The organism is Heyndrickxia camelliae (assembly GCF_002844575.1).
Classification (GTDB): Bacteria; Bacillota; Bacilli; order Bacillales; family Bacillaceae_C; genus Margalitia; species Margalitia camelliae.
Genome location: NZ_PIQO01000001.1, coordinates 57,672 through 115,342, shown reverse-complemented (window position 1 = coordinate 115,342; position 57,671 = coordinate 57,672). Strand labels below are relative to the sequence as shown.

The 57,671-nt window shown below is 36.5% G+C and carries 57 protein-coding genes, 2 pseudogenes and 1 other annotated feature (2 of these 60 cut by a window edge); of the genes and pseudogenes, 19 read left to right on the top strand and 40 right to left on the bottom strand.

All coding sequences use genetic code 11. The features are described from left to right. The 21 genes from CWO92_RS00570 to hpaI form a co-directional block, all read right to left on the bottom strand. On the bottom strand, positions 1-329 hold the 5' portion of the coding sequence (locus CWO92_RS00570) for an enoyl-CoA hydratase-related protein (RefSeq protein WP_101352243.1). The gene continues 448 nt to the left of window position 1, outside the view; the window shows 329 of its 777 coding nt (coding positions 1-329); the start codon lies at positions 327-329; its stop codon lies off the left edge, out of view. Continuing rightward, positions 322-615 (bottom strand): EthD family reductase, encoded by a 294-nt coding sequence (locus CWO92_RS00565; protein ID WP_101352242.1) that lies wholly within the window; start codon positions 613-615, stop codon positions 322-324. Before CWO92_RS00565 ends, CWO92_RS00570 begins: the two co-directional genes overlap by 8 nt. Before the next feature lie 63 nt (positions 616-678). Then, on the bottom strand, positions 679-1,170 hold the full coding sequence (paaD, locus tag CWO92_RS00560) for a 1,2-phenylacetyl-CoA epoxidase subunit PaaD (RefSeq protein WP_101352762.1): 492 nt from the start codon (positions 1,168-1,170) through the stop codon (positions 679-681). A gap of 26 nt (positions 1,171-1,196) precedes the next feature. Then, a complete protein-coding gene (gene paaC, locus CWO92_RS00555) occupies positions 1,197-1,970 on the bottom strand; it encodes a 1,2-phenylacetyl-CoA epoxidase subunit PaaC (protein ID WP_233269786.1) in 774 nt (257 codons plus the stop codon). Between the two features lie 10 nt (positions 1,971-1,980). Next, on the bottom strand, positions 1,981-2,370 hold the full coding sequence (gene paaB, locus CWO92_RS00550; protein ID WP_199256878.1) for a 1,2-phenylacetyl-CoA epoxidase subunit PaaB: 390 nt from the start codon (positions 2,368-2,370) through the stop codon (positions 1,981-1,983). Positions 2,371-2,454: 84 nt separating this feature from the next. Continuing rightward, positions 2,455-3,420 (bottom strand): 1,2-phenylacetyl-CoA epoxidase subunit PaaA, encoded by a 966-nt coding sequence (paaA, locus tag CWO92_RS00545; protein WP_101352239.1) that lies wholly within the window; start codon positions 3,418-3,420, stop codon positions 2,455-2,457. 22 nt (positions 3,421-3,442) lie between these two features. Further along, a complete protein-coding gene (locus CWO92_RS00540) occupies positions 3,443-4,768 on the bottom strand; it encodes a phenylacetate--CoA ligase family protein (protein WP_101352238.1) in 1,326 nt (441 codons plus the stop codon). A gap of 174 nt (positions 4,769-4,942) precedes the next feature. Then, entirely contained in the window at positions 4,943-6,328 is a 1,386-nt protein-coding gene (locus CWO92_RS00535) for a peptide MFS transporter (RefSeq protein WP_101352237.1), read from the bottom strand. Between the two features lie 230 nt (positions 6,329-6,558). Further along, the gene (locus CWO92_RS00530) at positions 6,559-8,691 is read right to left on the bottom strand and encodes a YhgE/Pip domain-containing protein (RefSeq protein WP_101352236.1); all 2,133 of its coding nucleotides are present in this window, start codon (positions 8,689-8,691) and stop codon (positions 6,559-6,561) included. 204 nt (positions 8,692-8,895) lie between these two features. Beyond that, positions 8,896-10,917, bottom strand: a complete 2,022-nt coding sequence (locus CWO92_RS00525; RefSeq protein ID WP_101352235.1) for a prolyl oligopeptidase family serine peptidase — start codon at positions 10,915-10,917, stop codon at positions 8,896-8,898. A gap of 228 nt (positions 10,918-11,145) precedes the next feature. Continuing rightward, on the bottom strand, positions 11,146-12,669 hold the full coding sequence (locus CWO92_RS00520) for a solute symporter family protein (RefSeq protein ID WP_101352234.1): 1,524 nt from the start codon (positions 12,667-12,669) through the stop codon (positions 11,146-11,148). Further along, on the bottom strand, positions 12,666-12,995 hold the full coding sequence (locus tag CWO92_RS00515; RefSeq protein ID WP_101352233.1) for a DUF485 domain-containing protein: 330 nt from the start codon (positions 12,993-12,995) through the stop codon (positions 12,666-12,668). The genes CWO92_RS00520 and CWO92_RS00515 overlap by 4 nt, the downstream gene beginning before the upstream one ends. 43 nt (positions 12,996-13,038) lie before the next feature. Further along, complete coding sequence (locus tag CWO92_RS00510) at positions 13,039-13,503, bottom strand: flavin reductase family protein (RefSeq protein WP_101352761.1); 465 nt, start codon at positions 13,501-13,503, stop codon at positions 13,039-13,041. 33 nt (positions 13,504-13,536) lie between these two features. After that, positions 13,537-13,923: a 5-carboxymethyl-2-hydroxymuconate Delta-isomerase gene (locus tag CWO92_RS00505; RefSeq protein WP_101352232.1), complete on the bottom strand. Its 387-nt coding sequence runs from the start codon at positions 13,921-13,923 to the stop codon at positions 13,537-13,539. Between the two features lie 751 nt (positions 13,924-14,674). Further along, on the bottom strand, positions 14,675-15,049 hold the full coding sequence (locus CWO92_RS25025; protein WP_165786585.1) for a hypothetical protein: 375 nt from the start codon (positions 15,047-15,049) through the stop codon (positions 14,675-14,677). Positions 15,050-15,203: 154 nt separating this feature from the next. Beyond that, entirely contained in the window at positions 15,204-15,941 is a 738-nt protein-coding gene (locus CWO92_RS00490) for a fumarylacetoacetate hydrolase family protein (RefSeq protein ID WP_101352229.1), read from the bottom strand. Beyond that, positions 15,938-16,720: a fumarylacetoacetate hydrolase family protein gene (locus CWO92_RS00485; protein ID WP_101352228.1), complete on the bottom strand. Its 783-nt coding sequence runs from the start codon at positions 16,718-16,720 to the stop codon at positions 15,938-15,940. The genes CWO92_RS00490 and CWO92_RS00485 overlap by 4 nt, the downstream gene beginning before the upstream one ends. Positions 16,721-16,782: 62 nt before the next feature. Next, positions 16,783-17,766 (bottom strand): 3,4-dihydroxyphenylacetate 2,3-dioxygenase, encoded by a 984-nt coding sequence (gene hpaD, locus CWO92_RS00480; protein ID WP_101352227.1) that lies wholly within the window; start codon positions 17,764-17,766, stop codon positions 16,783-16,785. Positions 17,767-17,780: 14 nt separating this feature from the next. Next, a complete protein-coding gene (gene hpaB / locus CWO92_RS00475) occupies positions 17,781-19,250 on the bottom strand; it encodes a 4-hydroxyphenylacetate 3-monooxygenase, oxygenase component (RefSeq protein WP_101352226.1) in 1,470 nt (489 codons plus the stop codon). 15 nt (positions 19,251-19,265) lie between these two features. Then, positions 19,266-20,747, bottom strand: a complete 1,482-nt coding sequence (hpaE, locus tag CWO92_RS00470) for a 5-carboxymethyl-2-hydroxymuconate semialdehyde dehydrogenase (protein ID WP_101352225.1) — start codon at positions 20,745-20,747, stop codon at positions 19,266-19,268. Positions 20,748-20,761: 14 nt separating this feature from the next. Beyond that, positions 20,762-21,688, bottom strand: coding sequence for a 2,4-dihydroxyhept-2-ene-1,7-dioic acid aldolase (gene hpaI / locus CWO92_RS00465; RefSeq protein ID WP_101352224.1), 927 nt, complete (start codon positions 21,686-21,688; stop codon positions 20,762-20,764). Between the two features lie 163 nt (positions 21,689-21,851). Between hpaI and CWO92_RS00460 the strand changes: the two genes are divergently transcribed. From CWO92_RS00460 to CWO92_RS00440, 5 genes are all read left to right on the top strand, one after another. Beyond that, positions 21,852-22,733, top strand: coding sequence for a LysR family transcriptional regulator (locus CWO92_RS00460; protein ID WP_101352223.1), 882 nt, complete (start codon positions 21,852-21,854; stop codon positions 22,731-22,733). Positions 22,734-22,908: 175 nt separating this feature from the next. After that, entirely contained in the window at positions 22,909-24,489 is a 1,581-nt protein-coding gene (locus CWO92_RS00455; RefSeq protein WP_101352222.1) for an ATP-binding protein, read from the top strand. A 215-nt stretch (positions 24,490-24,704) separates the two neighbouring features. Continuing rightward, complete coding sequence (locus tag CWO92_RS00450) at positions 24,705-25,649, top strand: ABC transporter permease subunit (protein ID WP_101352221.1); 945 nt, start codon at positions 24,705-24,707, stop codon at positions 25,647-25,649. Beyond that, positions 25,646-26,647: a hypothetical protein gene (locus CWO92_RS00445; RefSeq protein ID WP_101352220.1), complete on the top strand. Its 1,002-nt coding sequence runs from the start codon at positions 25,646-25,648 to the stop codon at positions 26,645-26,647. The genes CWO92_RS00450 and CWO92_RS00445 overlap by 4 nt, the downstream gene beginning before the upstream one ends. A gap of 243 nt (positions 26,648-26,890) precedes the next feature. After that, entirely contained in the window at positions 26,891-27,262 is a 372-nt protein-coding gene (locus tag CWO92_RS00440; protein ID WP_101352219.1) for a hypothetical protein, read from the top strand. Between the two features lie 404 nt (positions 27,263-27,666). Here CWO92_RS00440 and norA read toward each other — a convergent pair whose 3' ends face one another. Then, positions 27,667-28,860 (bottom strand): multidrug efflux MFS transporter NorA, encoded by a 1,194-nt coding sequence (gene norA, locus CWO92_RS00435; RefSeq protein ID WP_367593477.1) that lies wholly within the window; start codon positions 28,858-28,860, stop codon positions 27,667-27,669. A gap of 122 nt (positions 28,861-28,982) precedes the next feature. Between norA and CWO92_RS00430 the strand changes: the two genes are divergently transcribed. Together CWO92_RS00430 and CWO92_RS00425 are read left to right on the top strand one after the other, a co-directional pair. Then, positions 28,983-29,816 carry a MerR family transcriptional regulator gene (locus tag CWO92_RS00430; protein WP_101352217.1) on the top strand — a complete coding sequence of 278 codons (834 nt, stop codon included), beginning with the start codon at positions 28,983-28,985 and terminating at the stop codon, positions 29,814-29,816. Positions 29,817-30,025: 209 nt separating this feature from the next. Continuing rightward, complete coding sequence (locus CWO92_RS00425) at positions 30,026-30,352, top strand: antibiotic biosynthesis monooxygenase family protein (RefSeq protein WP_235851548.1); 327 nt, start codon at positions 30,026-30,028, stop codon at positions 30,350-30,352. A gap of 466 nt (positions 30,353-30,818) precedes the next feature. Here CWO92_RS00425 and CWO92_RS00420 read toward each other — a convergent pair whose 3' ends face one another. The 3 genes from CWO92_RS00420 to CWO92_RS00415 form a co-directional block, all read right to left on the bottom strand. Next, the gene (locus CWO92_RS00420; protein WP_101352215.1) at positions 30,819-31,526 is read right to left on the bottom strand and encodes a DNA alkylation repair protein; all 708 of its coding nucleotides are present in this window, start codon (positions 31,524-31,526) and stop codon (positions 30,819-30,821) included. A gap of 133 nt (positions 31,527-31,659) precedes the next feature. Further along, a complete protein-coding gene (locus tag CWO92_RS25180; protein WP_158175777.1) occupies positions 31,660-31,797 on the bottom strand; it encodes a hypothetical protein in 138 nt (45 codons plus the stop codon). A gap of 273 nt (positions 31,798-32,070) precedes the next feature. Further along, positions 32,071-32,571 carry an LURP-one-related/scramblase family protein gene (locus CWO92_RS00415; RefSeq protein ID WP_101352214.1) on the bottom strand — a complete coding sequence of 167 codons (501 nt, stop codon included), beginning with the start codon at positions 32,569-32,571 and terminating at the stop codon, positions 32,071-32,073. A 551-nt stretch (positions 32,572-33,122) separates the two neighbouring features. Between CWO92_RS00415 and CWO92_RS00410 the strand changes: the two genes are divergently transcribed. Next, on the top strand, positions 33,123-33,782 hold the full coding sequence (locus CWO92_RS00410; RefSeq protein WP_101352213.1) for a cell wall hydrolase: 660 nt from the start codon (positions 33,123-33,125) through the stop codon (positions 33,780-33,782). Between the two features lie 174 nt (positions 33,783-33,956). Here CWO92_RS00410 and CWO92_RS00405 read toward each other — a convergent pair whose 3' ends face one another. Continuing rightward, positions 33,957-34,766, bottom strand: coding sequence for an alpha/beta fold hydrolase (locus CWO92_RS00405; protein ID WP_101352212.1), 810 nt, complete (start codon positions 34,764-34,766; stop codon positions 33,957-33,959). 459 nt (positions 34,767-35,225) lie between these two features. Further along, positions 35,226-35,423 (bottom strand): DUF6366 family protein, encoded by a 198-nt coding sequence (locus CWO92_RS00400; RefSeq protein WP_233269782.1) that lies wholly within the window; start codon positions 35,421-35,423, stop codon positions 35,226-35,228. A gap of 231 nt (positions 35,424-35,654) precedes the next feature. Here CWO92_RS00400 and CWO92_RS26470 point away from each other — a divergent pair. Continuing rightward, positions 35,655-35,779 (top strand): annotated as a pseudogene (locus CWO92_RS26470) (alcohol dehydrogenase catalytic domain-containing protein); the annotation flags it as partial. A 352-nt stretch (positions 35,780-36,131) separates the two neighbouring features. Here the strand turns inward: CWO92_RS26470 and CWO92_RS00395 are convergent. From CWO92_RS00395 to CWO92_RS00380, 4 genes are all read right to left on the bottom strand, one after another. Then, complete coding sequence (locus CWO92_RS00395) at positions 36,132-36,326, bottom strand: hypothetical protein (RefSeq protein WP_101352210.1); 195 nt, start codon at positions 36,324-36,326, stop codon at positions 36,132-36,134. 139 nt (positions 36,327-36,465) lie between these two features. Next, entirely contained in the window at positions 36,466-37,467 is a 1,002-nt protein-coding gene (locus CWO92_RS00390) for a serine hydrolase domain-containing protein (protein WP_235851541.1), read from the bottom strand. 540 nt (positions 37,468-38,007) lie between these two features. Beyond that, positions 38,008-38,463 carry a GNAT family N-acetyltransferase gene (locus CWO92_RS00385; RefSeq protein WP_101352209.1) on the bottom strand — a complete coding sequence of 152 codons (456 nt, stop codon included), beginning with the start codon at positions 38,461-38,463 and terminating at the stop codon, positions 38,008-38,010. 318 nt (positions 38,464-38,781) lie between these two features. Beyond that, positions 38,782-39,681, bottom strand: a complete 900-nt coding sequence (locus CWO92_RS00380; RefSeq protein WP_235851540.1) for a putative RNA methyltransferase — start codon at positions 39,679-39,681, stop codon at positions 38,782-38,784. 376 nt (positions 39,682-40,057) lie between these two features. On the opposite strand from CWO92_RS00380, the gene CWO92_RS00375 reads away from it, so the two are divergent. After that, positions 40,058-40,486: a DUF2383 domain-containing protein gene (locus CWO92_RS00375; protein ID WP_101352207.1), complete on the top strand. Its 429-nt coding sequence runs from the start codon at positions 40,058-40,060 to the stop codon at positions 40,484-40,486. 1,846 nt (positions 40,487-42,332) lie between these two features. Here the strand turns inward: CWO92_RS00375 and CWO92_RS25175 are convergent. The 4 genes and pseudogenes from CWO92_RS25175 to CWO92_RS00365 form a co-directional block, all read right to left on the bottom strand. Continuing rightward, positions 42,333-42,476 (bottom strand): hypothetical protein, encoded by a 144-nt coding sequence (locus CWO92_RS25175; RefSeq protein WP_165786584.1) that lies wholly within the window; start codon positions 42,474-42,476, stop codon positions 42,333-42,335. Between the two features lie 146 nt (positions 42,477-42,622). Beyond that, the gene (locus CWO92_RS25810) at positions 42,623-42,826 is read right to left on the bottom strand and encodes a type 2 periplasmic-binding domain-containing protein (protein WP_158175694.1); all 204 of its coding nucleotides are present in this window, start codon (positions 42,824-42,826) and stop codon (positions 42,623-42,625) included. Between the two features lie 3 nt (positions 42,827-42,829). Further along, a pseudogene (locus CWO92_RS25890) lies at positions 42,830-43,026 on the bottom strand (NUDIX hydrolase); the annotation flags it as partial. A gap of 165 nt (positions 43,027-43,191) precedes the next feature. Then, entirely contained in the window at positions 43,192-44,064 is an 873-nt protein-coding gene (locus CWO92_RS00365) for an AraC family transcriptional regulator (RefSeq protein ID WP_101352206.1), read from the bottom strand. Positions 44,065-44,188: 124 nt separating this feature from the next. Here CWO92_RS00365 and CWO92_RS00360 point away from each other — a divergent pair, with 124 nt between their 5' ends. The 5 genes from CWO92_RS00360 to CWO92_RS25170 all read left to right on the top strand — a co-directional run bounded on the left by CWO92_RS00360 (position 44,189) and on the right by CWO92_RS25170 (position 47,923). After that, positions 44,189-45,133 (top strand): EamA family transporter, encoded by a 945-nt coding sequence (locus tag CWO92_RS00360; protein ID WP_101352759.1) that lies wholly within the window; start codon positions 44,189-44,191, stop codon positions 45,131-45,133. A 607-nt stretch (positions 45,134-45,740) separates the two neighbouring features. Next, complete coding sequence (locus CWO92_RS00355; protein ID WP_199256867.1) at positions 45,741-46,151, top strand: hypothetical protein; 411 nt, start codon at positions 45,741-45,743, stop codon at positions 46,149-46,151. Positions 46,152-47,043: 892 nt separating this feature from the next. Further along, positions 47,044-47,244 carry a heavy-metal-associated domain-containing protein gene (locus CWO92_RS00345; protein WP_101352205.1) on the top strand — a complete coding sequence of 67 codons (201 nt, stop codon included), beginning with the start codon at positions 47,044-47,046 and terminating at the stop codon, positions 47,242-47,244. A gap of 103 nt (positions 47,245-47,347) precedes the next feature. After that, complete coding sequence (locus CWO92_RS00340) at positions 47,348-47,725, top strand: hypothetical protein (protein WP_101352204.1); 378 nt, start codon at positions 47,348-47,350, stop codon at positions 47,723-47,725. Positions 47,726-47,770: 45 nt separating this feature from the next. Further along, the gene (locus tag CWO92_RS25170) at positions 47,771-47,923 is read left to right on the top strand and encodes a hypothetical protein (protein ID WP_158175691.1); all 153 of its coding nucleotides are present in this window, start codon (positions 47,771-47,773) and stop codon (positions 47,921-47,923) included. A 595-nt stretch (positions 47,924-48,518) separates the two neighbouring features. Here the strand turns inward: CWO92_RS25170 and CWO92_RS00335 are convergent. Together CWO92_RS00335 and CWO92_RS00330 are read right to left on the bottom strand one after the other, a co-directional pair. Beyond that, entirely contained in the window at positions 48,519-49,085 is a 567-nt protein-coding gene (locus CWO92_RS00335) for an MOSC domain-containing protein (RefSeq protein ID WP_101352203.1), read from the bottom strand. Between the two features lie 448 nt (positions 49,086-49,533). Further along, complete coding sequence (locus tag CWO92_RS00330; protein WP_101352202.1) at positions 49,534-50,610, bottom strand: mechanosensitive ion channel family protein; 1,077 nt, start codon at positions 50,608-50,610, stop codon at positions 49,534-49,536. 331 nt (positions 50,611-50,941) lie between these two features. Then, positions 50,942-51,179, top strand: a binding site (T-box leader). A gap of 54 nt (positions 51,180-51,233) precedes the next feature. Here CWO92_RS00330 and asnS point away from each other — a divergent pair. Beyond that, the gene (gene asnS, locus CWO92_RS00325) at positions 51,234-52,625 is read left to right on the top strand and encodes an asparagine--tRNA ligase (protein WP_101352201.1); all 1,392 of its coding nucleotides are present in this window, start codon (positions 51,234-51,236) and stop codon (positions 52,623-52,625) included. A gap of 336 nt (positions 52,626-52,961) precedes the next feature. Here asnS and CWO92_RS00320 read toward each other — a convergent pair whose 3' ends face one another. Both CWO92_RS00320 and CWO92_RS00315 read right to left on the bottom strand, forming a co-directional pair. Continuing rightward, a complete protein-coding gene (locus CWO92_RS00320) occupies positions 52,962-54,134 on the bottom strand; it encodes an MFS transporter (protein ID WP_101352757.1) in 1,173 nt (390 codons plus the stop codon). 57 nt (positions 54,135-54,191) lie between these two features. After that, complete coding sequence (locus CWO92_RS00315) at positions 54,192-54,776, bottom strand: TetR/AcrR family transcriptional regulator (protein WP_101352200.1); 585 nt, start codon at positions 54,774-54,776, stop codon at positions 54,192-54,194. Positions 54,777-55,233: 457 nt separating this feature from the next. Here CWO92_RS00315 and CWO92_RS00310 point away from each other — a divergent pair, with 457 nt between their 5' ends. The 3 genes from CWO92_RS00310 to CWO92_RS00300 all read left to right on the top strand — a co-directional run bounded on the left by CWO92_RS00310 (position 55,234) and on the right by CWO92_RS00300 (position 57,429). Continuing rightward, the gene (locus CWO92_RS00310) at positions 55,234-55,869 is read left to right on the top strand and encodes a pentapeptide repeat-containing protein (protein ID WP_101352199.1); all 636 of its coding nucleotides are present in this window, start codon (positions 55,234-55,236) and stop codon (positions 55,867-55,869) included. Positions 55,870-56,219: 350 nt separating this feature from the next. Then, a complete protein-coding gene (locus CWO92_RS00305; protein ID WP_101352198.1) occupies positions 56,220-56,453 on the top strand; it encodes a hypothetical protein in 234 nt (77 codons plus the stop codon). Positions 56,454-56,463: 10 nt separating this feature from the next. Further along, entirely contained in the window at positions 56,464-57,429 is a 966-nt protein-coding gene (locus CWO92_RS00300) for an MFS transporter (protein ID WP_101352197.1), read from the top strand. Between the two features lie 176 nt (positions 57,430-57,605). On the opposite strand, the gene CWO92_RS00295 is transcribed toward CWO92_RS00300, so the two are convergent. Beyond that, positions 57,606-57,671, bottom strand: the final stretch of a protein-coding gene (locus CWO92_RS00295; RefSeq protein ID WP_101352196.1) for a metallophosphoesterase family protein. It continues 654 nt past the right edge of the window; only the last 66 of its 720 coding nucleotides appear in the window; its start codon lies off the right edge, out of view — the gene reads right to left on this strand; the stop codon is at positions 57,606-57,608.

Below are 57,671 nucleotides of genomic sequence, written 5' to 3'. Positions count from 1 at the left end.
CCTCCTCCTAACGCAAATCCATGGACTGCACAAATAACCGGCTTTTTCAGTAGGGTAAAGCGATCCCATTCGGCAAACTGATTTAAAAGTTCAAGGCTCACTGGATTATCCGCTGCCATTTCATCAATATCTGCCCCGGCCGCAAAGGCTCTTCCATTTCCGTAAATAACCATGACACGAATTTGTTCATTTTGTTCAAAGCTTTCTAATGCTCTAATAATCTCTGACACCATTTGGCGATTCAAGGCGTTCAGTACATTTGGGCGATTAAGCATGACTAATCCAAGCTGATCTTTAGCCTCAACTCGTATGTACTCATAATTAGCCATTGACTTCTTCACCGAACATGAAAGTTACAAGATCACCTGCAAAGCCCATTACATCCTTTCCAGATGCCTTTGATTCTTCTGTTTTCGAGGCTGCTTTAAAAGCTTCCTTACTGTCGTAATACATTTCGCACATTAAGTAATAAGGACTTGACCCTGACATTTTTGTAATTTCTACTTTCCTGAGTCCCGGAATTTTTTCTGTTAACGGGATATGAGTTTCAAAATAGTATTGATCAAATTTTTCGGTGTCCTCTGGTTTTTTAAATAAAGCAATCATTTTATACATGAGCATACATCCTTTCTTTTTTAAAAGCTTCAGTCATTATCTGGCTCCAGGAGAAATTCTTATTTACATTAAGGTTGATATTGGCTTCATCGCCTCAAATGGATTTTTGCAGCTTTTGCAGTATAAAATACTTCTGCAAGCTGTAGGACCAAATAAGTTCTCCATTGTTGTATAATGGGATCCACAGTATGGACATTCGACATCCCATAGTTCCTTTTCTTTTATAAAAACTGGTGGCGGTGCAATTCCAAATTGTTTCAAATTTACTTTTCCTTTTTCTGAAATGCGGTCAGATGTCCATGGCGGATCATGAACAAATTCCACTTCCACTCCATTGACACCATCCACCATTTGAATCGCTTCTATTATATTTTTCTTAATAATTTCTAATGCAGGACATCCGACAAACGTTGGAAGCACTTTAAGTTTTACCCTGCCGTATTGATCAATCTGAATATCTTCCACCATCCCCAAATCCACCACACTTACAGATGGAATTTCGGGATCCTTTACGTTCTCCAATATTTGAAGTACTTTACTTTGTAAAAATTCCATCGACTCCACGTTTTCCCTCACCTTTCCTACCATGTTGCTTGTGGATCGAGACTATAGACTTCACTTAAGATAGATAAAGCTTGGTTTAGGTCCTCCGTGTGCATACCAGTTCTTCCATTGCCTTTCCTTGCGCTTGGAGGTCCCGGATAGTCGATGCCTGCTTTTTGAAAGACCTGTTGCATTTCCACTTCCCATTTTTGTTTAAAAAGATTTTCTTCTTCTATTAATTGATATTTCGAAAAGTCTGCTGCATATGTTCCATATGATAGAACGTCTGCAAATTCATCCCATACCTTTTGAATAGCAGCTTGCATACGTGTCTTGGCCTCTCCGCCGCTTAACACAAGTTGATTAAACCAAACTTTCCAATGCATGACATGGTAGTATTGTTCCATTTTAATTTTGGTGGCAGCTTGCGCTAACGGAAGATAGGAGGATTGTTTCAGAGATTCCAATTTTAACTTTTTATAAATGTCATAGAAATAATGTCGGACTACTGTAAATGCCCAATCATAGCTGGGATTTTCCAAGTAAGAACCAGTTCCATTCATTAACTCTAGCAGTATTGCATTTTTACGTTCAGATGCTTTTCGTTCGTGCGCAAGTTCGTCTGCGCTACCTTCTCCAAGAGACTCTAGAAGTTCATAGTACATAACAGCATGCCCCATGGTAGCTTGGTTAATCGATGCATAAGCGATATCCTCTTCAATATGAGGTGCTAAGCCAAGCCATTCGGAACCACGAAAAGCCAGAATAAAATCATCGTCTGCCAGTTGGTATAAAAGCTCGATTAGAGCCATTTTATATTGCTTATTTTGAATCGCTTCCTGCGGCGTTGCGATTTGGTCCACGTTGATCCCCTCCCCACGACATAATTTCCTTCTCATCTAATACTTGTTGCTCATATTTCCGCCATTTTTTTTTCAAATATCCATAGCCTTTTGTTAGTCGGTATTCTTTGTTATCCAGACGTTCCAATGCTTTCTTATCTTCTGGTTTTAACTTCGTAATATCGGAGCGTTTCACTACCCAAATATCGACTACCGGCTCCCGCCTCATAAAGTTCTCTTGCGCCATCACTAATGCCATTTCATGGTTCGGAGCAAGCAGACTAAATTGGTGCTGAAAATCTGATTTGTGATTTCGTTTACTAAATACTTCAAACACATGGTAAAACTCTTCGTTCTGCAAACAGCTCATCCTTTCTACATACTTACTCTTCGTGTACATTTCTGTGTACTATGCTTCCACTTTTTTTATAGAGCTAGAGGAGATAATTTATTGCTATATTGCCTCTCTCTTTGCTCCTAGCGCTTCGCGAACCCACCGGCTGTTTTCAAATGCCATTCTTCTTAACTGTAATCTTGATTGTGATTTTGGCCCTTTACCTGCTATTATTTTTTTAAACTCTGACCAGTCCGGCTGCTGATATACCCATTTTCCTTTTTCCTCATCAAAATGCATAGTATCGTCTGGAAGCTTAAAGCCTAGCGCTAATACTCTTGGCACATATTTTGTAAAGAAATCTTGGCGGAGTTGTTCATTTGTTTTCGTACGTATTTTATATTTGATGGTGATATCCTGCTTGGAAGAACCGGTCGTCTCTGCACTTTCTGGTCCAAAAAACATGAGCAAGGATGGCCACCACCGATAAATCGCTTCTTGGAGCATTTCTCTTTGCTGCTCTGAGCCTTCTGCAAGTGCCATAATGATTGATTCACCGTGTTGTGCATGAAATACTTCTTCTGCACAAATCCGGTGCAATGCACGTGAATATGGTCCATATGATGCCTGAAGCATATTAGTTTGAGTCATTATGGCTGCGCCATCCACGAGCCATGCAATAATCCCGGCATCTGCCCAGGTTGGAGCCTCCATGTGAAATACATTATGAAATTTTAAATCTCCATTTAAGAGATCTTCCATGATATCGTCTCTGTTTTTTCCTAATGGCTCAAGAAGGTCTTCTACTACGCGCAGAAGAAGCTGTCCGTGCCCCATTTCATCTTGAACCTTTGCCATAATACCTAGTTTCTTACGCAAGGACGGTGCTTTTGGAACCCATTCCTTTTCAGGCAACGCTCCCATAATTTCACTGATACCATGCATCGAAATAAGCTTAATTAATACATTTCGATATTCATCCGGCATCCAATCATCTGCTTCAATCTTTTCACCATTTTCAATTCGTTCCATAAATTGCTGCAGCTTTTCTTCCTTTGACAATTTGGAAAAATCGACTGTATTCATGATCAGTCCCCTTTCTATTTTGTTATTTTTTCACCGTCGCCTTGCGATGATCAATAATTCTTACTGCCTTTCCCTCTGAACGCATAATGCTTTTTGGAGGGAGTAATACAACATTCATTGACACATAGCAAAAAGTTTTCATTTTCTCTTGAATTTCTACTTTTAATGTTTGCAATATTGGGTGTTCGAGATTCTGTGATGATTTTTGATAAAGTCCTTCTGTTATCTCAACATGCAGTTCTACTTCATCTAAGGAGGATGTTCTATGCAGATGTAATTGGTAATGAGGTGCTAATTCTTTTATAGTTATGAGATGATGTTCAATTTCTGATGGAAAAACATTGACGCCACGAACGATAATCATATCGTCAATCCGACCCTTTACTCTAGACATTCGGGTTGTTGTTCTTCCACAAACACATTTAGCTTTATTGATAGATGCTATGTCTCCTGTTCGGTAACGAATGATTGGAAGCGCTTCCTTTTTAAGGCTTGTAAAAACAAGCTCTCCAACCGTCCCTTCAGGAACAGGTTCTAATGTAACAGGGTCAATAACCTCCACTAGAAAATGATCTTCTGCTATATGTAAACCGTCCTGACCAACACTGCATTCCATTGCAACCCCAGGTCCAACCACTTCACTTAAGCCGTATATATCACATGCTTTTATATTAAAAAGTTCCTCTATTCTATGTCTCATTTCCTCGGACCAAGGTTCTGCTCCGAAAATACCGTATTTTAAGGATGTTTTCCGAGGATTCTTTCCCATTTCCAGCATCTTTTCGCCTATATTCAATGCATATGAGGGTGTAGAGCACAGAATCGTAGGTCTAAAATCTTCGATAATAGATATTTGTCTTTCCGTATTGCCGCCTGATATGGGAATAACGGTTACGCCTAAAGCTTCCCCTCCAAAATGTAGACCAAGACCACCAGTGAATAAACCATATCCATAAGCATTTTGAAGAATATCCTCTGGTCCTCCCCCTACAATGGAGATTGCTCTTGCAACAATTGATGCCCAGTCTTTAATGTCCTTCTTTGTATATCCGACTACTGTTGGTTTGCCACTTGTTCCTGATGAGGCATGTAGTCGGACGAGATCTTTTTGTTCAGAAGCGAACAGTCCAAATGGATAGTGGTCTCTAAGATCTCTTTTGGTTGTAAAAGGTAATTTCTTAATATCATCTAGATTTTGAATGCTGGTAGGTGTTAAATTTCTTTCTTGAAATTTATTGCGGTAAAATGGAACACGTTCATATACTCTTTCAACTGTTTTTTGCAAATCATGTAGCTGCTGCTCTTCGATGGAGACTCTTTCGGCAGTTTCCATATCATGCAAAATCATATATTTCCTCCTTACCGATACATTAATATGACGTATTTTTTCCGTTTATACATTTTGTCGTCATATTTACTTATAGAATACGACCTAAACAGATAATTGTCAATTTGATTCTGAAAATTCAACCTCCATTTTTTATGAAAATACAAAATAAAAAACCGGAGAATAATCTCCGGCTTAATCCATCATTTTCATAAGTTTTCTGGAAAATCCTAATAAAATGAGACCAAATACGATTGTAACACATCCAATTAGACCAAACACCTCAAAATAGCCTAAGGATTCTGTAAAGCTTCCTAATTGACCAGCTAAGATATTCGCAATACCTGAGCTTGCTAACCATACACCCATTAATAACGATGCATATTTTATAGGAGAAATCTTACTTACAGTGGACAATCCTACTGGTGAAAGGAATAGTTCCCCAACTGTATGGAATAGATAAGTGACAACAATGAATAATAAGTTTGCTTTTGTAGTAATATCGTGTTCATTGCTTCCAGTACGCATAATGGCTAATAATAGAACAAGGTAGCCGACACCTAGAAGAATCATTCCAAGTCCCATTTTAGTCGGAACTGGCATATCTCCACGTTTGGAACGAGCTAATTTCACCCAAAGTGCCGAAACAACCGGTGCCAATACTACAATAAATAAAGGGTTTACTGATTGGAACCAAGATGTTGGAAGTGTGAAACCAAATACATTACGATTGACGAATTTATCTGTATACACGGTTAACGCTCCACCAGCTTGTTCAAAACCAGCCCAGAAGAAAATAACAAATACTGTTAGTATTATAACAACCGCTGTTCTTTGTTTTTCTTTTTTGGTTAATGGAGCTTTAATCTTTTCTCCACCAGAAACCTTCATCGGTTTTCCAACAGGCTTTTTACCAATGTCTCCTAGATAACGATTTCCCAGAAGATTGAATAATACCTGTCCGATTACCATTCCGATTGCAGAGGCCAAGAAACCATATCGATATCCGTAGGCGATGACTCCATTATTATGAACAGCAAATAGCTTGTCTGTAATCAAACCAATGATAAGCGGGGAGAAGAACGCACCAACGTTAATTCCCATATAGAAAATCGTAAATGCCGGATCACGGCGAGGATCATCTTTTTCATATAATTCGCCGACTATTGTAGAGATATTCGGTTTAAAAAATCCATTCCCAATAATCAGAATAATTAGACCTAAATAAACACCAACTTCACTATGAATACCAAATAAGACAAGGTTTCCGATTGCCATTGTAATACCGCCGAGCGTAATCGCTAAACGTTGACCTAAGAAACGGTCGGACAACCATCCACCAATTAAAGGTGTTAAATAAACAGCTCCAGTAAAGAAACCGTATAATGATAAAGCAAAACTTTCATTCATTCCTAAACCGCCGTTAACTAGCGATTTCGTTAAATAAAGGACTAGAATAGCCCGCATTCCATAATAGCTAAAACGTTCCCACATTTCAGTTAAAAATAACAAATATAAACCTGGTGGGTGTTTTTTACGCGACTTTTTGGCATCATGTTGATTTTTCAATGTGGCCTCCATATTTTCGCTCCCCTCAATAATTAAAATTATTTTAATATAAATACAAGGATAATTTATTTACAATTAAAACGTCAATAAATTTGCTAGAAATATCAAAATTTAAAATCTTCCCAATTACTTAATAAGTCAAAAACGCACTCTTCAAACCCTTTTCATTATGCATATTTCAAATTATTAACATGGTATTTTATTACTATATTTCAAATTATATTATTTCACAATAGTTTTCTTTAATGAATCAATTTACTTTCCTCCGCTTTCTGGACAAATTTTCGAGTAAGATGATTGATAGGTCTTTTTAGAAATATCCCAATGAGAAATGACAGGAATAAAAATATACATAATATCATCACATCCCTCTGGGCAATATCCCATAAAATTCCGCCCACCGCTTCCCTCATAAGGCTAATGGAATAAGTAAAGGGCAAAAAAGGGTTCAGTAATTGAAAAAAGGCAGGAGTAACTTGTATGGGGAATGTCCCTCCAGAACCGGAAATTTGCAAGACCAATAATACTATTCCTATTGATTTGCCTATATTTCCAAAAACAGAAACAAAGGTGTACACAATCGTAATAAAAACAACACTATTCCATAATCCAAACAGAATAAACCAAAGCTTTTCCAACACAAAAGCATGCAGAAGATAAATGTCTCCAATCGTTACCAATAATGATTGCAATAATCCCAAGGTTAAAAAGGTCAAATAACGTCCGAAAAAAATTTGATAACTTTTTAGCTCACTCCCCCCCACCTCTACTGTTAGTAATGAAATGAGAAGCATAGCCCCAACCCATAAGGATAATGTCGTAAAAAAAGGCGACATTGCCGAACCATAATTAGGGATATGGTATAGTTGTCTTTCTTTCAATAACACGGGTTCCTTAAAAAAATTACTTTCTTTTTGAACATCATGCTTTAATAAGCTAATGATATCGTGTATATTTTCCTTTTTTTCAAAGTCTCTTATTCGCTTCGCTATCTTCTTAATTTGTACTTCTGCTACTGGAAGTTCCTTCTTTATGGTACTAACTTCATTTATTCCTATTGTTGCCCCTTGAGAGGCGTCATTTAAAAGTTTTTTTATCGTTGGGAGATCCTTATTCACTTGCCCCAATACTTCAGATGCATCCCTTACACTTTCCTTAGCAATGTTAATAGAATGCTTCACTTTAGGAACGATGACTGTATCAAAATTTGCGACTAATCCATTTAAAATATTGGTGGAAGCACTCGATAATTGATTTATTTTTTGAATGGGATTATTTGAGATCGTTTGCCCTTTATTTACATCCATTCCCAAATTATTTAAAAGATTTATTTCTTGTTGAAATTGATTCATTACGGTCGTAACTCGCTGCCTAATTGGACCCATTTCCTGACGACCGCTGACACCATCCAATTGTGTTAATATTTTATTTAATGTATCCGCAATGTTCACACCTGATTGTAAATTATCTATAGCCTTTGCAATCTCTTCCTTTGATGCAGAATGGTCTTGTAGACGAGCGGCGATACCTCGAGAGTTGTTAGCTATTTCACTAAGAAAAATAATATTTTCTTTTATTGAAGGTTCAATTTTATGTAAAGTATCATCACTTTTAGATAAAAATTGTGATAAATGGTTTGTTAATTCTATACCATTTCCTGCTATTTCTTGTACTTTTGGAAGATTTTTTTTGGCATTACCTACTATAATTTGAGCTTTTGTCGCATCATCCAATGCTATATTTACAAACCTATTGATTTGCGGAATATCTGCTTCGATTTTAAAGATAAGTTCTTTCACTCTTTCTATTGTTGGCAAATCTCGCTCTAACTCCACACCAATTTCATGAAAGATAGTAAAAATCGATTCACTAGCAGTTTTTACAAAATTTTTGCTAATTTGATCCACAACTCCGCTTGCTCCGGAAGAAGTAATCTTCGGGGCAACTGCATTTATTTTTTCATTAACGGTATACACGATTACGGGCTTCTTAGGATTCGCGTTTAAAACAGAAATTATTTTCTCGGAAAAATCCTTTGGGATAGTAATGCTAGCATAGTATGTCCCATGCTTAACTCCATCTAGAGCAGCATCCTCGCTTACAAATGTCCACCCTAATTTTTTATTTTGCTTTAAAGATTGAACAACTTGATTACCAATATTAACAGATTTCCCTCTTAACACAGTTCCTTGATCAAGATTAGACACTGCTACAGCAATACCTTTTGTATTTCCATACGGATCCCAAGATGCTTTGATATTGAACCACGCATAGAGAGATGGTAAGCCAACTAGAGCCAATATAATAACCAGTGCAACCCAGTTTGTTACGATATTCTTTATATCCCTAAAATAAATACGTAAAATGATATCCATTACTGGAACTCCTTATATATATCCATGATGTCTATATGTAAAAGGTTCTCCAAATGGGATTATTTTATGAAGAAAAGACCGATCCACATGATATTGAAATTTCGCCGGGAGGAGACGGAGAACTAGCAGCTAGACGTAGACAGATTTCAAATTCCTAAATAATAAAAAGCCTCGAGCTATTTCATGCTTGAGGCTTCTGCTTTATTATTGCAATTCTTTATCTAAAAACGCATAAAAATCTGCCCATTCATCCATTACTTTGGATGTTGGCTTTCCTAACCCATGACCTGCCTTCGATTCGATACGAAGGAGAATAGTTGATTCTTTATCGGCTTTTTCCATTAAGGTAGCAGCAAACTTTTTCGCATGGGCCGGTACAACTCTGTCATCGCTTTCCGCTGTTGCTATTAGTACAGGTGGATATTTTTGGCCTTCTTTAATATTGTGAAGCGGAGAATAAGCATACATAAATGGAAAATGTTCTGGGTTCTCGGCATTTCCGTATTCTGGTATCCAGTAACGTCCAATGGTGAATTTATGATAACGAAGCATATCAATTACTGGTACAAGGCATAGCACTGCACCAAATAAATCAGGTCTTTGAACCATACATGCAGCTACTAAAAGTCCTCCGTTCGAACCACCCATGATAGATAGTTTCTCTTTGCTCGTATAGCCGCTCTTAATTAACCATTCACCAGCAGCAATAAAATCATCAAACACATTTTGTTTATTTTCCAACATTCCGGCTCTATGCCATTCTTCTCCATATTCTGTACCGCCGCGCAAGTTCGCTACCGCATACACACCTCCTTTTTCCAGCCAGCGTAAGATGGCAGGATTGAAAGAAGGGGTCATGCTGATATTGAATCCGCCATAACCATATAAAATAACTGGATTCTGTCCATTCAGTTCGATTTCCTTGTGGTGAGTAAGAAACATTGGAACCTTTGTGCCATCTTTAGAAGTATAAAAAATTTGCTTTGTTTCATAGACTGAAGTATCCATATTCAGTGGAGATTCAGCGAATACCTTCAGCTTATTTTCGCTAACATTATACTGATAAACGGTCGTTGGATTTAGGAATGAAGTCATTCCTAAATAAATTTCTTCATCCTCACTACTGCCTGTTACATTTATTAAAGAACCTATTATTGGAATCGATATTTCATTGACATATGTTCCGTCCATTTTGTAAACATGAAGTTGATGATGGGCATCATGGAGGGTTGCAATAACGAATCTGTTTTTAACATATATAACTCTATCCATGACATCCTGTTGTTCTGGTAGTACTTCTGTCCAATTTTGCGGTTCCGGTTTTGTGATATCTATCGCGATGATTCTGCCGTTTGGTGCATCCAAATTTGTTTTAAAATAGAATGTGGAACCAGTGTTAGTAATGTATGAATACTCCGCATCCTGTTTATCTAATAAACGTGTGAATACCTTTTCCGAATGTAGCCTTTTTACATAAAAACGATTTTCTGTAGCGGTGCCCAGATTAACGTGCAAGCATAAATATTTTTCATCATCGCTTACAAATGCACCAAACATTAATTCCTTTTCTTCCGGCTGCTCATGGATTAACTGATCCTCGCTTTGAGCCGTTCCGAGTTTATGAAAATATACTGCGTTATAATTGCTCTCATCTTCCTTGCGAACGGAACCAGGTGCTGGGAATCTGCTGTAGTAAAATCCTGATGCATCAGGTGCCCATGCAATTCCCGTAAATTTCACATGCTGAATATGATCAGCAAGCTTTTCGCCGTTGTTAATGTCGATTACATGGAGTTCCTGCCAGTCACTTCCGTGAGTAGATGTAGCATACGCAATATAATGACCATCTTTACTAAAGGAATAATTAGTCATTGCCACCGTACCATCTTCACTTAAAGTGTTAGGATCAATAAGTACGGTTTCTTTCTCCCCCTCTTTCATATATAAGACAGCCTGATTTTGCAGTCCGTCATTTTTTTGATAAAAGAGGCGATTTTTTACCTTCTTTGGCACGAAATATTTTGGATAATTAAATAGCTCTGTTAATCTTTCTCTGTCTTTTTCCCGTGTCGAGATTTGTTCAAAATAGACATCCGATTGCTCTGACATCCATTTTCCCCAGTCTATTGTATCTTGAGAAGTAGAATCCTCCAACCATCGATATGGATCAGCAACTTTAGTGCCATGAAAATCCTCCACTATATCACTCTTTTTAATGGTTATCATCTGCATTCCCCCTGAACCTTTTTATCGAGCTCCTTCTATATACTTCGACAAACTAAATAAAAATCCCTTCAATAAATTGAAAGATTTGAATATTTTAACAAGAGAGTGAAATAACCTTGCCAGAGTATTGTTTTCCGATACTTCGATTGAGATTTACCAATTAGAAGGAAACGAAATGGACGAACATCCACTCCAAAAAGAAAAGAAGATTGCTGGGAATCTTCTTTTTTATACATCTTGACCTAAATTGGATTGAACAAGGATTTTTTGATAGTTTCTATCCTTTTCTTTCGATAGCATTGTACCTATTAATCCCCCTATAAATCCAAGAGGAATGGAAACAATTCCTGGTGAAGCAAGTGGGAATAATGGTTTTCCTACGAAAATAGCATGTCCGCTCGGATCCCAAACATTTGGACTCAGTAGTACCAAAATAATAGTTGAAAATAATCCCACTATCATACTTGTAATAGCTCCTGCCGTATTAAATCTTCTCCAATATATGGTTAATAGAATAACAGGGAGATTCGCACTAGCGGCAAGCGTTAAAGCTAATGATCCAAGAAATGCAACATTTAAATTTTGAACAAACAAAGATATAATAATCGCAATTACCGGAACAACAATGGAAGCAATACGCGCTGCTTTTAATTGCTGCTTCTCCGTCGCTTTTCCGCGCTTCAAGATTCCATTGTAAAAATCATGGGCAAAAGCGGATGCACCGGATAATACAATACCGGCAACCACTGCCAAGATGGTCGCAAATGCAACTGCTGCAATAAAAGCGAATAAGAAATCCCCGCCAAGAATTCGTGCCAATGCCGGAGCAGCCATATTGCCAGCTGGATTTTCAGCAATAATTTTATCGGTTCCAATGAGTGCAGCTGCACCAAATCCTAGAAAAATAGCCATTACATAGAATATACTAATCACCCAGGTAGCTACTGTCACAGATTTACGGGCAGTCTTCGCATCTTTTACGGTAAAAAAGCGGATCAATACGTGTGGTAAACCCGCTGTACCAAGCAATAATCCAAAGTTTAAGGAAATGGCGTCCAGCCCATTTTTATTTTTAATGCCTGGTTCTAAATATTTTTCTCCAAATGGCGTGGCACTTTTTACTTTTTCAAAAATATCAATAATATTAAAATGAAATTTGCTTAATACCAGAATAAAAAGAATGAATGTCCCGCCTAATAGTAAAAATGCTTTCGTGATTTGTACCCAGCTTGTTGCAGTCATCCCTCCAAACAGAACATAGACCGTCATGAGTACTCCAACAATGATTAAGGATGGAACATATGGAATCCCAATCAACATTTTTATTAGTACCCCTGCACCAACTAATTGAGCTACCATATAAAAGACAGAAATTGTTACTGTATTAAGGGCTGCAAATCCCCGTACTTTGTTTGCTTTAAAGCGGGCTGTTATCATATCTGCTAACGTGTATTTCCCTAGATTTCTAAGCGGTTCCGCTACTAAATACATAACAATCAGATATGAAAGTAATGCACCGAGCAATAGATATAAGCCGTCAAATCCAGTTAAGGCGATGCCGCCAACAATTCCGAGAAAGGAGGAGGCAGACATAAAATCACCGGAAATGGCAACACCATTTTGCCAGCCTTTTAGCTCCCCACCAGCAGTATAAAATTGATTGGTATTTTTGGTTATCTTTGCTGCGAAATAGGTGATAACCAGGGTAGCAACGACTATTAACAGGAATAATGTAATGACTGTATCATTCATACATTTGCCTCCTTAACAGTCAACTCTTTATTTGCTTCTTCTTTAATTTTTTCGTTTAACTGATCAAAAGAGCTTGCTTTTTTCGTATAAAGAACACAGAAGAACCAGGTCATAATGAAAAGCATAAATGCCCAAAACCAAGCCCATGTAATTGGACCAATAAAAGTATGATTAAGAACAGTTGAGTAGGAAGTCAAAACGGGCAGGGCTAGAAATAGAATAAAGATGATGAGAGTAGATGTCAGGATGAATTTCTTTTTCTTGGCTAACATATCTTGGAAGCCTGGCAACGCAACTATTTTTTCATATTTTTCCTCATCCCTCATAGTTAAACCACTTCTTTCTTTTATAAAAATTAATTTAACATGTTTATAAATTAACTAGATTCCTATATTTCCCCTCAAAGAATGTCAGTGGATCACCATCTTTTACTGAGATATCGGTAACCTCACCAATATATAACGTGTGATCCCCTGCTTGATAAGAAGCATTTACATTGCACGCAATATTGGCGATTGAATTAGGGACGACAGGTATTCCCTGTATCCAGTCAAAATCAATTTCTCTTTGTTCCTTCAATTGACCAGCAAAGTACATGGACATTTCCTGCTGGTCTTTGGTGAGAATACTAACTCCAAATTTACCAGATTCCTTAATTCGTTGATTCATATTTGCCTTTTCTCCAATTGAAATTAAAACGAGTTTGGGGTTAAGAGAAACGGACATAAAAGCATTTGCCGTCATCCCATGCACATGATTATTCACTGAAGTAGTAATAATCGTTACCCCCGTTGCAAACTTCCCCATAGCGTTGCGAAATGTACGATCATCCATTTTGTGGGCCTCCCTTAATGCATTCATGTTCCGTTACCTCCTAAATCGATTATGAATATTATTATGTTTATACGTTCCAGCTTCACTGAATTCAACTATTTCCATGGATAAAGCAAGATAACGCTTCTCAAACAAATCCTGAAAGTGCTGTTTGATAACAGCAAATAATTCATCACAAACTTGCTTTTTGTCCTCTTCGGACCTCCCGGCACCAATTTTCAACATGCCATGTACAAATGCATCATTTTCTTTCCCATCTGCAACCCGATAATCGTGCAATTCGATAGCTCTTGAACGGATACCGCCAATAGGAAAAATAGATGAATAGGAAATTAGAACATTATTGATTTTTTCAAGCAACTGCGGAATATTAGCCTCCGGCTTAAGATTGTCAGTATATTCAAGAATAAAATGCGGCATGACTCCCTTCCTTTCTTGAGTAAGATATTTGGTGGGTCTTAGCCCAAGTTCCATGAGGTTTGGCTAAATGATTGGTGGTTTTGGCTGAATTATCTTCGATTTTGGCCGATTTGTTGGGCGTTGGCTGTATTACCTCCAATTTCGGCTGAATTGTTGATCGTTTTGGCTGAATTATCCCCGATTTCGGCCGAATTGTTGGGCGTTGGCTGTATTACCTCCAATTTCGGCTGAATTGTTGGACGTTTTGGCTGAATCATCTCCGATTTCGGCTGAATTGTTGATCGTTTTGGCTGAATTATCCCCGTTTTTGGCCGAATTGTTGAGCGTTGGCTGATTTACCTCCGATTTCGGCTGAATTGTTGATCGTTTTGGCTGAATTATCCCCGATTTCGGCCGATTTGTTGGACGTTTTGGCTGAATCATCTCCGATTTCGGCTGAATTGTTGATCGTTTTGGCTGAATTATCCCCGTTTTTGGCCGATTTGTTGGACTTTGGTTGTATTACTTCCGATTTCGGCTGAATTGTTGATCGTTTTGGCTGAATTATCTTCGATTTCGGCCGAATTGTTGATTGTTTTGGCTGGATTATCCCCATTTTTGGCCGATTTGTTGGGCGTTTGCTGAATCATCTCCGATTTCGGCTGAATTGTTGATCGTTTTGGCTGAATTATCCCCGATTTCGGCCGATTTGTTGGACGTTTTGGCTGAATCATCTCCGATTTCGGCTGAATTGTTGATCGTTTTGGCTGAATTATCCCCGTTTTTGGCCGATTTGTTGGACTTTGGTTGTATTACTTCCGATTTCGGCTGAATTGTTGATCGTTTTGGCTGAATTATCTTCGATTTCGGCCGAATTGTTGATTGTTTTGGCTGGATTATCCCCATTTTTGGCCGATTTGTTGGGCGTTTGCTGAATCATCTCCGATTTCGGCTGAATTGTTGATCGTTTTGGCTGAATTGTCTTCGATTTGGGCCGATCTGTTGGGCGTCTTGGCTGATTCACCGCTTGGTTTTGTCGAATCCCCTTATAATTGCTGAAATCCTCTCTCAATTTCTTCTCAGTTTGGAGGGCCCTCCCTCGGTGTCCAGAAGCTAAACTCATTCGGATGGAATGGCTGCTTTTCATCTATTTATCCAAGCTGGGACAAGGAACCAGACCCCGTATCCCATTTTCACTAGGCGGGAAGGAGGAACTCGAGCCCTATCGATTTTTGGGATGAACGTACCTGTTCCTTTCCCTATCCAGCTCTCAATCCCGGTGGGACGAGGGACCGGACCCTTCATCCCACTATGGTGTTTGCTAGGCGGCCAAGTCCTTCGATTTCGGTGATGACTTGTGCTCCGACGGGGGTGTCAACGGAGCCTTTTGGTGTTCCTGTTAGGATGATGTCGCCTGCGTTTAAAGTCATAAAGCTGCTTAGATATTCAATTAAAACTGGGATACTAAAAATCATGTCCTTTGTATTGCCTTCTTGCGTTAACTCTCCATTTACATATGTTTTCAAAGTTAGGTTCATTGGATTCTGTATATCCTCTGCGTCCACTAGCCATGGACCGATTGGGGTGCATGTGTCGCGATTTTTCACCCTTAGATTAGGGCGGTAATAGTTTTCTAGATAATCCCGAATAGCGTAATCATTCGCAATGGTGTAGCCTCTTACAAAGTTGTATGCGTCTTCTGCCTTCACTTTTCTCGCTGTTTTACTTATAACTACAGCTAACTCACATTCATAATGCATATAAGTGGCATCAGCAGGTCTTACTGTTTGACCTTTATGACCGATGAATGTATTGGGGCCTTTCAAGAATACAAGCGGTTCCGATGGTGCTTGAAAAGCAAGCTCTGATGCATGATCCGCATAATTTAGTCCGAGGGCAAATACTGTTTTGGGTTCAACTGGGGGCAGCCACACTACTTCTTCTTCGCCCACTAGTGTTCCATTGTCGAGGAGGAGGTTACCCTCATGCTCCTTAGCATGGTGGATAGACCCGCCATACACAATTCGAGCCCTTTTCATATGTTCACCCCCGCTATCAGCTCATCTTCCTTCATTACTCTATTTTCCAAGTATCCAATTCCTTCAATCTCAATGCGGACTTGATCCCCTGCATTTGCTTTTGGAGGATTTTCGGGTATGCCTGCGAGCAAGATATCCCCTTCAGATAAGGTCATAAATTCCGTCACATCTGCAAGCAATTTAGGAACCGATCTTATCAGATTACCGGTTGTATTTTCTTGCTTCAGTTCATTGTTGATAAAAACTTTAATATGAAGGGAATCAGGATTTATATCCTCTTTATGAACAATCCATGGCCCAACAGGACAAAAACCATCTCTTGCTTTAAATTTAACAGCGGGACGATAAATACTCTTATGAGGAATGGACACATCATTCACTATGGTGTAACCCGCCACGTAATCTAAGGCTTGTGTCACAGACACTTTGGTTGCGGAACGTCCGATGACTATCCCAAGAGCAGCCCCTATTTCCAATTCGGTTTCATCTATTGGCATTGGAATAGGCATCCCATAACCAATAATAGTGTTAATAGGCTTAATATAAAGGATAGGAGCTTCCGGTGGCATATTATATGGCTCTTCGTAAACCGCATTCCCCATTTGTGATAGTGCTCCTTTATAGTTTAATAGAGTGCCATAAATGGTTCCTGATACCGGAGCATCCAATGGAAGTTTATTGATTTCATAGGATTCACCGTTATAATGGAGAAAATTCCCTCTTACTTCTCCATCGTGGGATAGATGACTTCCTTGAAATGTAAAGATTACCTTGGACATGAAGTCACTCCTTATTAATTTGCCTTTCGTAAATCGTTATAAATCCTAATGTAGAATAGACCTTAAATAATGATTGTCGGCTTCTTCTTTTCTAACTTAGGCTCCTTCGTTGCCACTTTTTCTTCCGTATGAACATCCAGTACAATAGATGCTTCATTGAACCAGCAATCTGGTGCTGCATGGCCCCAAAAGGTTTGACGCATCGGGTCATCCAAGTCCCAGCGAATTGGCTTAAAGTCCGGATCACTAGTCAAATAATCCCCATTATAAAGTTCGATTCGATGGCCGTCCGGATCACGTAAATATAGGAAAAAGGCATTGGATAAGCCATGGCGGCCTGGCCCCCGCTCAATGTTCGCACCGTAACCCATCGATGCCAAAACATCGCAAGTGTTAATGACACTCATAGGATCACTGAGCCAAAAGCCAACATGATGCAAACGAGGTCCTACCCCGTTCATAAAAGCAACATCATGAACTGCAGGCTTGCGATGAAGCCATGCAGCCCAAATTTTTTCATCATCGGAGGTAGTATATTCCGAACAGGCAAATCCTAATTCATTGATATAGAAGTGATATGCCTTTTCAACATCTTCTACAGCACAGTTAAAATGATCAATTCGTTGTACACGTGCACCCCTGTATAAATCATAGCGTTGCAGTAATCGCTCTACCGTTTCCATCTCTGCGAAAAATTCTACCGGCAATCCAGAAATATCTTGAACTCTTAAAGTTCGTCCTATTGCCTTTTGCGTTCCTTTCTGCATCCATTTCGTTTGCATACCCTTATCCATAAAAAACTCCGCTAAGGCATCCAAATCTGCCTCGGATTGCACCTTATAGCTGATAACCTCTACACTCGGTTCTAGTGCTTTTTTTAATACAAGACTATGATGACAATGTTCCTCTAAACCTCTTAAATAAATATGTTCATCATCACTGGCCGTTTCCACAAAACCAAGAGCATCTATATAAAAACGGCGTGAATTCTCTAAATTGGTAACATTATAAACAGCTCTAGCAGCACGGATGATATTAAAATTCATCTCCCATGTCCCCCTCACACAAAACTGGGCTTACCAGTGTTTGCCTTTCCCAAAAATTCACGAATCATTTCTTTATAGGAATCCTTTTCATAAGAGTCAAAGTATGCCATTCCCATGCGAATTGGATCACCAAAGAAATAATATTCATAATGCATTTGTCTACTTCCGAAAGCGCTCATGGTCATATCCCATGCCAATCGAAATAATTGAACGCGTTCATATCCCTCCAAATTCTTTCCTTGGAGTCCGCGATGGATAATTGCCCCGATATCCTCATTTCGAAAGTCTGCTTCGGTGGGGATTCCCATTAATCCGGAAGCACCTAATACTCGCAAAATTTCTACAAGGCGAGGATAGACGCGAGGGTACCAGTTTCTTGCTGTGTCTAAAGCAGCATAATCCGGTGTCATCGTTCCCCATTTATCCAGTTTGGCATTATGTTCTGCCCTATATAGATGACTGCGCATTGTTTCCAGTGTCATCATGATTTCTGTACCTTTGTCCTGAACATGCTGGAACTGATCGATACCAATGGCATCCATGATACTTAATGCTAACCCAAGAAGGAACTCCGTTTTAACAATATTTTTGGCAAGTACTTGGTGGGCCATATGCACAACGGCATTTGTTTCACGGAAGGTACGATTGCAAATGGATGAGTTGCCACAAACAAATACTCGCTCCCATGGAACAAAAACATTTTCGAAGGAAACAATTGCGTCGCCTTCTTCAAATCTGGAAGAAAGCGGATGATCCCATGCGTTCTTGCCGTAATCAAATGATTCACGGCTGATGAATTTCAGGCCCGGCGTATTGTTTGGAATGGCAAATGCGACTGAATATGGATCATCTAATTCACCGGATTTTTTCACCGTTGATGGGAAAACGAGGATTTCATCTGTTATTCCACCTTGAGTAGCAAGCAGACGGACGCCATCTACAATAATCCCTTCCTTATTTTTTTCCACTAGATGCAGTGCAACATTGGCATCTTTTTGTTCATGCTGCGCCTTTGCTCTATTCACCTGAGGATGGATTAGTGTATGGGTTAAACTAATATCATTCTCTCTTGCATACTCATAGTAGCTTTTAGCATTTTCTGCGAACATGGGATCTGCTTCAGCAAATAAATCATTGGATACTCCCATTGCCATCACTTCGGCATTAAGGTAGTCCGGAGAACGTCCCATTAAACCGCCGGATGTACGTGCCCATTCCGTGATAGCTTCTCTTCTGGCAATTAAATCATCAATTGTTTTTGGCTGAAGGAAGGTCATTCCTACCTTATTACCAGTTGTTGGGGAGGTGTACAGCATTTTTTCAGGCTTTTCATATTGCAGATCATACAAGTTCGCCATTGATTGAATAACGTTTTTAAAGGCGGGGTGCTCTGTTACATCCTGTACTCGTTCCCCATGAATATAGACATTGTTATTTGCTTGTTTTAAACGTTCGATATATTCTTTTCCTGTTTTAGCTGGCATATTGAATCCCCCTTCTTAATTCTTCTTTTTCCCAAATTGTGGAATATGATGATCCGTTAATGCTACATGAATGACCTGTACTTCTGTATAAAAATCAAATGCATAATGTCCACCTTCTCGGCCAATGCCGCTTGCCTTTGTACCGCCAAATGGAATGCGGAGATCCCGAACATTTTGCGAATTAATCCAAATCATTCCTGAGTCAATCCCTTGGGCAACTCGGTGTCCGCGTTTGATATCGTTGGTCCATACATAACCGGCCAATCCATACTTGACATCATTTGCAAGTTCAATGACTTCCTCCTCCGTTTTAAACTTCATAACTGTCATTACCGGCCCGAAAATCTCCTCTTGAGCTACACGCATATGATTTTCAACATTTAAAAGCAGTGTAGGAGCGATAAAGTTTCCTTTGTGAAACTCCTCGGGCACTGCTCCTGAAAACACTTCCGCGCCTTCTTGAACAGCAATCTCCAGATAATGTTTGACATTATTAAAGTGGTCAACATGAATTAATGGGCCGACCTCTGTCTCTTTATGTAATGGATCTCCGATGACAATATTAGAAATACGTTCCTTTAAAGCCGAAACGAATTTGTCATAGATAGATTCATGAAGAAATAGTCTCGAGTTTGCCGTACATCTTTCTCCGTTAAAAGAAAAGATTCCCCAAGTACTTGCATCCAATGCTCTTTCAAAATCGGCATCTTCAAAAACTATAATTGGTGATTTCCCCCCCAATTCAGCCGAAACACGTTTTAGGGAATCAGCACCGTTTTTAATAATTTCAGAGCCAGTCGTCGTTTCTCCAGTAAAAGAAATCAGTTTAACGTCCGGATGGGCTACCAGTGAGGCTCCTGCAGATTCTCCAAAGCCATGGACAACATTGAAAACACCATTTGGAAGTTCAGCTTTATCAATGATTTCCGCTAAGCGATTTGCTGTCAGCGGCGACCATTCCCCCGGTTTTAGCACAACTGTATTTCCAGTCGCTAATGCCGGTGCGATTTTCCATGTCTCGAGCATGAACGGCGCATTCCACGGAGTGATTAATCCTGCAACACCAACCGGCTTATGGATCGTATAATTTAAGAACTCTCCATCTACTTGGTAGGCTTCACCAACCATTCGGCTCGACACCATTTCCGCGTAAAAACGGAAATTTTGTGCTGAACGTGCTACCATGTTTTTTGTTTGACTAATAGGGAGCCCTGTATCTAATGATTCAAGGGGAGCTATTTCTTCAATATGTTCATCAATTAAATCTGCAATTCTATGAATATACTTGAGTCGTTCGCTAACCTTCATTTTTCCCCATTCGCCTTTGAATGCAGCATCGGCGGCTTCTACGGCTGCATAGATATCTTTCTTGTCCCCTTCAGCAACTCTATTTATCACCTCATTCGAAAATGGATTTAGATTTTCGAATGTCTTTCCTGAATGAGCGTCAACAAATCGGCCATTGATATAGAGTTTTACATCCTGTAATTTCTCCATTCCAAACCCTCCTGCTATTTTGAAGCGATTTCATCATGTAATTCGACATAGTGCGATAAAACCGAGCGAATTTCTTTTTGTAAATCTTCTGATGGTAAATCCATTGGCATACGTAGAACCGGTTTGATTTTCCCCATCATTCCCAATGCAGCCTTTAATGGAGCTGGGTTGGTATCTTTAAACAGCACATCGTTTAATTCCATTAATTCAAAATGAAGATCTTGAGCTCGTTTTACGTCCCCTTCTGCCCAAGCGTTATAAACTTCTGCAACTTTATCCGGTGTAATATTTGCTGTTGCACTAATATGGCCGGCTCCGCCAATCGCAAGCATTGGATAACATAATAATTCAATACCAGAATATAGAAGAAAATCTCTACCGCATTTTAGTAACACACGATTTACATGTTCAAAATCTTTATTGGATTCTTTCACACCGATGATATTTGGACAGTCTTCTGTAAGTCTTGCTAATGTATCGACCTGTAAATTGGTTGCAGTTCTACCTGGAATGTTATATACAATGATTGGGATTTCCACCGAGTCAGCAACGGCTTTAAAATGTTTGTATAAGGCATGTTGTGAAGGTTTGTTGTAGTACGGCACAATCACAAGTGCTGCATCTGCACCTAATTCTTGGGCTTTTTTCGTGAGGTATAAGGTTTCCTGATGATTGGTGGATCCTGTTCCGGGGACAAATGGCACTCTGTTATTTATTGCTTTTGCCGCCGTCTCCATTACTTTGACACGCTCATCCACAGTTAAAGAGCTTGGTTCACCCGTTGTTCCAGTAACAGAAATTCCATGTGTCCCACTTTCTATATGCCAGTGAATAAGTTTTTCCAGAGTCAAATAATCAATGGTAAAATCTTCGTTGAATGGGGTAACGATTGGAGCTATCGATCCTCGCAATTTTTTCCTTGCTTCTTCGTAACGGTTCATCTTTTCCACTCCTCCTAATTATTATGAATGAATTCAAAAATCGATATTTGAAAACCCTTACATTCGAAATGTATCATATGTTAAAATATATTTAAAATATTTAAAAAATTTGTTTTAGATATAAAAAAAGTATGCATATGAATTATGTCATTCAGGAGGAGAAATGATGGACATTAGGCAATTACGCTATTTTTCCACCATTGTCCAAGAGGGACAAATTACACGTGCCGCAAAGAAATTACATATAGCACAACCTCCACTCAGCCATCAACTAAAGCTATTGGAAGAAGATTTAGGTGTAACCTTATTCGAAAGAAATGGGAGAAAATTAGAACTAACCCAACCTGGTGAAGTTCTATATAAACATGCTCAAAATATACTCAAACAATTGGAGGAAACAATCAAAGAGGTACGTGAATCAAATGAAGGCCTGCGCGGAATATTATCCGTGGGATCCGTAAAATCATGCTTTGCTCATCTGCCACAAAAGCTTAAAGAATATCTTCAAAAGTATCCCCTCGTGACTTTGCAGCTAAGAGAGGGTGACACCTTTGTCATTAGTGAGTTATTAAAAAGTAGAGAAGTAGAAGTGGGGATTACACGACTTCCCATGGACTTGAATGACTTCTCTTATATTCGCTTATCAAAAGATCCATATGTAGCTGTCCTTCCGGCAGAATTATTAAAACAGCAATCTACTAAAACCGAAATTAGTATGCTGGAATTAAAAGAACTCCCATTGTTACTGCTTCATCGTATTCAAGGTTATGGACAATTCGAATTAATAATAAATGAATGCAGACGTCATGGATTTGAACCAAAGGTTGTCTGCGAATGCCCAGATGTTTCAATGATTTTATCCCTAGTATCGGCGGGTATCGGTGCAACTATTATTCCAAGAGATACCCTCTTGTCCTTTCCCACTGACAATATAAAAGTACTTCATATCAGCGATTCTACTATTTCAACCGAGGCAGCCATCGTTTGGAAGAAGGATAGATACTTATCCAAAAATGCTAGATCATTCATCCAAATGTTTCAATAACCTTCAAGTTGTCTCTCTTTTAATTCATAAGAATAAAGTCGTGTTGTTCAAAATATTTAAAAAATCCATTTACGTTAATGGATTATTTTAGTAAAATTAGTCAGATAAAAACTATATCATTATTCGAAATATATGTTAAAACATAGTTAAAAAGTAATTTTTAGGAGTGAATGGCATGGAGGAAAGTCAACCTAAGAAAATTGACATAAATGAAGAAGCTCATTTAAGTCAATTAGCATCTGTGGGCCAAATTGCCGCGGGAATTGCACACGAAGTTCGAAATCCCTTAACTGCAGTTAAAGGCTTTCTACAGCTATTAGAGCAAGATTCCAAACAAGAATACATCGATATCGCACAATCAGAATTAGACAATGCTCTCGTAACCTTAAACAATTTATTACAAGTGTCCAAGCCGGATCTTGAAGATGAAGCATTTCAGCCAATTCATCTAGCTGTTGAGTTGGAAACAATATTAAATTTATTTCAAGACAAAGTATACAAGATTAATATAGTGACTGATTTTAAAAATGCAGATACTGCTATTTCTGGCAGAAAAAATCAGTTAAAAAAGGTATTTTTTAATCTTATTAAAAATGCCATTGAATCCATTACCGATACTGGTACCATAACCATTAAACATTTTGCTACTCAAAATGAAGTTACAGTGGTTATAAGTGATACTGGAATCGGAATACCAAAAGAAAAACTATCATTATTGGGTACACCATTCTTTTCTACGAAAGAGAATGGAACAGGTATGGGACTAACGCAAGTATTTTCGGTTGTATATCAGCACGGTGGAAAAATTATTGTAGATAGTGAGGAAAATCTCGGAACTACCTTTACCGTTATATTACCTCTTCAAAATCTCATCACGAAGCGGAGCGTTTCTAAATTGGAACTTGAATACACAGAAAATGCCTCAATCAGAGAGTTTTTTATTTCAAACAGAGAACATTTCGAAGAGCAATTATTATGTGAGGCGACCAATGTTAAAGAAAAAATTGCAGAAATTCAGGCAATAGGAAATATCAATCTAATTGAAAATGCTCATAAGCTTACCTTATTCGTAGTAGATAATCGAGAGCACGAATTAATTCAATTTGCAAAGAATGAAGGAATCGCATGGGCCAAGCACTCTTTAACGTTAGCCTTTAAATTAGAATGGGTCCAAGCTATTCGCAGAACACTATGGGAGTTCCTCTATAACTATACGAACAATATTAGGGATTTGACTAGTAACGAGGACTTTTTTTCTATGGAGAAAAATATTAATGCTATGGTAGATCAATTCTTAAACCATTTCTTTATTAGCTATTCAAAGTATAAAGATGAACTTCTCTCGTCTCAAATGAAAATAGTCGAAAATCTATCTGTTCCAATTATCCCTATTTCAGAGACTATTTGCATTCTTCCATTGATTGGGGCTATTGATTCTAAAAGAATTGAAACGATCGGAGATAAAGTAATAGATCATATTGGTAAATCTCATATTCAATACTTAATTATTGATCTCTCTGGTGTTGCTCAAATGGAAGGAATCATTATGCAAAAGTTAATCCAAATTATAGATGGCATTTCGATGATGGGGTGCCAAGCAGTGCTCACTGGTTTACGTTCCGAAATTGTAAAAAGCATGTTAAAGATTGGACTTAATTTGAATGAAAAAGCAATCACAAAAGGAACTTTACAATTAGCGCTTGCGGATTTATTAAATAATTCAAGCTTCATGCAACCATCTTTACCAAATATTTAAAAATGAAATTCCATTATACGCTTCCCTTTCCATAACCGCTTGTTTCGGTTATGGAAAGGGATATTTTTTTCTATCGATAGATATAAGTACTATTTACTCTTTCATAAGTACCATTAAAAATAATAGAATAGACCTTTTTATCTAAAAAATATGAAAATTCCCCCTTTAGTGTGCTATAATTTAAATCTCACTTTGTTGCAGAAAGGAGTCTCTTCATGAAATTACTTCTTCGTTTAGCAACCAGTCTGCTTCTATGGATTATCATGATGGTTATTTTAGTGCTAATTATCCTACTTCCGAGGGACATGGAAGTAAAACGTATTGGTGTCAAGGATCACATGTCTTACCATTTTACATGGTCAGGCTATAAAGAAAATATCCAGCAATATTTAGCAGATGTAAAAGAAAATAAAACCTTAGGAACTTCAGTTGCACATCAGCCGGTTGAATGGGAGCTAGCCCATTATGGAAAAAGAAGTATTGCCATTTTGGTTCCAGCTTTAATCATCAGTTTTCTAATCGGAATTTTGAAAGGCGTTTTTGATTATCGGCGTAATCGCGGATTGTGGAAGGTCTTAGGGGAAGGGACAACCTGGTTAGGACAATCCATTCCTGATTTTTTCATTATTATCATACTTGAACTGATTATTTCGTTGACTATACATCGAATGTTTCCACATCTTCAGCTGTATGGGATTGAACATTGGTATAATATCTTTTTGCCAATTCTATTTTTATCTATGTATCCGGCAGCAGTCATTGCAAATTATACTACTCAAGCATTAAAAGAAGAAGATGATCAGGATTATATCCGTACTGCCAGGGCAAAAGGATTACCCGAGACGATTATTCTTTGGAAGCATGTATTGCGTAATTGCTGGTCCAAGATATTAATCCATTTTATGCCTATCATTTTAACCTTGTTATCATCCATGGTAATAGTAGAATATATGACATTGTATCGCGGAATGGGTACTAGACTAATGGAAGCTATAAAGATCAAAGATACGATAGCATCTACAGATACGATTCTGCCAATTGAAACACCTACTGTAATTGGGTTTAGCTTAGAATTTATGATCATCCTTTTATTGGCACAATGGGTGAACCAAGTTATCAAACATTTTCTTATTCCAGTTCGAAAGGATGAGCATACATGAGAAGGGTCCCTCTACTATGGATTGGTATTATCGGATGCAGCATCATTGCTTTTTTCTTTATCTTTGGGCCCTATTTACCAAAGATTGATAGACAGCTAGCCTCAAAAACTTATACTTTGGGCAATAACGGTAATTTAGACTTTATTCTCCCTCCCTATCCGCCATCTGAAAGCTATCCATTAGGTTCTGACGCACAAGGAAGAGATATGTATAGTGCGTTAATTCTAGGAACAAGGACAACTATCATTGAGATAGCATTAATATCGATTATCACTATTGTGTTAGCACTGCCTTTTGGAATGCTATCTGCCCATATACCATTATTAAGAAAAATACTAGAAGCATGGAATTATTTATTTTCAAGAATACCAGTATTTTTCTTCGTTGTGTTGCTCACAACAATCCCATTTTTCGTATTCTCTCAGCAGCGGCCGATATGGATGATTAGCTTAATTATTATTCTAGAGGTCGGGAAAGCGGCGGAATTTATACATAAATCGATTAAGGAAATACAACAAACCGCCTATTATGATGCGGGAATTGTATCCGGAACAAAGATTTCCGGACTTTGGAGATGGTACTATGTACCGGGCTGTTTTTCACAATGGCTCTCCTATTTTATTCTTCATATGGGGAATATGTTATTTTTATTAGGACAGCTAGGTTTTTTCAATATTTTCGTGGCACAAAAACTCACCCAAGTGGGCGGTATACCAGGCACGCATATCGCATTTTATCAGATTGAGAATACTTCCATTGCCTGGCCGACCTTTTTGGCTAACACCTTCAATGATATAAATAACTGTCCTTGGGTGCCAATATTTGCATGTATTTGCATTACCTTTACGATTTTTTCCTTTATAACGTTTGGAAAAGGAATTATGCAGTATTCCTTATTAAAACAAAAAGGATTTATTTCACAAAAAGAAAGCATGTTTAGCAGAAAGCGTTCTTTCTTAAATTATTTCGCCAAACATGGAAAAGAATTGTCTAAGTAATAAAATGTAATTAACTTTTTATCGATTTTTTATAGGTTCTTAACATTGATCAACTAAAATATATTATATAGATGATTCTATACCTTCCTTTGAGGAAACTTTCTACTTGAAGAAATCTAGCCAACGGCTAGATTTCTTTATTTTTTACATTTATTTTCTATTTTATAGTTCTATTTAACTATTTAAATCAACAGAATATTTAGGTATATTTACTTACAGATAATAAATACAAGGAGCAAGAATGTGAGAATAACTCCCACCATAAATCTAATCAATCATTATTCGAACCAGAATAATTATTCTAAGGCACGCTCATTAATCGAAAAAGAATGGAGCCATCTCAAGGAATATAAGAATTATCAGTTATTAAACAGTAATGCAAAGCAATTACTTAAAATTATGCAGGAAGAACAATCGAGAAGTGAACAAGACTTATCACAAGTGGAAAAAAATATATTAAATCTTATAAATCAATCGATTCGTGAAATGAGTCTTCCCTATGCGAAACGATTATTTTTAAAGCATCATGTACTTTTCGAAAAACCTTCCGCCATGCAGTGGCTGACATCCGAAGCCAGGTTTATTTGTGAATCGTGGAAAAAAGAGAAACAATAAGCGACCAGCAATCATTTTCTCAATAAAAACCTCCCAAATTCGTTTAGATCACTTCCTCAAAGCTTTCTATCGTATTATAAATACGACCAACAGCCGATTGTCTAAGCATTCTGCCTGTTAAAAAACGAGCTGTCAAAACAGCTCGCTGAGGAAAGTCTAAGTTATTTTTTAATCACTTGTATCCAGAGTTCGCTCTTTACTGATAGTGATGATAAATTTCTTCTTTTAATCTTCAAGATTTCTGGTTCTACCATTACTTGATAGTTGGAAGATTGATACCACTGAGAATATACTCTCGCCCAAATTCGTGAAGTGTGATTAGAAAATCGCCCATGTTAAGATAGGAACTTCAAGTTTTTTCAGGACATGCTTACATTTTAAATAGTAAGCTTATATCAACATCCTTAATTATCAACACTAGCCTTCACTTCGTTTAAAGAATCATTTACCGGCTTCTTCCAGAACCATGTAATAACTATGCCTAAAAATAATATCACCGTCGCAAAGTAGTAAGGATAGTTAATATCTATATCAAATAATATTCCTCCTAAAATAGGTCCACTAATATTCGCTAGACTTGTAAACATAGAGTTCATTCCTCCAACAAACCCTTGTTCGTTTCCAGCGATATTGGAAAGGTAAGAAGTAACCGCCGGCCGGAACAAATCAAATCCCACAAAAACGATAAATGTAACAAGTAAAACAGAGAAGTATGAATGAACTACAGTCATTAAAAAGACAAGTAATGCCGATAGTATTAAGCAATATCGAATAAGTTTAATTTCGCCCCACATTCGTGTAAGCCTATCAAAGAGCGCCACTTGTGATATTGCACCAAAAATCGCACCGCCTGTAATAACAATAGCTATATCGGACGGCTTAAATTGAAATTTATGATCCACAAAAAGACTAAAGAATGATTCAAAAGCTGCTAAGCCAAATGAGGCAATAAAAATTAATATAAACGCAATGAAATATTTTGGAGCAACTATACGTTTGAGACCATTCTTACCATCTGAAATTTGTTCATTATTATCTTCATTACGATTTGGCTCAGATAATAAAACAATGGAAAGTATAGCTGCAATGGCACCAAGTACCCCTGCTGTGAAGAACGGGATGCGTGTTCCAAATTCCGCTAAGAATCCACCAATACCTGGACCAACAATAAATCCAGTACTGATTGCCGCTGACATATATCCTAGCGCTTTCGGACGTGTATCCGAATTGGTAATATCAGCAATGAAAGCTGTAGCAGCAGGCATAATGAATGCCGCACTAATTCCCCCCAAGGCACGAGAAATAAATAGTACTTCAATTTCTCTTCCGATTCCAAATAAAAATTCTGAGATTCCGAAAATAAATAGGCCAATGACAATCATAATTTTTCTACCCAATTTATCAACTGCTTTCCCTGCAAAGGGTGAAACAATCAATTGCGCAATGGCAAATGTTGCTGTTAAATAACCAACCGTTGTTCCAGAAATACCTAATTCATTCATCAATGTGGGTAACACCGGGATAACAAGACCGATTCCCAAAAAAGCTATAAATAAATTCATTAATAATAATCCTAAAGTAAGTTTTTGAGTTTTCATCTTTTCCATTCTCCTTAACAAACTAGATACCGCAACCGTACAATAACAAGTATTGTTTTTATTTTTTACAATTCCCATCCTATTGTATATAGTAACTATATAGTCAAGGAGGAATGGTAAAAATGAATAAAAAAAAGGGAAAATATTTAACGACAGGGGAATTCGCAAAGCTTTGCAAAGTAAATAAACAGACACTCTTTTTTTACGATCAAATCGGGCTTTTCTCTCCTGAATATAAAAACGAAAAAGGTTATCGTTATTATTCGATTCGCCAAATAGAACTATTTATTGTTATCGATTTATTAAAGGATCTTGGTATGTCGCTAAACGATATACAACAATATACGCAAAACAAATCGCCGGAAGGTTTTTTATCCATCATGTATCAAAAAAGAGAAGAGATTGTGAAAAAACGTCAGGAAATCGAAATAAAAGAAAAAATTATCGAGACAAAAATAGCATTAATGGAAGAAGCATTACGTCTTGATTTCAATCAAATTACGCTTGAACAATTACCAGATGCAACACTTTATTTAAGCAGAAATATTGAAAATATAACTGCAGACGAATTTGTAGCAGTTGTTTCAGATTTTATTAATGAGTTAGATGTATTGCAACTCGATACGGGTTATCCCATCGGGGTTATAACAAAACGGGAGCAAATTCTGAAAGGAGAATTCACAAATTATAGCTATTTATATATTGAACAACCAAATCCAAAGGAAGGATATCCGTATTTCACCAGTGTAAAGGGGGAATTTCTCTGTGGATATCACATAGGGGACGAGAAAACGATACATAAGACATATAAGCGACTTTTCACTGAGATGGAACGTTTAAATTTAGCCTTAGGAGATTATGTTTTTGAAGAATATATTTACGATACTGTTGTCGTGAATCATAAGGAACAGTTCGTCACCAAAATTTTAATACAAGTTAATCAAATGGAAAATTAATCTCTTCTTTATGAGGCTTCAAATATTCTGCTTTTAAGTTAGGAAGCCCCGTTACATCAAAAAATATCAGAAATGGTTCTTAAAACTATTGGAAAGTCAAAAGGCACATGCGTTAAGTGCTGGAGAAAAAATTAATTTAATTGATAATGATTATCATTATATATATAATAAATAGAAAAGATATTTGAGGAGGGTTATATTTGTTTGTCATGAATGCCCGTTTTGAAGCAGAAAAATCCCATGAAGAACGTTTAAAAGCTAAAGCAAAAAAGAATAAACAGGATATTCAAGGTGCTGAAGGATTAGTTTCATATGAATGCTGGAGAAAAGAAAAAAAGGATACTATTGAGTATGTATTTGTATCGAAGTGGGAAAAACAAGAAGATTTTAAGACATGGATATCTAGAGATGAACATGTTGCTGAACATAAAGCCCAACGCCAACAGCAAAAAGAAACTGGTGTTAAGCCTACTTCTGCTTTTAAGAAAACACTGCAGTCCTATGAAGTTTATGATGAACTAGAAAAAACAAATTAAAATTTGTGATCTTGAAAAAATATTTTTATTTTATAATCGTGGGAAATCATGATATCACCGCATATCCAACGTTCATTATGGTTTCCTTTCCACTTTTATTTCTCGTATAAATATGAGGGAAGTAGCAGATATAACTCCCGAAAGAAGATTCATTTTTACAATTCCTCGCCATATATTTTTATTAAACGCCTCTGTAGCTCTAGAAGGGAAGAGCGCCGGAAAACAATTGCATCACCGGGTCGCAAGGCAAGGGTTTCAGAAGCACCGAAAAGCAAATTAGCTGAGACAGGTGAAATTCCTGTCGGTGTAAGTCCGTAGGGAAGCGTGTTCTCCCCTAGCCTATGCTTACGAAAGGAGTGCGGGTTCGAATCCCGTCAGAGGCATCCTCCTCTTTCTTAGATCTCATGCTGGAAACTTCAACAAAAAGAGTGCCTCCGCTTGGATCACACTCCATACAAATAAATTATTAACATCTTACATATTTGCGTTTAAAACCAATCCGCCCTCTTTCAATCTCTTTTTGGATACTATCGTAAGCGTTTAGGATACTGCTTTTTTTCTTGTCTCGTTTGATTTCAACTATACCAATTTCCTTCGCGATCTCGACCGCCTTTTCATGTAAAGGCAAATATGAGATCCCCACGGTGTATAGAAAATTATTCATAGCGGATTTTGTTCTATCCGGTGCATCCTGAATCGAATTCTTCACCGTATCCAGCATATTAGAAATCTTAATTTCAGAAAACTCGCTGTCTTTGCGATTACCTAAAAGCCAGCAGTAACAACTCCATCCCGCTGACATCCTCAGTTCACTACCGCTAGAAATCCATTTATCCGCAACTGCTTGTGAAATATCTGACTCTGATAGAGTTACAGCCACCACAAAATCAGACAGCATATAAAAATATGCTCCATCCATCCAACGATCAAAATCCGACTCATTCATTGCTTTTGGGTCTGCAATAATTCCTGCAAAGTACATTGCATCATAGTTACCCGTGGCATAAAGCTTTTCAGCTAAACTCTGATTTGTTTTTATTTTCTTAGCGATTGGTTTCATTGCACCGGTAGCAACTCCGAAAAGTGGGTCGTGTGCACCGTTGGATATGTATATTTTTTTCGTTCGTTCCTTCCCCAGGGCTTCCAGTTCTTGCATAACGGTTTCGAATTCCATATCTTGCATTCCCTCCCTCAACCATACTCATTCTAATATAGACCATTAATGTATATATCTTTACTGATCTTTCATCCTTTATTATAGAGTTCAATTTTTAATTTAAATGATAAAACTTTTTTATAAAAGAAGCTCAGTCATCAGATAGTTGCTCTCCATCAAAAGATTGGACTTTATTGTGTGGACTTTGTCCGTTTTCACCATTTACATCCTCTTCTTCGTATAGGGCAGTACTATACTCTTCATTTGTAACATTTTCATGCTTTTTCATGACGATCATCCTCCTATACTAAACTAATTAATACCATTATTATGGCCCTCCTTAGCAATGCAAATTCAATATCGGAGCATCTTCACTAAATAACATGTTCAACAGTAGAAAAAAAGTACCTCCAACTTACTAGACTAGTGTAAATTCAAAAGGGATGGTTTTTTAAAGGTCGATACCAACCCTTAGGTAGGTGTATATTCAAAGTATTTTTGTGATTTTGGAGGAAAAGAAAACCACTAATTTTATAATGTAAGAAACCCCTTCCCATTCTATTTAATAAGTTGTTGATGCGGAAGTTGCCGCTACCTGGTCAGCCTTCACACAATCAATTGCAACCACGAGCGCAATAATGATGGTCTCCATCTCTTCAGTCATTATTTGAACCTTATAGCTATCCCCCCAAGTGAACCATTCCTTACTTACTTTTCCCACTGGTTCACCATGCTGGAATACCTGAAAATTCATATCCCACCAATTGCCATGTACTTCAATGTCTGCAGCTTCAATCGTATAACGTGCTTTCAAAAAAGAAAACTCCTTCTTAATGGTTAATACTTCTCGACCATTGACCTCAACAAAGAACTTTGGCAAAAAACTGAACACCTTTTTTGTAATGAGCCCAACTTCTTCTCTTTTTGTATTCATTATGGAGAAAGTCTTTGGAATTTGCAGAAAACTGCCCTCCACGAAATAAATATCCCTCTCCTGCTCATCCTTTACTGCAAATTTTCCACTTAGACTCAATACCTTTTGCTTTATATAGAATTGCTTCATGATTATCCCCCCTTTGATATAGCATAATGCTAGTCGTTTTATATTGTTCTAACTGGAACTCTATTCCATTTATTAATCACTGCTTACCAGTAGCTAGCCAAGCTGGCCAAAATCCACTTTTCATTACAAATTCTACAATGCTTTATCCTTATCCTTCTTTTATTGCATGTTAGTTCAAGAACTGTTTGATTATATATTTCATTGTTTAAAATCCAAGGTATTTGTATGGATTACTTCTTGCAATCTCCATAAACACTCTCAACATAAAATTCGAACTGACCTTAACAATGAATAATTACAATCATTTAGCTATACAGGTTTCGTTCTAATTGGGACTTGTCATGTTTTTGATGCCTGGAACTAACCCCAACGTTTTCCTTCGTTTTATAATTTTTGGATTAAATATAACAAATATGTAGTAAAAAAGTCATAGTTGTTCCGATTTTGTAGTGTTGTCATTAAATTAAAAAGAAATGTAAACTAGCCGTTCTGTAAATATGTTACAGGCCTGTGATAATGTGATAGAAGATCATTTACAGGAGGTAGCATCCATGAAAAACATATACATGAAGGTGGTAGTTGTAGCATGTGTTGCTACAACTACTTTAATTGGCATCCAAAATAGAACCGCAGAGGCTTTTACTGGAGAACATTCCGTTAAGATAGAAAACCTTTTAATAAAGGAAAAGCAAGAAACGAAAATACAACAAGCAGGATTTGATATTCAAAAATTATCAATGACTCACGATAAAATTCAGGACAAAGTAATAAAACAAGAAAAGGAAAAAAGAAAACAGGATAAAGGGAAAAAGGAAAAAATGAAAGAAGAATATTCTATAAAGATTTCAAGCAAAGAGAAGGATCTACTTGCGCGCTTGGTTCAAGCTGAGGCAAAAGGCGAACCTTTTAAAGGAAAGGTGGCCGTTGCAACCGTAGTATTAAATCGTCTGAAATCTCCTGAATTTCCAGATACGATAACGGGCGTCATACAACAAAAGGTTGGGGATTGCTATGCCTTTTCTCCTGTACAAAATGGGCAGATTAAAAAGCCTGCATCCAAAGATGCTAAAAAAGCTGCCGAGGTAGCTTTAAAAAGCAAGGATCGTTTACATGATTCCGTTTATTTTTATAACCCAGAGATTGCAACAGATACTTGGATTCGCAGCAGAGATGTTGTGACAACAATAGGAAATCATGTGTTTGCAAAATAAAAAATACCCCAACTTTGTATATATCTATTATTATTCTTCCCATTAATGACATAAAAATCTGCCCCCTAAAATGGATAATCCAACTTAGGGGGTTTTTAGTTATTGATTTGAGCTTAATAAAACTATTACAGTCCTAATGTTCTTTCACATCGCTTTAAGATACCCAAAGATATTTCATCGGATTGCTGCGTTAAAATTTTCCAATTCAAGTCTGTTTAACCAATTATGCACTAATGTATTAAATACATCGGCTTGTTCAATTTGTAGATTATGACCAGCCATATCAAGCACTGCAAAAGTTGCTCTTGGGTAATCCTCGATTAGCCTCCAGGCATCCTGGTATCCGACTACATGGTCCTGACGTCCAGTGATAATTAATGTGGGATACTCAAGTCTTGATGAAATATCGAAGGTAAAGCCATACCCATTGTTACGAATATGCTCTAGGAATTTTTCATTTGTTTGTTTAGAAGGAAGTAAAATTTCATTCCGAAACCTCTCCCATTCAGTCTGACCTTGCACTACCCCCATCGAGCAAAATTCATCAGCCTCCTCTGGCGACAAATTTGATATAAGATTGATATCTCTTTTTAGAACCTTCTGTACTGGTACTTCTCTGTGCTCGAATTCAGGTATAATCATGGGTGCCATCAGAAATAATCCGCGAATGTTAGCTTCCCGAAAATGGGCAATACCTCTAGCCATATACCCGCCATATGAATTACCGCAAATAATAAATGGTTGATCAGCGATAAGCTCGTCCAGGAGACGTAACACAGCCTCTAACATATCATCCGAGTTCTGAATTGAGGGTTGCGGGTCTGATTGTCCCATACCTGGTAAGTCTATGTATATTCTCTTCCAACCACTTCTTTTCTCGAATAACGGTTCCATTGCATGTAACATCACTTGATGGTCAAGTGTCCATCCATGCAGCATAACGATGGGATATCCTTCACCAATTACTTTATAGTAAATCGACATGCGGTTATTCCCCCTTTCTTTAAACATAAGTTTCAATCTATAAATCAAGCATATACGAAATAATAAAAATTCGGAATAACATAAATAACTTAACTAACAGTTTGTTCATTGTTAGATACCTTGAATCACCAGATATTATATCTAATCCATTTTCCTCAAAGATTTTATCTAGAAAGGTATTCTCATGAAAAAATCCTATAGACATGAAAACCCTATTTCAAGTGTCCACTCTTAATGGTATCTATATATTTTTTGAGCAACTTATTTTCTCCGACAGCATGTTGGGATATCCTCCAGCTCCGATTGTTAATGTGATTGGAAAGTTTCATTCCCTATCAGGTACGATTACTCTCCAACGGGGATCAAAATTTTCAAACCAGCACCATCTATCCAACTCTCGGAGTTCCGTAACATACAACAAACAGGCAACACTTCATATTAGCATCCAAATGAATAACCTTAATAAGAACAGCGAGAAAGGATAAGTATTCCGGCAATAGCAATCACTACTGTGAAAATCTTTGTAAGACAGCCACCTCCGGTTAAAGCCCGCATGTCACCCGACATTGAACGATTTATAGCGTCTCCTAAATTACCCATTGGATTTTCTTTATTCTCTTGGTTCTGTCTTTTCTCTTGTTCATCACCCTTATTCACCAATTTCCCCCCTATATTTTTCATTATGAAAATTTATTCTCCGGAAATTAAATATTATCCTTCTCACATCATTTTCCTTCCGTACTAAACTATATTTACGGTATTCTTCATTTCTCCAGCTCTTTTAGCCGGCTAAATTGGCGGATTGTGCCAAAATTTCGGTCCAAGTTTGTTTCATAGAGTTGGTACAATAATTGCATTTTAAAAAATGAATCTAAAAAACTAGGAGAAATGAAGGCTGCTGTTGTAAAGGAATTCAAAAAGCAATTAGATATTAAAGAGTGCCGTAGCCTACTTTGAAATATGGAGAAGTTTTAGTAAAAATCAAAGCATGTGGGGCTAGCCGTACAGATCTTGTATGCTGTATGACTTCGGACATAACAAATTTATTAATCATCTGTTTATTACATTCGAGGTTTAATGAAATAATCCTGTTTTAAATTCCTGCGTTTCCTTTTCCAAACATTAACTACTTCATCTTTTGGACTTTTTTATAAGCCCTGTGCCTTTTCGCTTCTTTCTCACATTATAAAAAAAGAGGTGTTCGCCATAATAATGGCTTACACCTACCATTCCCATACATACCAAAAATCATTGCTAAAGGTTCTCGTTTTAAAACTATTTCGTATTTGTTTAGAAAAAGCCTTTTATCAATCCCTAACAAAGAATTATTGAAAGAAAAGCTACCTGAAAAACCGCCATTATACTTTATAGATTGTTTATCTCTAAAAGCGGCTTTTCTTTTTCAACTTCCATTGCAGAGACAATGTAAGCAAAGCCGTTCATTAATAAGTAAATTACATTGGATTGAGCCCGCTCCGTCTCACCAATATAGGTATTAACCAGAATTATCGCTGAGTAAAACAATACAAAAAATAAAGCAATCTTATTAAATAGGACCATACCATCAACACTCCTTCGTAAGGACTTTTACTTCTTATCATATTGGTTTTGAAGCATTCTTATGCAACCGATAAGAAAAGTACCTTTCCTTTAATAAATCCTTCTGGAAGAAGTTACAGCTGTTCACCTATAACTATTTTCATTCATCAAATAGAGCACGATTAATCTGCCAAAACAATTCGTGAGATTGTATTTTTTCATTATTCCACAACATGATAACATTTATCTTATGGTCGGGATATTGAAAAATTTCTGATCGAAAACCCGGTGTTCCTCCACCAATTAGACGAAGATCCCCCCTTAAAAACCAACCATATCCATACTTTAACCCTGGATCAAAATCAACCGTGGCGTATGGTGTGAACATCTTATTCGATAATTCCTCATCTAATACCTTTCCTGATAAAATAGCGTTGCACCACTTATTTAAATCCCTGACAGTTGAGTAAAGTTCTCCGGGTGCTTGTACAAGATCTGCTAATTTATCGTTCTCAGCATTTCTATATTCTCCATTTACAATGGTGTGCCCATATGCGCGATTAACATGGATAAGTCGTGGGTTATCCTGTCCAGTATCTTCCATTCCCAGCGGTTCAAAAAACATTTCTTTTAAAACCTTTTCAAAAGGTTTCCCTGTTACTTCCTCCAATATATAGGAGATTAATAAAAAGCCCGTGCTACTATATTTCCATTTTTCACCAGGTGTAAATAGTTGTTCTTGTCTTCCTAAATATCTTAGAAAATTTCCGTTCTCATGAAGCAACTTACTAACCTCATGCCGAAGATTTGGAACATCATAAATATCAAAAAGGCCAGATGTATGTGAGAGCAAATGATGAAGTGTGATCTTTCGGTGTAAATCGTCTAAACCTGACAAATATGTGCTGGGGTGATAATCGAGGTTGATTTGACCTTTGCCATGCAGTTTTAAGGCAGCTGCCGCTATAAACATTTTTGTCACAGATGCAATATGGTACTTTGTCTCAATCTTATTGGGAACCCCTAGTTGAATGCTTGCCTCTCCAAATGCTTTTTCATAAATTACGTTGTCATCCTTTGATATTAAAATAGTCCCGCTTAACGGTTTTTCTGCGTGATAAGCATTAATGCAGGACTCCATACGTGTTTCAACTTTATTCAAAGCACTCCCTCCTCCATATTCGGTATGTCCATTATTCATCTAGGATGCTTTTATATTCTACAAATTAGATTTCTACTAAATATAAAAATATCCTTTTTCTTATTGTAAATATTGAGAATTTCTTTATCTTGGTATTAGCGGAAATGCTCGTTAAATATATTTTTTTCAAGGACAATTTTGTGGACACCTTTTTGATCTGTATATGTACTGATAACATCAAAACCATTTTTTCTATAGTAATATCCACTCCTCCGAGCCAGCTATAAAAATTTTTTCATTAATCCATCAGAAGTGCCAAAAAACATCTTTATGTAATTCCAAAATTCCTTCTATATCTTTTCCTCAGGCATTGCATGAAACATAAAATAATCAATGATCAAATATAATAACCCCAATCTTTGCTCATTCGTTTTATAGATTTGTTTTTCTTAATAAGCAATCCTGCTTAACCTTCATACATTTAAAATTTTGTACTCGATAGGAATTGTTATAAAGAGGAAAACACTTCGTTTGTTATATTATTATGATGGAATCTATCTGCTAGCATAGCACCCATTCATATATACATACTTCTTTTTCTCCTCGCTGATACATATCGTTGTATTCTGGTATATCAACTATTTTTACTAGATTTGCCCCAACATACTCGCATGTTTTTCTTGAAGCGATGTTATCTGGGTTGCAGGTAACAATCAGTTTCTCCATTCCATGAGCATGTGCCACTTTCTTTAAAAGCAATACGGCTTTTGCAGCATAATGATTTCCTCTAAATTCCTCCTTAACTGTATATCCTATGTGTCCACCATAGTATAAATTTTCATTGTACCCAATTCTAATATCTATTTTTCCGATAGATTCGGAGGAACCGCTTAAATAAATATCAAAATGATAAGCAGGAACCCAGTTCTTATCTTTATTTCCTGGGACTGTGTTTACAAGAAATAAATCAATTTCTTCTCCTTTAATAACATCAAAATCCAAAAAATTGAATTCCAATTATACTCCCCCTGTTTTAAATATTATTTCTTTTGATTAACTGTGTTATTTCTCGACAATTAATTCTCCTCCATTTAATAAAGAAAACAAATTAATATTAAGGTTCTTTATAAATTGATTTATCCTTTTTCTAAAGTTACTATCAAACGATACCCTAAGTTTTAACGCAAAATTAATGTGTGCGTTTCTGATCTGCCAAATAAATGAAAGTAATATACAAGTATTTTAAATTGGATTCTAGATAATAAAAGAATGTCCCAAAATTGGAGACATTCCTTTTCTAACAAGCAATAGTTACTTTCCTTCTTACATATTAGTCTATTTTTTATTTTTGTTTTTTCCAATTAATATATCTAAATCTACCGTTATTGGAGACAAATTCTTATTTAAAAAAGATTTCACCTGTTCTTCTGTTGTTGACCACGTTAATGGAGTCATTTGAATCAACCATGCAATGGAAGATTTGTTAAGATTCACGGTGTAATTTAACCTTAAACTTTCAACAGATTGAAAATTCTCGTTAAATCTCTCTACGGTTTCCAAATTAGAGTAATGTTGCTTTTCTGTTTCACGATATAGATGTTGTCGTAGCTCTTTTAAATAATCACTTTGAGGCACAACTTTAATTACGAAACCATCTGATTTCAGCAATCTATTAAATTCAGCGTAATTTGAAGGAGATAAAATATTAAGAATAACATCAAATTCTTTACTCTTAAATGGTGTATTAGCAAGGTCAGCAACTGCCCAAATTTTATTAGAATAGTTCTTTGAAGCTACAATGATTCCTTCTTTAGAAATATCAATTCCTACCCCTACTACATTTTTAGAGAAGTCAGGGGCAACAATATCGCAAACATTATAAAGATGTGAACCCTCACCACATCCCACATCAAGTATAGATATTGTTTCTTTTGTCTTAATAAGATGATTATTAATCATTTTTGCAATTACGTGGCTTAATGGTTTATAAAATGCACCTTTGGTAATAAGTGCTCTTCTTGCTTCAAAAAGCTCTTTGCTGTACTTGGTATTTACTGAATGAGTCGTCAAGTTCAAATATCCTTGCTTGGCAAAATCAAACGTATGATGATTTGAGCAAATTAAACTTTTATACTCGACAACCTTCATTGACGATTTACAAATTGGACAGGCAAAAATGTTTTCATGGTTGCTTACATATTTTGCACTATTAGTTCTTTTATTCTCTTGTAACAAGGAAGTCACCTCATTCATTTGTTTTTAGATACATGAAAAAGGCATAGACAAATAAACCCTCATCATATTTTTTTTAAAGATGAGTTGGATTTGAAAGTAGTCTATACCCGGTTTTATCTAAAACGAATGAATTGAATAATCATGGAAATATCTCCTTATTACAAATATAGGGATTAAACCCATACATAAATAATAACGAATCTTAAACGTATTTACAAACCCATTTTCCGCACTGAACTGCTGGATCTTTGAAGAATCATTTGGATAATTGCTTATTATAGGGGAGATCATTTATACACTTTACATAAAGATTGTTAAATAGTGGGTACGCTAATAAAGTAACCATAAGCATGTTCGCGTAAAGGATGTGATGTAAATGACGAATGAAATTATTGTTGAAGAATTAAACACTATACTGAGAGGAACCTACATGGGTATACGTGCATTTGAGCATTATATTCAAGAGCTAGATAAGACCGATTTGAAGCAGAACTTCCAAACGATGCAACAGGATTTAAAACAGAACGCCTCCAAGTTAGCTAAGCGTATTCAGGACCTTGGTGGAGTCCCAGCTGATAGTGAAGGGATATCTGGATCCATTCACAGTTTCATGCATAAAGTAAAGCTGCCTCACGATAAAAACAAAATCATTGAGGATGCAATAGAAGGAATAGATAACTATGGTGTCCACTATTCAGAAGAGCTAGTTAAGGGAGATTTAGACGAGACGAGCAAACAAATTGTGGAAGACGTTATTAACACTAACAGAAGACATGTTGGAAAACTAAAGCAATTACTCCATTAAAATCAATAGACCATCAAAGCCAGTTGATGGTCTCTCCGTATATCTACTCGTTTCTCCCAACCATCTCTATATTCAGTATTCATTGACAGTTAAACAACGATTAACTATTCCAATTTCTATATCAATTTAATTGGCTTACTTTATTACGTTATAGTTTTTTTGAGAAACATATATCTGTTGGACGATCTCGTTATTAAATGGATTCGCCAATCATAACTCAATTTTACTCGAATGAATGAAACCACTTATTTAAATAGATGCGTGGATACAAGCAAAGTATTTTGATAAAGTCTACATTCTAGATTAGTACTAGTATCGTACACTATCCGATTAATCTGGCCAGTTTACATAATAAAAAAGCGTTGAGGCATGATTTAGCGGCAGAGATTTATATTGGAGTTACTCGTGGTCGGGATGGGATGAATATGAAGAATGACCTTGATTGGTTAGAAGAACCCTTTACAGCTATACAAGGGCTCGAAGGAACAACTCTAGCAAAATATCAGTCTATTTAGCCTTTATATCCTTTCTAAAGGTCATCTTCTGCCTAATATCTGTCCACTTGGTCTTTATACCCTTTCTAAAAGACATCTTCTGCCTAAATACCTGTCCATTTGGCCTTTACAATCATTCTTAAGTACATCTCCAGACTAAATATCTATTCACTTGGTCTTTATACCTTTTCTAAAAGACATCTTCTGCCTAAATACCTGTCCATTTGGCCTTTACAACCTTTCTAAAGGTCATCTCCAGACAAAATACCTGTCCACTTGGCCTTTACAACCTTTCTAAAGGTCATTTCCACACAAAATACCTGTCCACTTGGCCTTTACAACCATTCTAAAGGTCATCTACAAGCAAAATATCTGTCCTCTTGGCCTTTACAACCATTCTAAAGGTCATCTACAAACAAAATATCTGTCCACTTGGCCTTTACAACCATTCTAAAGGTCATCTACAAGCAAAATATCTGTCCTCTTGGCCTTTACAACCATTCTAAAGGTCATCTCCAGACAAAATATCTGTCCTCTTGGCCTTTATAACCTTTCTAAAAGACATCTTCTGCCTAAATACCTGTCCTCTTGGCCTTTATAACCTTTCTAAAGGTCATCTCCAGACAAAATATCTGTCCTCTTGGCCTTTATAACCTTTTTAAAAGACATCTTCTGCCTAAATACCTATCCATTTGGCCTTTACAACCGTTCTTAAGGTCATCTCAAGACTAAATATCTGTCCTCTTGGCCTTTACAACCATTCTAAAGGTCATCTACAAGCAAAATATCTGCCCACTTGGCCTTTACAACCATTCTAAAGGTCATCTACAAGCAAAATATCTGTCCTCTTGGCCTTTACAACCATTCTAAAGGTCATCTCCAGACAAAATATCTGTCCTCTTGGCCTTTATAACCTTTCTAAAAGACATCTTCTGCCTAAATACCTGTCCTCTTGGCCTTTATAACCTTTCTAAAGGTCATCTCCAGACAAAATATCTGTCCTCTTGGCCTTTATAACCTTTTTAAAAGACATCTTCTGCCTAAATACCTATCCATTTGGCCTTTACAACCGTTCTTAAGGTCATCTCAAGACTAAATATCTGTCCTCTTGGCCTTTACAACCATTCTAAAGGTCATCTACAAGCAAAATATCTGCCCACTTGGCCTTTACAACCATTCTAAAGGTCATCTACAAGCAAAATATCTGTCCTCTTGGCCTTTACAACCATTCTAAAGGTCATCTCCAGACAAAATATCTGTCCTCTTGGCCTTTATAACCTTTCTAAAAGACATCTTCTGCCTAAATACCTGTCCTCTTGGCCTTTATAACCTTTCTAAAGGTCATCTCCAGACTAAATATCTGCCCATTTGGCCTTTACATAAGTCATAAAACTAAATCCAACGATTTCATCATTTTCATCCTTTAAGATAGTATCGAAGTCTTTCCCTTCTTGCTCCATAAAAAAGGTAATGAGTTTCTTTGAATTGCCTTCCATTATTCTCTCCCCTCCTCCATTTCATTGTAAAAACAATATCTACTTAGTTGAAATATAAAAAATTCATCGATATCCATTCAAAAGAAGAATGACAACTGCTACTGATTCCATCAAATAAAAAAGCGTGAGCAGCTGCTCACACTTTTTTAAATAGCTGAAGTAAAGTCCAATTTTTTTACAAACTCTATAAATACTTTTACTACCTTGAACTCAAGAGAATTTTTATGAAACAACATCCAAGTTTTTCTTACTAGGTGGTTTCCTTTTCTATCTTTGAGAATTATTCGATTAAGGTTTGGATGATCCTGAACAAGAACACTCGGAAGTATTCCATATCCTAAACCGTTCACTACCACATTTTGAAAAATACCGCAAAATTTTATAATCTCAATATCAGTACCTGATTCCTCTTTCGTTCCCTAAGTGCGGCAGCTTTCAATGATTCTCCTTCTTCCACTTGCCCACCCGGCATTTCGCAACATCTCCAAGGTCCCTTGATTAATAGAATTTCGTTTTCCTCATTAAGGACAATGGTTGCTGCTGAAAGGATTGTCCAATATTTACTGAACCATTTTCCAAATTAACATTTATTTAAGGTAATCCCTTAAGTGTCATTCCGGCTGATCTCTTTATTTTTCTGAACAGATTTATCTACATGTACGACTGACTAATATTCCTTAATGCACTGGCAAACATGGATACTAGCCACTACCTTTTATTTTAATCTTTTATACTCTAATGGTGTCATATCCATTAATTTCTTAAATTTATCGATAAAATAGCTCGTACTGTTAAATCCTACTTGATAAGCTACTTCTGTAACACTCGCATCCGTTTGTTTTAAGAAAACTGAGCTTTTTTGAATGCGATAATTCGTCACGTAATTTAATGGTGTGGTATTTAAGATTCGCTTAAAATATCGACAGCATTCGGAACGGCTTAACTGTCCGGCTTTAGCTATATCGTCAAGCAAAATTTTACCCGTGTAATGTTGATGAATCCAATTTAACATTTGCTTCATTCGTTGATCCTTTTGCATTTCCACTGGATTATGTTCGAGTTTAAATCCATTATTCATTAAGTTTTGCCAAATGAATGTTAAATGTACGGTAATATCGAGTTCAAAGAGTGTTGGTTTTCGTTCTATTAATTTTTTTATTTTAAGAATAGCATCTAATATGTTCCTAGCCCAAAAATCGTTAGAATCTAAGAACAAATATGGAAGATTGGTTGCTCGAATATATGGATATACATAGTTATTATAAAACTCTGAATGTAATACAAAATATGGTGAAACATTTAAACAAACATACACACAATTGGATTGATTTATTTCTTCTGCCATGTGCAAACAACCACTATTTATATATAACCCGTCACCTTCTCCAACTACAATACTTTCCTCATTTATTTTAAAGATAGCTTCCCCCCTTATAATTCGCACAAATTGAATCTCATCATGCCAATGCAAAGGGATATAACCGTGGATGTTTTGATGAATGGTTGTTTCATAACATGCCATCGGCAAATCAACTGTACGATGTTGTGTCATTTCTTTTAGATTTTGATCAATCTGAAAGCTTTTCATTAAAAACCTTCCACCTCAATATCCTTACATTTTTTTATTCAATATTTGTATTCTAAAAAGGGAATTACCTTTTATCATAAGAACATAATAACACTATTTTTATATGTAAGGTTGGCGACTTATGATGATTAAAACTAATAGGTTGAAAGGCTTCATTCTTGTGATTACAGGGGCGATTTTTTGGGGTGTTGGCGGAACTGTTTCTGGACAACTGTTTAAATATCAATCAATCGATGTAAATTGGCTTGTGACTACTCGTCTATTAATAGCAGGCTTATTGCTTTTATCAGTAAAGCTTTTTGGAAAGGATCGCTCGCAAATCATTAGAGTATGGAAGCACCGAAGCACTGCTATTCCACTAATAATATTTGGAGCCATTGGAATGCTTGGAGTTCAATATACGTATATGGCTTCCATTAGCTATGGAAATGCAGCTGTTGCCACTCTCCTGCAAAATTTATCTCCCGTTATGATTATTTTTTATTTCATTTTGCGAAAACAAGCCGTATTAACAAAACGTGATTTAATGATTATGGTTCTATCCATAGTTGGTTGCTTTTTCTTGTTAACTAATGGATCTATAACACAGTTATCTGTGTCATCACTTGCTGTTTTTTGGGGCGTTCTTTCAGGGGTAGCTGCTGCGTTCTACACACTATATGCTGTTGAACTCCTAAAAAAGCATTCTCCAATTGTAATAGTTGGTTGGGCAATGATTATCGGTGGTATTGCACTGAGCTTTGTTCATCCAATATGGCAAGGAAATTTTACTAATTTTACAGTTAAGACATTTCTATTTTTAGCGTTTGTAATCATATTTGGAACCATGATTGCCTTTTGGTTTTTTATAGCGAGCCTGCAAAGTCTGACACCAAAAGAAACAAGTTTATTAGGTAGTTTAGAACCTCTTTCAGCTGTGCTTACAACCGTTTTTTGGTTAAAAGAATCCTTTGGAATATTCCAATGGGTTGGTACAGCTTGTATTTTTGGAATGCTTCTGTTACTTGCTTTTAATACAAAAACATCTTTACATAACAAGGCACAAGAATCCCCTTATGGTTCAATATAAAAGGGGATTCTTGTAAAATAACTTTAATTCTACTTTTTGGTTACCATAAAAATGTCAGTACCGTACCATGTTTGATGGTCATTATCTGCAATACAAGGATGTTTCCAACAAACACAGATATGAAATTGTCTGTACACTGTCGTTTGTAATATAATATATCGGTTCCATTACTTAAAGAAATTCCTAATCAATATCATCTATCTTTTTGCCTTCTTCGTCTATCTGGCAACTAAATCCCCTAATCCCTATATTTTCTCCTTCATTTGCATAAATAGATCCTCAACTGGTTTCTTCAATTAAATTCCCCCAAACAATTAAAGTTTACCGTTATTTTAGCACTTTCTTCTTCTACGATTGCCCACATCAAATACTAAACCACATAATTTAAATAATCCTATTGCAAAATAAGACTCCTCGATTGGTATTTATACGGGTAGTAAAAGTTTCTGGGTATGCAAGATCCAGCATTAAACACTAATTCTTCAAGATACATATAATGAAAAGTGATAGATGCAGTTAACTGAATAATCTAGAGATTATTTCTAATTAGACCTTCCATATAATTACCACGTTTTGCTAGAATGTATAAGTGAAAGGAGTTTTAAAATTGAAAATTTTCATCCCTACTATATTATCTGCCATATTATTATTTTCATTGTCTGCTTGTAACAGTTCTTCAGGTGGCTCGACAACAAAAAATCAGGCTTCGACGATTTCAAATTCAAGCGATACGTCCAACAAAAATACGCATTCTAATAATGATTTCACAACGACGAATAAAAATGGAACGACTAATAAAGAAACAAGTTCAGCCCATACTGGCAATCAAGCTACAAACCAACCGACAGGTGCCTGGGTAAAAACATTTGAGAAAGAATTATATAACGGTTATCATGTTACTCCTAGTCACTATAAGTATATAGGTAATGGAAATTGGGAAGTTTGGGTTAAGGAAGTGGATACGGATCAAAATCCCTACGTAACAGTTAATCAAAATACAGGTGATTTTCACGGATAACGAATTCACTAAATACAGAAAAAGGCTTGATTTAAATATCAAATACAGGAAGTTACTCTTTTGAAACGCTTTTATACAACTGACAATATGCTGAATTTGCCTTGTCAAATGAATATATTAAAGATATAAAGGCTGTTAGAAATGAACGGATTAAAAATAAGATATATCGTATGTGACGGAAAAAAGAGGCATTACTGGTGAAAAGCGCTGAAGATAAGAAATGAACTTATCTATTCCATAAACACATTCAACTCCCTCTTGACCATTTCAAGTATCGATTCTCCTTACCCTTGTAATGTGGATCCCCCTAACTGAAAATGATGAAGTAAATTACCAAGTTAATAATATTACACCTCAACAAGGAGTCTGCAGGCATGTTCTCCCATCTGGAAAATCCATTGACAATGGAGTTGCTCCCCAAATAAAGTTGAGGTGCATTTTTTCTATCATAAAGCAGTCGTTTAGTTTCCTATCTCTAATTTGCAGACTGCATCGGTTGGCCTACTAAATTCAAACAATGTGCGTTAATTATTTCGATTAACTCACTCGTTAGTGAATTAGATTTGCTCCATTCAATCGTTAATACTCTCCTACATATTCCTCATAATCTAGAACTTCCATTACAGTTGACCAATGTAATACAGTGCCAACTGTTCCAGTTGCATCCTCTACAATATCAAAAGCCGCAATCGCCGTAAATATACAACAGAATTCAGTTAGTTACCCAGTTATCTTTCTTATTGAATTTTAATATCTTTAACAGAGGTTTCCTAAAAAAGATGCTCTTTTCGATACAACTTATAAGTTACCAAAAAAGGGAAGTTATTTTTTTCGTTTGATGTTTTCATTTCCGGGGAAAATAAAAGAAATCACTTTAAAGGAGTAAACATCAATGGCAGAAGAAACAATTTTTGTTAATGACGCAACATCCGAGAAACCGATTCAAGAAATCGAACGTCTCCTACATCAGTTGGATGGCATTGAAAGAGTATTATTAGACACTTCTGATGGCGAAATTAAAGTTGAATTTGATGATGAAAAAATCTCAATAGAACAAATCGTCAATACCTTAAAGCAGCATAACTTTTGCTAAAGAATCCATATGGGCCTGAATGACAAAATGAGTCTGCAATTAAGAAATCCGAGGAAGTGCCAAATATTGTCATAGGTTTCCATACGTGTAAAGGTGACTACAAATGAAAAAGGATAAAACAATTGTAGATTTGCAGACAAACAAAGAAATAGAGGAGGAAGTGCATTCCTTAAAATTTACAAAGAATTTCCGTTCCGCTACTGCTGAAGAATGGTACATTTTTATGAAGAACTATGCGGATCCTCAAACTGGTGGAGCTGCAGGAAAGGCAATTATTCATTATAACCTGTATGGAAATAAGGAGATATTTATTAATACAACGATTATCTTTGATGACGAAAAGCTTTTCCACCCTGAACTTCACCCACTTGTATACGCCATTGCAGACGAAGTAGTCAATCGGTTAGTTGGTTACGCTGATACCTTATTATCCGTTCACGCTGGATTGAATTCTTATCAGGCAGAATATAAATCCAATTAATACTATGAAAAGGAAAACACATACTAAAAAATGGAGGTGAAAGATATGAAAAAAACAAAGGATAATTTTTCAGAAGGAGCTAAGATTACGGATGATGCTCATACTTTTGGTCCGCCTAATGGTGGAAGTGTAGACCACCATTCTCCTCAGTCTGTTCCAAATACAGAAGTAGCTAAAACAGGCAAGCAACAGAAATAGCAAAAATATCCCTTAGGTATTCATTCAAAGTTTCAACGTATTTAGAAATTAAATTCTCACAAAAAGCATCCACGTCGGATGCTTTTATCATTCATGGCTGGTAACGTCCTACTCGGCAGATGGAACAAAACGCGAATGTGACCGTTCTTCCGAATAATGCTGTTGTACGGGAACGATTTTGAAGGGAATGTGACCATACTTGAGAAAAAAGACAGATAAAGGGCACTATTCACCGCTGTTAAATAAAAATATTCTCCCCCACAATTGTGAGGATAACAAAACTAATTTTAATCTGCAGTTTCATATCGTACCCCCGCGATATTTATAAATTGAAAAATCCATAAATTTTATTTTGTCCTGACTCATTCTTCGCAACTGATGAAAGACCCTATATCTCTTACCTAAGTTCACGAAAACAATCTCTTTTTATTCAATATTCATCATGTTTCTTTCCGCAGACATTTTACCATCTTAATTAATTTTCCCATTCATTTCGCTGTTATGAGCAATCCTACCTCTTAGCCAATGTTTGGATAGCCCTTATTTTCGAATTAATAAGTGCCATATTAACTAAAATTAATTCCACCATTCAGCTTTAAACACGTTCAAGTTTCTTAAAAGGTTTGGCAGGTAATTCAACACAGATGCGATCACCTGGTTTCACTACTCCCCCGCTTAATATAACGCCCATTATTCCAGCTTTTCTTATTAGATTTCCATCTGAATCCTTATCCAAAACAGCCTTTAATAGACCCGGTTTAAAATTCTCTATTTGTGCACAAGGATTTCGTAAGCCCGTTACTTTAATAATCGCAGACTCACCTATAGATAAAATTGTGTCAGTTGGTAATTCAATAAGATTTATTCCTACAGTTGTTATATTTTCCCCTAATTGTCCAGGTCTAATAATAAAACGGTCTGCTAACTCCTCGAATAACTCATTTTGAATTAAATGCACTTGTCTTAGGTTGGGTTGATTCGGATTTTGAGCTACTCTCGAACGATGTTGCACGGTTGATCCAAAGTGTGCATCGCCTTCAACCCCTAAACCCTCTACCAATTTTATACTCTCTTGATTGTCTTTACTAAATGTATGCTTTTTACTGAGACTAACCGCTAAGACCGATCCCAAGATTGAACTCCCATTTTTTTCATCAAGCATTTAATCTTCACAGCCTTCCGTTTTTTATTCCCTGTTTCTTTATATTCGAGTAGGATTTAATTATTCCTTCTTACATTTACACGCCCATGCCTTCAAGAAAAAAAGCCGCATAAGTTGCGGCTTCATCTTCAACTATTGCTCCCATTACTTTTCATCTATATATAAAGCCAGGTTGCTCTATTTTTCCTTTTGAATTTTAATTTTTAGCAATGAATGATAATTTTTGCTTGAGAATATAAAAAGATTTCAGGTTGTAATTTCATCGTATCCCCCAGTCTTTAACTAATGAAGCGTTATTTTTGATGAAAAATCAACCTTCAGAACTCAGATATAGAATTTAGAAGAAGATAATATTTGTTACCAAAAAAACGAAAGTTCTATCTACTGAGACTAAAAAGCCTCCGTGCTTATAGCTACTGCACAGAAGCTTTTAATTCATTTTTGTGTATTAAAAAATATGATATTTTTCTGCCTCATTATCGATACTTTTGATACGTAAATCCCGTTGTGGAAACGGAAATTGTATTTTATTTTCCATAAATAGCTTATTTATTCTAAAGTTAATATTACTTTTTATTGAACCTAGCTGATTAGGATCAGATATCATGAGAGATAATTCGAAATTAAGACAGTAATCTCCAAATCCTACAAAACTCACAGATGGTTCCGGATCCATTAAAACTGCTGGTGAAACCAAGCTTTCCTCTCTTGCAACCTCCATGAGCATGTCACTTAGTTTTTCTACATCCGTTCCATATGCCACATTAAATGGAATAGATAATCGAATTCTTGGATCACTAAACGAACGGTTGACGACCTTTTCTCCTAAAAAATAGGAATTTGGGACAATAATATGTTCATTGTTAACTGTTTTAATGATAGTCGCGCGCATATTAATTTTTTCAACGTCTCCGATAACGTTATCAATAAGAACACGATCCCCGACTTTTATCGGCCGTTCAAACAAGATAATAACACCAGAGATAAAGTTGGAAGCAATGTTTTGTAGTCCAAACCCAATTCCAACACTGATAATGCCCGCAAACATAGTTAATGCACTCAGATTTATCCCCACTGTCGTTAAACTGACAATAATGGCGATAATCATAATGGAATAATGGACAACTCGGTCGAAAGTATATCTTGTACCTTTATCTAAATGATATCGATTGTATATACCTGGTAGTAAAACATTGGTTGAAATTTTGGAAATTCTACTAGCTAAAGAAATGATTAATACAGCCACGATAATTAGGAATAGCGTTACATCCACTTTCCCGAATTTAAATATCTTGGCAAACATCCATTTTGCTTTTGAAAAGTATAGGAGCAAAAAAAGCAGAGTTCCATAAAAAGTAAACCAATTTACGATACTTCTTAATGCTGTATAATGTTTGGGAAGCTTTTTTAAACTCCAAAGAAGAACCCATCGTATGATTAACATTCCCACTACAACAGCTGCAATGATGGTTAAGCTCATATAATTGAAAGAAAGAATCCAATTTTTTAATGTATGGATATCCATGTTTTCACCCTCATTAAGTTATGAATTTTACTTTATTTGACTAAAGAGTAAACGCCATATATATTCTAGCAAATAAATAAAAAATAAGGATGGGTATAAAGTCCATCCTTCTGTTAGAAATCATTAAGTTTAATTATTTAAAAATATCGAACTTCTCCTGCAATACTAACTTTCTCGTTCATTGATCTATAGCTAAGTACTTTTTGAAAATTTACTATATAATTCCTGCATCAATATTGATTCCAATGATTATTCTTTAGTGGCAACTGGACAAAGGATAAGGTTTTGTGATAAATTATTACAATAAAAATCCATTTGAAAACTACATATTATAAAATCGACGAAGAGGAAAGTAGTTTTTGCTATATTCGATAGCGAGCTGGGGACGGTGGAAGCCTAGCGATGAAGCATGAATGAAGAACACCTTTGAGTTCTAACCGAAAGGGATATCTTAAGTAGGCTTAGACGTTACCAGCACGTTATGGACTGGGGTAAGCAATATTAGCGTTAAGTTGGTCATATTATGACAATTTGGGTGGTACCGCGGAAGTTAGCCTTTCGTCCCTTTTTATTGGGATAGAGGCTTTTTTTATTGTGAAAAAATTACCATAAGGAGACTAATTATGATTAAAACTGTAGTAAAAGATTTATACAGAAATCAAGATAATTTTAAAGACAAAACAGTTCAAATTTCAGGCTGGATCCGTACTCTTCGTGATTCCAAAACCATTGGTTTTATGGAGTTAAACGATGGAACATTCTTTAAGAGTGTACAAGTTGTTTTTGAGGATAATCTCGATAACTTCAAAGAAATTACGAAGTTACCTATTAGCTCTTCCGTTTTAGTAGAAGGTGAATTTGTGCCAACTCCTGAAATGAAACAGCCTTTTGAAATTAAAGCGACAAAAATTGTTGTGGAAGGATTATCGAATACAGATTATCCTTTACAAAAAAAGAGACATTCCCTTGAATATTTAAGAACAATCGCTCACTTACGTCCGAGAGCAAATACCTTCTCAGCCGTTTTCAGAGTAAGATCTCTTGCATCTTATGCCATTCATAAATTCTTTCAAGAAAAAGGGTTTGTATATGTGCATACACCAATTATTACCGGAAGTGATACAGAAGGCGCCGGAGAAATGTTCCGTGTAACATCAATGGATTTGAACCAGCTTCCAAAAACGCAAGACGGAAAAGTGGATGACAGTGCAGATTTCTTCGGAAAAGAAACCAACCTAACGGTTAGTGGTCAATTAAATGCAGAAACCTTTGCACTTGCTTTCCGTAATGTGTACACTTTTGGTCCTACCTTTAGAGCAGAGAATTCTAATACAGCACGACATGCCGCAGAATTCTGGATGATTGAGCCGGAGGTTGCCTTTGCAGAATTACCGGATATCATGGACCTCGGAGAAGAAATGGTCAAATATGTCATTAATTACGTTTTTGAACATGCACCGGAAGAAATGACCTTCTTTAATAGCTTTATTGATAAAACACTTATTGAAAGATTGCAGAATGCATTAGAATCTGATTTTGGAAGAGTTACTTATACCGAAGCAGTTGAATTATTAAAGAATTCCGGTCAGAAATTTGACTACCCTGTTGAATGGGGAACAGATTTACAAACCGAACATGAACGTTATCTTAGCGAGGAAATTTACAAGCGTCCAGTCTTCGTAACCGACTATCCGAAGGAAATTAAGGCATTTTATATGAGAGCGAATGAGGATGGCAAGACAGTAGCTGCGACTGACCTATTGGTTCCTGGTATTGGCGAGTTAATCGGGGGAAGCCAACGTGAAGAACGAGAAGAAGTTCTTGCAAATAGAATTAAAGAACTTGGTATGACAGAAGAAGATTACTGGTGGTATCTCGAGCTTAGAAAATACGGCGGTACAAAGCATTCTGGCTATGGAATTGGGTTTGAACGACTTGTCATGTATTTAACAGGAATGAAAAACATCCGCGATGTAATACCATTCCCTCGTACACCAGGAAATGCAGATTTTTAATGAAATATGGTAAAAAACAAAAAATAGGTTATTGTGGTTTTATTAAAACGTCAATAAAATAATGAAGATACCTTAGAAAAGGATAGTTGAATACAGGATTCTTCCTGTTCATCTATCCTTTTCTTTAAAACAGATAAAATGCGTGACATTATAACCAAGTGTTTCCTTTTACACGGAATATTACCTCCTTTACCCACTTGCGGGGCTGACTCTCCCGACGCGTACTGCCGATAATTATACCGATTTTCAATGGAGTGGTTGCCATTGTTTTTTCCTCCTTATAATTGTTTTAATGTTAGTTATCTATAACTAACGTTCTCCTTAAAAAAAATGTCCTTATCTCGATTGATCAATATTGCTATTATGTTCCTCCTTTCTGTATAGTAAGGTCCGTCTTACAAAACCCGTGAAAATCAGTAAAGCAATGATTCCGGAACCCGCACATGTTGCAAAAAGGGCGGAAAAGCCGAAGAATTGGGAAATGAAACCAAGTAAGATAGATCCAAGTCCAATCCCTAAATCCATGGCCGTGAAAAAGGAAGCATTGGCGATGCCCTTTTTAGCTGGAGACACGAGATCGAGTATTGCTGACTGAAGAGTAGGCTGCGCTGAACCGAACCCTATCCCATATAGAATGGCGGATGCCATGACTCCTAGTAATCCGTCGGATAAGCTCAAAATCAATAGTGCTATGATTGTTAGGATGATCGACGGGATAATAATTGATCCCTCGCTATAACGATCTGCAAGCCTCCCTGCAACAGGCCGAGTAAGCGTTAGCGCTATGGCATAGACCAAAAAGAAAGTACCTGCGTTGACTTGAATAGAAGCTGCAAACAACGGAAGGAATGTGGTGATTCCTCCGTACGTCAGAGCTAAGAAAAAGATTGCTACCGATATTGAAAGGACAGACTTATCGAAAAAGACCATTTTTCGTTTGTTATCTGATCTTATAGCTGGTACCTTGGTGGCAAGGGCAATTAGGATGGCTACAACCGATAAACAAGATGCTAGAGCAATCAAATGCCGAAAGGAGTAACTATTAACCAACCACACTCCGATAATGGGTCCAAGCGCCATAGATATGCTCATAGACATGCCATACCAACCCATTCCCTCGCTTCGACGCAACGAGGGGATTACATCAGTAATCGAAGTTCCAATGGAAGTGGTGGAAATGGCCCAACCGCCGCCATGGAGCAGGCGCAAAAGAAACAACAAAAAAATTCCTGTTACATAGTTATACAGAAACATCGCAATTGCGAAAAGAATTAGTCCTGCAACTATAAAGAAGCGCCTGCCAAAACGATCCAGCAGACCGCCGATAACTGGACGCACAACAACTGCAGATAAAGTAAAAACGCCGATGATGAGACCGAGCTCCGATTCGCCAATATTTAAATCTTTGATATACAACGGCAAAGTTGGAAGGAGCAAATAAAACCCAAGGCCTAGAAAGAACATAGCTAGCGTAAGCCCGATAAAAGATTTTGTCCATAAGCGTTCCAACACCAAGCACCTTCTTTCAAACTTTAGTTGTTACTAACTAACACCATAATAAAAAAATTACTTCCTTAAACCCTTTGCTATAACAGCTATCGAATCTTTCAGGTTATCATCCGGGAAACTGGGAGCAATCCCCTCTAACAGCACTCCAGAAACAAATTTTCCGTAATTGAACTTCATGAGTGTCATGGCCTGCACTTCCGGGTTACCCTTGATCACTTTACCTTTTTGTTGCATGATACGGAAATATTCCGTGACAATACTCAGGAATTTTAAAGCTTTGTTGTGCAAGCTCAAATGAATTTCGGGCATCGTTTTACGTTCCATGATGGAAATCAAATAGATTTTTTTATTTCTTCCCAGTACATCATGATACAACTCACTGATCATCAATAAATCTTCTTCGAGCTCATATTTGATGTTTTTTTGGATTGTCTGCTCAATCGGTGCAGAGAATAGATAATTATCGATAACGGCATCCAATATGGCTTTTTTTGATCCAAACGTCCGAAATACAGTCATTTCACTTACGGATGCAGCAGCGGCTATCTCCTTAATGGTTACTGCGTTATATCCTTTTTCAGACATGAGATCGATGGTAGACGATAGTATTTTATCAGCTGTGTTTTCAGTTCTGGAGCTCATAAGAATCCCTCCTTTTGTTAGTTATTGATAACTAACATTTTTTTAAAAATTATAAAACTTAGGGAATTGAATGTCAATCCTTTCCGACGACTTTTCTTAAAGGGATTTCCTTCTTCTCGCTTTTTATCATAGAATACCCCATAGAAACATTATCTTTAAATAACATATTTCTAAATCTCTCAATCTAACTTCTCTTCTGTAACTAATCAATTTTTATCACCTCATCCAAAAAATTAGCTTTTTGTTTATTCAACTAGCCTGAATTCATATTTACTTTTCAACACCCTTATTGTGCTAACCCGCCCTTTAGCCAAATAACATAAAGCCACCAAATTGGCAGATGGATCTTTTGGTAAACAACTACAAATCTAACATATCAGTAGCTAACCACATTTTGAGTATGATATATTGTATTTTACTAATTAGCATTCTATTTGGCGTTGAAAGAAGGTAAACCATGAAAATTGATATTCCAAAAATTGCTCCAGAGCTATCTGCCAGAAATTTTAGCGATATTTTTTATGAAGAAGACCCAATACTAGAAATGTGTAACATCACTGACTCTGATTTTGAAAATGAAGCTATCGATAGAGTACATCTATATAGTGCAGTGATTAAAAATTGCAAGTTCACCAATTCTGATTTTAGTAATATTGATATTACAGACGTACGTTTTGAGAATTGTGATTTTTCTAATGTTAATATGAGCAATTCATCTATTCACAGAGTTCAATTTATTAACTGTAAGTTACTCGGTACTACCTTTCCAGAATCTAGCTTGGGTAATGTCAAATTTGAAAATTCCATTTTAAACTTGGCTACATTCGGCAATTCAAAGCTTGAAAAGGTAATATTCTCAGATGCTTCATTAAAAAATACAGATTTTTATGATTGTAAACTTAAAAATGTGGAATTACAAAAATGTGACCTTGATGGAGCAAACTTTGATCAAACATCATTAAAAGGGATTGATATTAGTTCGTCTGCCTTTGATACCATTACGGTTTCCATCGAAAGCTTAAAGGGCTGCAAGGTATCATCTTATCAAGCCATTCAGTTTGCAACACTAATGGGATTGATTATTAAAGAATAATCATTTTGGTACATCTGAATAAACAGTACCTAACAAGTGGGACATTCCGAACAAATAGATCGGAATTCCTTCTTTTTTTGCATTTGAGCTATATCCCCCGTTACTTCATTGTTTATTATGTTTGAATCGGACAATCAATTTTCAATCTTCTTATCTAAATTTAGTTTTTGCACCATTCATAAGAGTGTTATTTTCAAATATTAATATTTTTAATCTATTGATAAGATTACCTAATGGAAAAGTATAAAAAACAAGTAATATTCTTATAGAGTTATTGGTGCTATTATATGGAAGAAATCGTAAAATAAATAGCCAACCAGAAAAAAGCCACAAGAAATGAGGATGTTCCTATGAACAAAATAAAGGGGTATTTTAGTGATTTTCATCCAATTGTATGGGTATTGTTAATCGGAACAATACTTTCAAGAGGGTCTGCCTTTATGACCTTGCCTTTTCTGTCCATTTATTTATCCAGACACATGGATCTACCACCAATTATTATTGGATTAACGGTTGGAATGAGTCCATTAATGGCAACAGTTGGCGGATTTATCGGGGGGGCATTTATCCGATCGCTTTGGTAGGAAAAAGGTCATGCAGTTTGCATTGTTTTCTATCTCGATTGTTTATTTTGGCTTTACCATTACGCAAAGCCAAGGATGGTTTATATTGCTGAATGCCCTAAATGGACTTAGCAATTCTTTTTTTGAACCAACTTCACAGGCATTAATGGGAGATGTGACCGAGAAAGAAAACCGAATGAGGGCATATTCTTTAAGATATACTGCAATTAATATCGGTGCATCTGTTGGTCCTTTGTTAGGTGCATACTTGGCCAGTACTTCAGCAAAGTTATCCTTTGCTATTACAGGCAGCATCTATCTTATATATGCCGTTATTTTATTCATGCTTATGAGAAAAATTTCGATCACCGAATCCGAACAAGCAATAAAAAAATCGGTAACGTTTGGGCAAGCAATAAAAATTGTCAGAACAGATAAAGCTCTTCTCTATTTATTGCTTGGGATTATCCTTGTCAATATTGGCTATGCTCAAATAGATTCTAATCTGCCACAATTTTTATCATCAACGCTCCATAATGGGGTTTATGTCTTTTCTGTTCTGCTAACGATTAATGCGGTAATGGTAGTAATCTTGCAAATGCCAGTCAGTCATTTAGTAGAACGGTATAAACCTATGCAGGTAATGAATATTGGCGCAGGCTTCATGGTACTTGGTCTATTGCTGTGCAGTTTTATTCATGGCTGGATTACAGCAATTCTAGCCATTATAATGTTAACCCTTGGGGAAATACTTATCTTTCCATCCAACAGTCTCATGATTGACGAGCTCGCCCCTGACCATTTACGAGGAACCTATTTTGGAGCCGGCCAATTTCGAAAAATAGGCAATTTTTTAGGTCCCGTTATGGGAGGATTTTTGCTAAGTCACTATCATGGACAAATCATGTTTTGGACAATTTCACTTATAGTACTGGGAAGCATCGTATTCTTTATGATGGGAAACCGTACACAGGTGAAAGTAAGTGTGAATAGCTGAATTTGTGTTAGTGAAATATGGTTGTTTATATGAATATATTTTTTAAAAAGTACTAGTAAGTTACGAAACCCTCCAGCCTAATTGGAGGGTTTCTGTTTATAAACACTATAAGACTTCTCTTTCTGAAAACTTCTCATTCCTTAAAACACCATAGATAAGCTCTAACACTGCATTCTTCATTCCGTTTTCATAAATAGATCGTACATAATCTCTTTGTAATAATGCTCATAACCTGCCATCCC

What these genes read in the sequence shown, in the direction of transcription:
- hpaD (WP_101352227.1), bottom strand. Translation starts at nt 17,766, where the DNA reads ATGAATTTTAATATCATCCGTGCTGCTAGAGCTGTTTATAATGTTACC.
- CWO92_RS00455 (WP_101352222.1), top strand. Translation starts at nt 22,909, where the DNA reads ATGGAGGAAAGTCAACCTAAGAAAATTGACATAAATGAAGAAGCTCAT.
- CWO92_RS00490 (WP_101352229.1), bottom strand. Translation starts at nt 15,941, where the DNA reads ATGAAAAGGGCTCGAATTGTGTATGGCGGGTCTATCCACCATGCTAAG.
- CWO92_RS00515 (WP_101352233.1), bottom strand. Translation starts at nt 12,995, where the DNA reads ATGAGGGATGAGGAAAAATATGAAAAAATAGTTGCGTTGCCAGGCTTC.
- hpaE (WP_101352225.1), bottom strand. Translation starts at nt 20,747, where the DNA reads ATGGAGAAATTACAGGATGTAAAACTCTATATCAATGGCCGATTTGTT.
- CWO92_RS00375 (WP_101352207.1), top strand. Translation starts at nt 40,058, where the DNA reads ATGACGAATGAAATTATTGTTGAAGAATTAAACACTATACTGAGAGGA.
- CWO92_RS25025 (WP_165786585.1), bottom strand. Translation starts at nt 15,049, where the DNA reads ATGAAAAGCAGCCATTCCATCCGAATGAGTTTAGCTTCTGGACACCGA.
- CWO92_RS00535 (WP_101352237.1), bottom strand. Translation starts at nt 6,328, where the DNA reads ATGGAGGCCACATTGAAAAATCAACATGATGCCAAAAAGTCGCGTAAA.
- hpaI (WP_101352224.1), bottom strand. Translation starts at nt 21,688, where the DNA reads ATGAACCGTTACGAAGAAGCAAGGAAAAAATTGCGAGGATCGATAGCT.
- CWO92_RS25170 (WP_158175691.1), top strand. Translation starts at nt 47,771, where the DNA reads ATGAAAAAAACAAAGGATAATTTTTCAGAAGGAGCTAAGATTACGGAT.
- CWO92_RS00415 (WP_101352214.1), bottom strand. Translation starts at nt 32,571, where the DNA reads ATGAAGCAATTCTATATAAAGCAAAAGGTATTGAGTCTAAGTGGAAAA.
- CWO92_RS00310 (WP_101352199.1), top strand. Translation starts at nt 55,234, where the DNA reads ATGAAAATTGATATTCCAAAAATTGCTCCAGAGCTATCTGCCAGAAAT.
- CWO92_RS00335 (WP_101352203.1), bottom strand. Translation starts at nt 49,085, where the DNA reads ATGCTTGATGAAAAAAATGGGAGTTCAATCTTGGGATCGGTCTTAGCG.
- paaA (WP_101352239.1), bottom strand. Translation starts at nt 3,420, where the DNA reads ATGAATACAGTCGATTTTTCCAAATTGTCAAAGGAAGAAAAGCTGCAG.
- CWO92_RS00565 (WP_101352242.1), bottom strand. Translation starts at nt 615, where the DNA reads ATGTATAAAATGATTGCTTTATTTAAAAAACCAGAGGACACCGAAAAA.
- CWO92_RS00365 (WP_101352206.1), bottom strand. Translation starts at nt 44,064, where the DNA reads ATGAAAAGCTTTCAGATTGATCAAAATCTAAAAGAAATGACACAACAT.
- CWO92_RS00420 (WP_101352215.1), bottom strand. Translation starts at nt 31,526, where the DNA reads ATGGAATTCGAAACCGTTATGCAAGAACTGGAAGCCCTGGGGAAGGAA.
- CWO92_RS00450 (WP_101352221.1), top strand. Translation starts at nt 24,705, where the DNA reads ATGAAATTACTTCTTCGTTTAGCAACCAGTCTGCTTCTATGGATTATC.
- CWO92_RS00330 (WP_101352202.1), bottom strand. Translation starts at nt 50,610, where the DNA reads ATGGATATCCATACATTAAAAAATTGGATTCTTTCTTTCAATTATATG.
- CWO92_RS00530 (WP_101352236.1), bottom strand. Translation starts at nt 8,691, where the DNA reads ATGGATATCATTTTACGTATTTATTTTAGGGATATAAAGAATATCGTA.
- norA (WP_367593477.1), bottom strand. Translation starts at nt 28,860, where the DNA reads ATGAAAACTCAAAAACTTACTTTAGGATTATTATTAATGAATTTATTT.
- CWO92_RS00360 (WP_101352759.1), top strand. Translation starts at nt 44,189, where the DNA reads ATGATTAAAACTAATAGGTTGAAAGGCTTCATTCTTGTGATTACAGGG.
- paaD (WP_101352762.1), bottom strand. Translation starts at nt 1,170, where the DNA reads ATGGAATTTTTACAAAGTAAAGTACTTCAAATATTGGAGAACGTAAAG.
- CWO92_RS00505 (WP_101352232.1), bottom strand. Translation starts at nt 13,923, where the DNA reads ATGCCGCATTTTATTCTTGAATATACTGACAATCTTAAGCCGGAGGCT.
- CWO92_RS00315 (WP_101352200.1), bottom strand. Translation starts at nt 54,776, where the DNA reads ATGAGCTCCAGAACTGAAAACACAGCTGATAAAATACTATCGTCTACC.
- CWO92_RS00460 (WP_101352223.1), top strand. Translation starts at nt 21,852, where the DNA reads ATGATGGACATTAGGCAATTACGCTATTTTTCCACCATTGTCCAAGAG.
- CWO92_RS25180 (WP_158175777.1), bottom strand. Translation starts at nt 31,797, where the DNA reads ATGAAAAAGCATGAAAATGTTACAAATGAAGAGTATAGTACTGCCCTA.
- CWO92_RS00510 (WP_101352761.1), bottom strand. Translation starts at nt 13,503, where the DNA reads ATGGATGATCGTACATTTCGCAACGCTATGGGGAAGTTTGCAACGGGG.
- CWO92_RS00540 (WP_101352238.1), bottom strand. Translation starts at nt 4,768, where the DNA reads ATGATTTTGCATGATATGGAAACTGCCGAAAGAGTCTCCATCGAAGAG.
- CWO92_RS00305 (WP_101352198.1), top strand. Translation starts at nt 56,220, where the DNA reads ATGAACAAAATAAAGGGGTATTTTAGTGATTTTCATCCAATTGTATGG.
- asnS (WP_101352201.1), top strand. Translation starts at nt 51,234, where the DNA reads ATGATTAAAACTGTAGTAAAAGATTTATACAGAAATCAAGATAATTTT.
- CWO92_RS00425 (WP_235851548.1), top strand. Translation starts at nt 30,026, where the DNA reads ATGAATGCCCGTTTTGAAGCAGAAAAATCCCATGAAGAACGTTTAAAA.
- CWO92_RS00340 (WP_101352204.1), top strand. Translation starts at nt 47,348, where the DNA reads ATGAAAAAGGATAAAACAATTGTAGATTTGCAGACAAACAAAGAAATA.
- paaC (WP_233269786.1), bottom strand. Translation starts at nt 1,970, where the DNA reads ATGGCTCTAATCGAGCTTTTATACCAACTGGCAGACGATGATTTTATT.
- hpaB (WP_101352226.1), bottom strand. Translation starts at nt 19,250, where the DNA reads ATGCCAGCTAAAACAGGAAAAGAATATATCGAACGTTTAAAACAAGCA.
- CWO92_RS00410 (WP_101352213.1), top strand. Translation starts at nt 33,123, where the DNA reads ATGAAAAACATATACATGAAGGTGGTAGTTGTAGCATGTGTTGCTACA.
- CWO92_RS00520 (WP_101352234.1), bottom strand. Translation starts at nt 12,669, where the DNA reads ATGAATGATACAGTCATTACATTATTCCTGTTAATAGTCGTTGCTACC.
- CWO92_RS00525 (WP_101352235.1), bottom strand. Translation starts at nt 10,917, where the DNA reads ATGATAACCATTAAAAAGAGTGATATAGTGGAGGATTTTCATGGCACT.
- CWO92_RS00405 (WP_101352212.1), bottom strand. Translation starts at nt 34,766, where the DNA reads ATGTCGATTTACTATAAAGTAATTGGTGAAGGATATCCCATCGTTATG.
- CWO92_RS00430 (WP_101352217.1), top strand. Translation starts at nt 28,983, where the DNA reads ATGAATAAAAAAAAGGGAAAATATTTAACGACAGGGGAATTCGCAAAG.
- CWO92_RS00345 (WP_101352205.1), top strand. Translation starts at nt 47,044, where the DNA reads ATGGCAGAAGAAACAATTTTTGTTAATGACGCAACATCCGAGAAACCG.
- CWO92_RS00485 (WP_101352228.1), bottom strand. Translation starts at nt 16,720, where the DNA reads ATGTCCAAGGTAATCTTTACATTTCAAGGAAGTCATCTATCCCACGAT.
- CWO92_RS25175 (WP_165786584.1), bottom strand. Translation starts at nt 42,476, where the DNA reads ATGGAAGGCAATTCAAAGAAACTCATTACCTTTTTTATGGAGCAAGAA.
- CWO92_RS00395 (WP_101352210.1), bottom strand. Translation starts at nt 36,326, where the DNA reads ATGGTCCTATTTAATAAGATTGCTTTATTTTTTGTATTGTTTTACTCA.
- CWO92_RS00445 (WP_101352220.1), top strand. Translation starts at nt 25,646, where the DNA reads ATGAGAAGGGTCCCTCTACTATGGATTGGTATTATCGGATGCAGCATC.
- paaB (WP_199256878.1), bottom strand. Translation starts at nt 2,370, where the DNA reads ATGAGCTGTTTGCAGAACGAAGAGTTTTACCATGTGTTTGAAGTATTT.
- CWO92_RS00300 (WP_101352197.1), top strand. Translation starts at nt 56,464, where the DNA reads ATGCAGTTTGCATTGTTTTCTATCTCGATTGTTTATTTTGGCTTTACC.